This is a genomic window from Leptospira ellinghausenii, from assembly GCF_003114815.1.
GTDB lineage: Bacteria > Spirochaetota > Leptospiria > Leptospirales > Leptospiraceae > Leptospira_A > Leptospira_A ellinghausenii.
The window spans coordinates 57,672-115,342 of sequence record NZ_BFAZ01000010.1; the positions used below are offsets into that span (position 1 = coordinate 57,672).

Annotated in this window: 55 protein-coding genes (2 of these 55 cut by a window edge); 24 read left to right on the forward strand and 31 right to left on the reverse strand. The window is 37.1% G+C overall.

Annotated features, from left to right (window positions below; translation table 11 throughout):
* Positions 1-134 carry the 3' portion of a TraR/DksA family transcriptional regulator gene (locus DI076_RS17150; RefSeq protein ID WP_108961089.1) on the forward strand. The gene continues 331 nt to the left of window position 1, outside the view, so the window shows 134 of its 465 coding nt (coding positions 332-465); its start codon lies beyond the left edge, outside the window; it ends in the stop codon at positions 132-134.
* A 146-nt stretch (positions 135-280) separates the two neighbouring features.
* The gene (locus DI076_RS17155; RefSeq protein WP_108961090.1) at positions 281-2,359 is read left to right on the forward strand and encodes a hypothetical protein; all 2,079 of its coding nucleotides are present in this window, start codon (positions 281-283) and stop codon (positions 2,357-2,359) included.
* 24 nt (positions 2,360-2,383) lie between these two features.
* On the opposite strand, the gene DI076_RS17160 is transcribed toward DI076_RS17155, so the two are convergent.
* Together DI076_RS17160 and DI076_RS17165 are read right to left on the reverse strand one after the other, a co-directional pair.
* On the reverse strand, positions 2,384-2,878 hold the full coding sequence (locus DI076_RS17160) for a DUF4442 domain-containing protein (protein WP_108961091.1): 495 nt from the start codon (positions 2,876-2,878) through the stop codon (positions 2,384-2,386).
* 42 nt (positions 2,879-2,920) lie between these two features.
* Positions 2,921-4,156, reverse strand: coding sequence for a methyl-accepting chemotaxis protein (locus DI076_RS17165; protein WP_108961092.1), 1,236 nt, complete (start codon positions 4,154-4,156; stop codon positions 2,921-2,923).
* A gap of 75 nt (positions 4,157-4,231) precedes the next feature.
* Here DI076_RS17165 and DI076_RS17170 point away from each other — a divergent pair, with 75 nt between their 5' ends.
* On the forward strand, positions 4,232-4,636 hold the full coding sequence (locus DI076_RS17170) for a hypothetical protein (protein ID WP_108961093.1): 405 nt from the start codon (positions 4,232-4,234) through the stop codon (positions 4,634-4,636).
* 26 nt (positions 4,637-4,662) lie between these two features.
* Positions 4,663-5,034 (forward strand): PAS domain-containing protein, encoded by a 372-nt coding sequence (locus DI076_RS17175; protein ID WP_108961094.1) that lies wholly within the window; start codon positions 4,663-4,665, stop codon positions 5,032-5,034.
* A gap of 58 nt (positions 5,035-5,092) precedes the next feature.
* On the opposite strand, the gene DI076_RS17180 is transcribed toward DI076_RS17175, so the two are convergent.
* The 3 genes from DI076_RS17180 to DI076_RS17190 form a co-directional block, all read right to left on the reverse strand.
* Positions 5,093-6,508, reverse strand: a complete 1,416-nt coding sequence (locus tag DI076_RS17180) for a non-ribosomal peptide synthetase (protein WP_108961095.1) — start codon at positions 6,506-6,508, stop codon at positions 5,093-5,095.
* Between the two features lie 64 nt (positions 6,509-6,572).
* Positions 6,573-8,336, reverse strand: a complete 1,764-nt coding sequence (locus DI076_RS17185) for an LruC domain-containing protein (protein ID WP_108961096.1) — start codon at positions 8,334-8,336, stop codon at positions 6,573-6,575.
* Positions 8,337-8,504: 168 nt separating this feature from the next.
* Positions 8,505-9,236, reverse strand: a complete 732-nt coding sequence (locus tag DI076_RS17190; protein WP_108961097.1) for a ubiquinone/menaquinone biosynthesis methyltransferase — start codon at positions 9,234-9,236, stop codon at positions 8,505-8,507.
* A gap of 145 nt (positions 9,237-9,381) precedes the next feature.
* Here DI076_RS17190 and DI076_RS17195 point away from each other — a divergent pair, with 145 nt between their 5' ends.
* Together DI076_RS17195 and DI076_RS17200 are read left to right on the forward strand one after the other, a co-directional pair.
* Positions 9,382-9,717, forward strand: a complete 336-nt coding sequence (locus DI076_RS17195) for a MotA/TolQ/ExbB proton channel family protein (protein ID WP_245918537.1) — start codon at positions 9,382-9,384, stop codon at positions 9,715-9,717.
* A complete protein-coding gene (locus DI076_RS17200; RefSeq protein WP_108961098.1) occupies positions 9,714-10,109 on the forward strand; it encodes an ExbD/TolR family protein in 396 nt (131 codons plus the stop codon). The genes DI076_RS17195 and DI076_RS17200 overlap by 4 nt, the downstream gene beginning before the upstream one ends.
* Before the next feature lie 4 nt (positions 10,110-10,113).
* Here the strand turns inward: DI076_RS17200 and DI076_RS17205 are convergent, their stop codons facing one another.
* Positions 10,114-12,108: a PAS domain-containing sensor histidine kinase gene (locus DI076_RS17205; protein WP_108961099.1), complete on the reverse strand. Its 1,995-nt coding sequence runs from the start codon at positions 12,106-12,108 to the stop codon at positions 10,114-10,116.
* A complete protein-coding gene (locus tag DI076_RS17210) occupies positions 12,105-13,238 on the reverse strand; it encodes a PP2C family protein-serine/threonine phosphatase (RefSeq protein WP_108961100.1) in 1,134 nt (377 codons plus the stop codon). The genes DI076_RS17205 and DI076_RS17210 overlap by 4 nt, the downstream gene beginning before the upstream one ends.
* A 73-nt stretch (positions 13,239-13,311) precedes the next feature.
* Here DI076_RS17210 and dinB point away from each other — a divergent pair, with 73 nt between their 5' ends.
* The 3 genes from dinB to DI076_RS17225 all read left to right on the forward strand — a co-directional run bounded on the left by dinB (position 13,312) and on the right by DI076_RS17225 (position 15,921).
* Complete coding sequence (dinB, locus tag DI076_RS17215) at positions 13,312-14,388, forward strand: DNA polymerase IV (RefSeq protein ID WP_108961101.1); 1,077 nt, start codon at positions 13,312-13,314, stop codon at positions 14,386-14,388.
* Positions 14,389-14,391: 3 nt separating this feature from the next.
* Positions 14,392-15,093, forward strand: coding sequence for an alpha/beta hydrolase (locus tag DI076_RS17220; RefSeq protein ID WP_108961102.1), 702 nt, complete (start codon positions 14,392-14,394; stop codon positions 15,091-15,093).
* A 69-nt stretch (positions 15,094-15,162) separates the two neighbouring features.
* Positions 15,163-15,921: a DUF547 domain-containing protein gene (locus DI076_RS17225; protein WP_108961270.1), complete on the forward strand. Its 759-nt coding sequence runs from the start codon at positions 15,163-15,165 to the stop codon at positions 15,919-15,921.
* A 65-nt stretch (positions 15,922-15,986) separates the two neighbouring features.
* Here DI076_RS17225 and DI076_RS17230 read toward each other — a convergent pair whose 3' ends face one another.
* From DI076_RS17230 to DI076_RS17240, 3 genes are all read right to left on the reverse strand, one after another.
* The gene (locus tag DI076_RS17230) at positions 15,987-16,403 is read right to left on the reverse strand and encodes an OsmC family protein (RefSeq protein ID WP_108961103.1); all 417 of its coding nucleotides are present in this window, start codon (positions 16,401-16,403) and stop codon (positions 15,987-15,989) included.
* A 46-nt stretch (positions 16,404-16,449) separates the two neighbouring features.
* On the reverse strand, positions 16,450-17,085 hold the full coding sequence (locus DI076_RS17235; RefSeq protein ID WP_108961104.1) for a peroxiredoxin: 636 nt from the start codon (positions 17,083-17,085) through the stop codon (positions 16,450-16,452).
* Positions 17,086-17,206: 121 nt separating this feature from the next.
* Positions 17,207-19,978: an adenylate/guanylate cyclase domain-containing protein gene (locus DI076_RS17240; protein WP_108961271.1), complete on the reverse strand. Its 2,772-nt coding sequence runs from the start codon at positions 19,976-19,978 to the stop codon at positions 17,207-17,209.
* Positions 19,979-20,155: 177 nt separating this feature from the next.
* On the opposite strand from DI076_RS17240, the gene sthA reads away from it, so the two are divergent.
* From sthA to DI076_RS17265, 5 genes are all read left to right on the forward strand, one after another.
* Positions 20,156-21,559, forward strand: coding sequence for a Si-specific NAD(P)(+) transhydrogenase (sthA, locus tag DI076_RS17245; protein WP_108961272.1), 1,404 nt, complete (start codon positions 20,156-20,158; stop codon positions 21,557-21,559).
* A gap of 123 nt (positions 21,560-21,682) precedes the next feature.
* Positions 21,683-22,180, forward strand: a complete 498-nt coding sequence (locus tag DI076_RS17250; RefSeq protein WP_108961105.1) for an RNA polymerase sigma factor — start codon at positions 21,683-21,685, stop codon at positions 22,178-22,180.
* A gap of 5 nt (positions 22,181-22,185) precedes the next feature.
* The gene (locus tag DI076_RS17255) at positions 22,186-23,226 is read left to right on the forward strand and encodes a FecR family protein (RefSeq protein ID WP_108961106.1); all 1,041 of its coding nucleotides are present in this window, start codon (positions 22,186-22,188) and stop codon (positions 23,224-23,226) included.
* A gap of 80 nt (positions 23,227-23,306) precedes the next feature.
* Positions 23,307-23,858, forward strand: a complete 552-nt coding sequence (locus tag DI076_RS17260) for a methyl-accepting chemotaxis protein (protein ID WP_108961107.1) — start codon at positions 23,307-23,309, stop codon at positions 23,856-23,858.
* Positions 23,859-24,166: 308 nt separating this feature from the next.
* Positions 24,167-24,565 carry a TIGR04452 family lipoprotein gene (locus tag DI076_RS17265; protein WP_108961108.1) on the forward strand — a complete coding sequence of 133 codons (399 nt, stop codon included), beginning with the start codon at positions 24,167-24,169 and terminating at the stop codon, positions 24,563-24,565.
* A gap of 629 nt (positions 24,566-25,194) precedes the next feature.
* Here the strand turns inward: DI076_RS17265 and DI076_RS17270 are convergent.
* From DI076_RS17270 to DI076_RS17290, 6 genes are all read right to left on the reverse strand, one after another.
* Complete coding sequence (locus DI076_RS17270) at positions 25,195-25,566, reverse strand: DUF1554 domain-containing protein (protein ID WP_245918541.1); 372 nt, start codon at positions 25,564-25,566, stop codon at positions 25,195-25,197.
* On the reverse strand, positions 25,523-25,939 hold the full coding sequence (locus tag DI076_RS20365) for a DUF1554 domain-containing protein (RefSeq protein ID WP_245918543.1): 417 nt from the start codon (positions 25,937-25,939) through the stop codon (positions 25,523-25,525). Before DI076_RS20365 ends, DI076_RS17270 begins: the two co-directional genes overlap by 44 nt.
* 87 nt (positions 25,940-26,026) lie before the next feature.
* Positions 26,027-26,305, reverse strand: coding sequence for a hypothetical protein (locus tag DI076_RS17275; protein WP_245918545.1), 279 nt, complete (start codon positions 26,303-26,305; stop codon positions 26,027-26,029).
* Positions 26,306-26,323: 18 nt separating this feature from the next.
* Positions 26,324-26,623 (reverse strand): hypothetical protein, encoded by a 300-nt coding sequence (locus DI076_RS17280; RefSeq protein ID WP_108961110.1) that lies wholly within the window; start codon positions 26,621-26,623, stop codon positions 26,324-26,326.
* Positions 26,624-26,684: 61 nt separating this feature from the next.
* A complete protein-coding gene (locus DI076_RS17285; RefSeq protein ID WP_108961111.1) occupies positions 26,685-28,736 on the reverse strand; it encodes a S8 family serine peptidase in 2,052 nt (683 codons plus the stop codon).
* 21 nt (positions 28,737-28,757) lie between these two features.
* Entirely contained in the window at positions 28,758-30,263 is a 1,506-nt protein-coding gene (locus DI076_RS17290) for a choice-of-anchor D domain-containing protein (RefSeq protein ID WP_108961273.1), read from the reverse strand.
* Positions 30,264-30,565: 302 nt separating this feature from the next.
* Here DI076_RS17290 and DI076_RS17295 point away from each other — a divergent pair, with 302 nt between their 5' ends.
* The gene (locus DI076_RS17295) at positions 30,566-31,306 is read left to right on the forward strand and encodes a lysoplasmalogenase family protein (RefSeq protein ID WP_245918547.1); all 741 of its coding nucleotides are present in this window, start codon (positions 30,566-30,568) and stop codon (positions 31,304-31,306) included.
* Here DI076_RS17295 and DI076_RS17300 read toward each other — a convergent pair.
* Positions 31,303-32,169, reverse strand: a complete 867-nt coding sequence (locus tag DI076_RS17300) for a methylated-DNA--[protein]-cysteine S-methyltransferase (protein ID WP_108961113.1) — start codon at positions 32,167-32,169, stop codon at positions 31,303-31,305. The genes DI076_RS17295 and DI076_RS17300 overlap by 4 nt on opposite strands.
* A gap of 121 nt (positions 32,170-32,290) precedes the next feature.
* On the opposite strand from DI076_RS17300, the gene hrpB reads away from it, so the two are divergent.
* A complete protein-coding gene (hrpB, locus tag DI076_RS17305) occupies positions 32,291-34,756 on the forward strand; it encodes an ATP-dependent helicase HrpB (protein WP_108961114.1) in 2,466 nt (821 codons plus the stop codon).
* Here the strand turns inward: hrpB and DI076_RS17310 are convergent.
* Positions 34,738-35,223 carry a DUF8512 domain-containing protein gene (locus tag DI076_RS17310; protein ID WP_108961115.1) on the reverse strand — a complete coding sequence of 162 codons (486 nt, stop codon included), beginning with the start codon at positions 35,221-35,223 and terminating at the stop codon, positions 34,738-34,740. The genes hrpB and DI076_RS17310 overlap by 19 nt on opposite strands.
* 83 nt (positions 35,224-35,306) lie before the next feature.
* Between DI076_RS17310 and DI076_RS17315 the strand changes: the two genes are divergently transcribed.
* The 5 genes from DI076_RS17315 (at position 35,307) to DI076_RS17335 (ending at position 40,863) form a co-directional block, all read left to right on the forward strand.
* On the forward strand, positions 35,307-37,190 hold the full coding sequence (locus tag DI076_RS17315) for a polysaccharide biosynthesis protein (protein WP_174705096.1): 1,884 nt from the start codon (positions 35,307-35,309) through the stop codon (positions 37,188-37,190).
* Positions 37,187-37,645 carry a ClpXP protease specificity-enhancing factor SspB gene (locus DI076_RS17320; RefSeq protein ID WP_108961116.1) on the forward strand — a complete coding sequence of 153 codons (459 nt, stop codon included), beginning with the start codon at positions 37,187-37,189 and terminating at the stop codon, positions 37,643-37,645. The genes DI076_RS17315 and DI076_RS17320 overlap by 4 nt, the downstream gene beginning before the upstream one ends.
* Positions 37,642-39,258, forward strand: coding sequence for a permease (locus DI076_RS17325; protein WP_108961117.1), 1,617 nt, complete (start codon positions 37,642-37,644; stop codon positions 39,256-39,258). Before DI076_RS17320 ends, DI076_RS17325 begins: the two co-directional genes overlap by 4 nt.
* An 87-nt stretch (positions 39,259-39,345) precedes the next feature.
* A complete protein-coding gene (htpX, locus tag DI076_RS17330) occupies positions 39,346-40,236 on the forward strand; it encodes a protease HtpX (protein ID WP_108961118.1) in 891 nt (296 codons plus the stop codon).
* A 93-nt stretch (positions 40,237-40,329) separates the two neighbouring features.
* Positions 40,330-40,863, forward strand: a complete 534-nt coding sequence (locus DI076_RS17335) for an adenine phosphoribosyltransferase (protein ID WP_100715915.1) — start codon at positions 40,330-40,332, stop codon at positions 40,861-40,863.
* A 33-nt stretch (positions 40,864-40,896) separates the two neighbouring features.
* Here DI076_RS17335 and DI076_RS17340 read toward each other — a convergent pair whose 3' ends face one another.
* Entirely contained in the window at positions 40,897-41,934 is a 1,038-nt protein-coding gene (locus DI076_RS17340) for an ATP-binding protein (RefSeq protein ID WP_108961275.1), read from the reverse strand.
* Positions 41,935-41,965: 31 nt separating this feature from the next.
* Between DI076_RS17340 and DI076_RS17345 the strand changes: the two genes are divergently transcribed.
* Entirely contained in the window at positions 41,966-43,513 is a 1,548-nt protein-coding gene (locus tag DI076_RS17345; protein ID WP_108961119.1) for a S1C family serine protease, read from the forward strand.
* The gene (locus tag DI076_RS17350) at positions 43,514-44,986 is read left to right on the forward strand and encodes a PDZ domain-containing protein (RefSeq protein ID WP_108961120.1); all 1,473 of its coding nucleotides are present in this window, start codon (positions 43,514-43,516) and stop codon (positions 44,984-44,986) included.
* Here DI076_RS17350 and DI076_RS17355 read toward each other — a convergent pair.
* The 6 genes from DI076_RS17355 to DI076_RS17380 are packed head-to-tail and all read right to left on the reverse strand — an operon-like array spanning position 44,983 to position 51,671.
* Positions 44,983-46,197: an AZOBR_p60025 family cell surface glycopolymer formation protein gene (locus DI076_RS17355; protein ID WP_108961121.1), complete on the reverse strand. Its 1,215-nt coding sequence runs from the start codon at positions 46,195-46,197 to the stop codon at positions 44,983-44,985. The genes DI076_RS17350 and DI076_RS17355 overlap by 4 nt on opposite strands.
* A gap of 21 nt (positions 46,198-46,218) precedes the next feature.
* Positions 46,219-47,784 carry an LB_356 family protein gene (locus DI076_RS17360; RefSeq protein ID WP_245918548.1) on the reverse strand — a complete coding sequence of 522 codons (1,566 nt, stop codon included), beginning with the start codon at positions 47,782-47,784 and terminating at the stop codon, positions 46,219-46,221.
* Positions 47,757-48,479, reverse strand: coding sequence for a glycosyltransferase family 2 protein (locus tag DI076_RS17365; protein WP_108961122.1), 723 nt, complete (start codon positions 48,477-48,479; stop codon positions 47,757-47,759). Before DI076_RS17365 ends, DI076_RS17360 begins: the two co-directional genes overlap by 28 nt.
* A 1-nt stretch (position 48,480) precedes the next feature.
* Positions 48,481-49,521, reverse strand: coding sequence for an NAD-dependent epimerase/dehydratase family protein (locus tag DI076_RS17370; RefSeq protein ID WP_100715920.1), 1,041 nt, complete (start codon positions 49,519-49,521; stop codon positions 48,481-48,483).
* On the reverse strand, positions 49,511-50,986 hold the full coding sequence (locus DI076_RS17375) for a sugar phosphate nucleotidyltransferase (RefSeq protein ID WP_108961123.1): 1,476 nt from the start codon (positions 50,984-50,986) through the stop codon (positions 49,511-49,513). Before DI076_RS17375 ends, DI076_RS17370 begins: the two co-directional genes overlap by 11 nt.
* 34 nt (positions 50,987-51,020) lie before the next feature.
* Positions 51,021-51,671, reverse strand: a complete 651-nt coding sequence (locus DI076_RS17380) for a hypothetical protein (protein ID WP_245918549.1) — start codon at positions 51,669-51,671, stop codon at positions 51,021-51,023.
* Between DI076_RS17380 and DI076_RS17385 the strand changes: the two genes are divergently transcribed.
* Entirely contained in the window at positions 51,663-53,171 is a 1,509-nt protein-coding gene (locus DI076_RS17385) for a peptidase MA family protein (RefSeq protein ID WP_174705097.1), read from the forward strand. The two genes, DI076_RS17380 and DI076_RS17385, sit on opposite strands and share 9 nt — an antisense overlap.
* Here DI076_RS17385 and DI076_RS17390 read toward each other — a convergent pair.
* From DI076_RS17390 to DI076_RS17415, 6 genes are all read right to left on the reverse strand, one after another.
* Positions 53,125-54,147 (reverse strand): DUF1574 domain-containing protein, encoded by a 1,023-nt coding sequence (locus tag DI076_RS17390; protein ID WP_245918551.1) that lies wholly within the window; start codon positions 54,145-54,147, stop codon positions 53,125-53,127. The two genes, DI076_RS17385 and DI076_RS17390, sit on opposite strands and share 47 nt — an antisense overlap.
* A 122-nt stretch (positions 54,148-54,269) precedes the next feature.
* Positions 54,270-54,632 (reverse strand): PLU-1-like domain protein, encoded by a 363-nt coding sequence (locus tag DI076_RS17395; RefSeq protein ID WP_108961125.1) that lies wholly within the window; start codon positions 54,630-54,632, stop codon positions 54,270-54,272.
* Between the two features lie 58 nt (positions 54,633-54,690).
* A complete protein-coding gene (locus DI076_RS17400) occupies positions 54,691-55,137 on the reverse strand; it encodes an SRPBCC family protein (RefSeq protein ID WP_108961126.1) in 447 nt (148 codons plus the stop codon).
* 103 nt (positions 55,138-55,240) lie between these two features.
* Positions 55,241-56,554: an SAM-dependent methyltransferase gene (locus DI076_RS17405; protein ID WP_174705098.1), complete on the reverse strand. Its 1,314-nt coding sequence runs from the start codon at positions 56,552-56,554 to the stop codon at positions 55,241-55,243.
* Complete coding sequence (locus DI076_RS17410; protein ID WP_108961280.1) at positions 56,511-57,314, reverse strand: DUF1365 domain-containing protein; 804 nt, start codon at positions 57,312-57,314, stop codon at positions 56,511-56,513. Before DI076_RS17410 ends, DI076_RS17405 begins: the two co-directional genes overlap by 44 nt.
* An 8-nt stretch (positions 57,315-57,322) precedes the next feature.
* Positions 57,323-57,671, reverse strand: the 3' end of a protein-coding gene (locus DI076_RS17415) for an NAD(P)/FAD-dependent oxidoreductase (RefSeq protein WP_108961127.1). 923 nt of this gene lie beyond the right edge of the window; the window shows 349 of its 1,272 coding nt (coding positions 924-1,272); the start codon falls outside the window, past its right edge; the stop codon is at positions 57,323-57,325.

Consider the following 57,671-nt stretch of genomic DNA (forward strand, 5'->3'; position numbering starts at 1 on the left):
CCATCCCGTGGACAAGATTCACAGTAGAATACGCGGAACAAATGGCAAAAAGCCGTAACCGTGCAGGTGGTTACCGAATGGATTCCCTTTCGGCATACCCCACAACTGGAATGGATGTAGATTCTCTCGACTAGAGAGAATCGTTTGATTTTGTCCCTCCATCAGTTATAGAAGTTTTCCTATCCATTTTAACCCCATTTCACTTTTCCCTACACCGAATTCTCTTTTTCATCTGAAAATACAATTGATTCGCCATACCAGTCCTTAAACTCTTTCTATCGTGAGTTTTTTAGATAGGCTTCGTTCTTTACCAATCCTTGACTTAGTATTTTTTTTTGGTGCGAGTATTCTCGTTTGGAACTTACACCGGTACGTGGAGCCTGTTCCCCAAACACTCTTTTATCCCTCCTTTTTCTTCCAGTTTTCCTTTGGTTTTTTCCCACAATTGTACCAACGGAAAACTGGAAGGATTTGGACAAGTTTATCGGCGATCACTCTTGTAAGGCTTCCCTATTTATCGGGAATACCCATGGTGGGTTCTTACCAATTAGTGGGACTTCTTCTTGGTTCCATCCTTGGGATTTGGGTTCGAGAAACCTTACTCGTGTTACTTGGCCGAAATGATACTGCATTACCAAAACAATCAGAACAAATCATTACCGACTGGATGATTCGAAATCCCACTGGAAAATCAAATTCTCCCATTTGGTATTCTACTTATTTTGGATTTTTATTTTTTATCTTCTGTTTAACAATTTTGTGTTTTTTGGAATACCAAGGAATGGGTGTTTTTACAGGACTTGGTATCCAAGAATATTTGTATTATCCAAAACTTTCTTCAAGAGAAGCCATGGGGCTTTCTTGTAAAATACTTATTCCACTAACACTTGTCATTTTATATTTTTTTTCAGAAGAACGATCTATGCCAACTCCATCAAAGGATAGTTTATCAGAACAGATTCGATTTGGACTTTTTTTAGGATTTGGAATCAATCTTTTGGTGATGTGTATCCAATCTATTTGGAGTTTGGAATTTTTTTCACAAGGAACCCATTTAAGTGTCAGTGCAGGTCGTACTACAGGTTTTTTCCAAGACTCAGGATCTGCATCTTGGCTTGTTCCAGTCATCGGATTTTTATGGATGACGAAGTTAACTCATATTTGGCGAAAATCAAAAGAACGTTTTAGTTTATTATTATTAATCCTTTCGTTTCTCCTCCTCACTTGGTTGGGATTAAAACAAGGAAAGGCTTTTTGGGTGATTTGGGGGGTAATGGTATCAGTTGGATTCATCCAACTCACAACGGATTTATGGATTGTATCACCAAAAACCAAAATTTTCACGCGAATTGCATTGTACTTCGTTTTGCCAATGTTAGGTTGTTTGGCATTATATGGTATTAGTCTTGTACCAAAAGAATGGGATCTTGTGATCCTAGCAAAACGATTTATGTTGTTTCTAAAATCATTCCCTAATTCTCCAAGTTTAGCCTTCCAACAATTGGATTTAGTCCGATATGAGCTCATCAAAGTTGCAAATTTGGGAATTCAGGAAAACCTATGGATGGGAAATGGGATTGGATCTTTTCCATTGTATTTACTTTCCCCAGAACAAAATGGATCCAATGCCAATATCCCCTTCGTTGATTTCCCACCCACATTTTACCATTGGATGTTGTATGAATTAGGAATCCTTGGTTCCATAGTATTTCTTTTTTATATCGGGATTTTCCTTTGGGAAAGAGGGCTTTGGAAACAAGGAATCTTACTTCTCATCCCATTTTTATTTGGAGTCCAAATTCAAAATTCGGATGGTGCCTTTTTATGTTTTTATCTCATTCTTTTAGGGGAAAAAGGAACTGGTTTTTCTCCCAGTTTTGATAAATTTAGGAAAACAATTTGGTTTTCTCCCTTACTGCTCATCTTGTCAATAGGTCTTCCTTTAAACTACAGTTTGTTTCATTCACAGAAATTTTTAACCTATGGAATAGGGTCGGAATTTCGTAAAAATGAAATCAAAGATTATCAAATCGCATATACAATCCCTCCTGTATCACCTAACTATGAATATGAATTTCATGGAAAAATTTGGGAATGGAAATTGGTGGATGTAAATGTTTCCCGTAGTGGACGAATCTTTTTGGAAACTAACTCCAAATCCTCTCTTGTTGGAATCAATTTTTTAAATGTAGAAAGAAATCAGATCAAACAAGAATTATTTACGGAAACTAAGTCTGGTTATGTTTGGTCTGGAGATGCACCTAAAGGTGCTACTTACATCCAAATCCATACCAGATCTAAATTGGAATTTCGATTACCAAAATCCCAATTTGATGGTTTAGGTCGTTTTCAGTTTTAAATTAAGAAAATTCATTCACTGTGATTAGGTGAGCCTACGGATGTACAAATCCTTGGTAATTTGAGCCACAGTTTTTCCATCTTCACCAACAACGAGAGTCTCATAGTTTCGGATTGTTTTTTTATCTTTTTGTAATAGATTTTTGATTTCTGCAAATTCAGAATCAGGAAGATGGAACGTTGCTGTTACCGTGCCTTCACCTGGTTTGACAAAATCGATTTTGGCTCCTTTGTCCCATACCATATAGTCTTTTCCTAAATTCATCATGAGTAAAAACATAAAAAAAGGATCACACATAGAGTATAAGGAACCACCAAAATGGGTTCCTACATAATTTGTATTGGAAAGGATGAGTGGCATGGAAACTACCATTGTGTTTCGATCGATGAGTTTTGGTAAGATGTTTGCCCCTTCATACGGTTTGAACATTCGGAATGCCTGTTCAAAACCATAAGTTTCTTCTAAAAATTTCCAAAGGGGATGAACTTTGTATTCGAGTAATCTCTCTCTATTTCTCATTCACCCAGTTTTTAAAATTTAGAACAATCGGTCTATCTATTTTCAAGTGGTTCCCATCATCATCTTATCTGTGGCAGAATGGATGTCTTTGATTTGTGATTTTAAAATTTCAGTCGTTTTTAAGATGACTTGTTGTGCTGAACGAATCTCTTCACATTCATTTTGGATTGTATTGGATAAAGATTGGATTTCGTCTAGATTCGAATTGATCGTTACAATCTCACCATAAACCTCACCAGAAGTATCTCGCACACGTTCTGCAACATCATCTAGTGTTTTTGCTTTGGAAAGGATGGCACCACCTCTTGACTTTAATTCCTGAATGGATTGTACAACTTCCGCGATTGTTCCATGAACAACATGAATTTCCGAAGCAATGAATTGAAAGGCATCTCCCGATTCGATCCCAAGTTTTTCTGCTTTTTTATAATCAATTACATTCTCGTTTAAGATTTTCGAAATCTGTTTTGCATTATTTGCCGTCATTGTGGATAAATTTTTAATTTCATCAGCAATGACCGTGAAACCTTTCCCTTCGGAACCGGAGTGAGTTGCCTCAATGGCCGCATTGATTGCGAGTAAATTCGTTTGTTTGGATACTCCATTAATGAAGTCGATGAGTTTTAAAATATTCCCTGAGGACTCACTGATTCTCTGGATGGTAAAATTGGTATCGTTTACCTTTTTTCTTCCATCCTTACTAAGTTGAACAAGATTTTCCATTGTCTCATTTCTGCTTTGGATCTCAGCAATGACAACGTTTACAATATCAAACATGATGTTGATTTCTTCGGAAGTTTTACCGACTGCATCCATGAGTTTTACTTCTTCGGAGGCGAGTTGGGAAACAATTTGGTACACACGATCAATGTCACTGCCTGTCGTTTGAATTTTCTCATTTAATTCAATGATATGATTGCCAATGGCATCCAATCTTTTTTGTAAATCAGAACATGTATCTGTTAGAGACTCCGAATATTCGTGCATATCGATTCCATATCCTGAAAGTAAAAGAACTGGATCAGCAGCTAAATGATTTGAGGCTAAATCTTTCTTTAGAATATATTTATTTTGGATCATTCGAAAAATAGAAAATACGAATGTAACAAAAACCACCAAACCAGCTAATATTTGTATTGGTACTGGGAGTAGTCCGTAAATGGATTGGAATCCAAATATACCTACAAGGAGGAGAAAAAGGACAAAATTGATGGAATCATTCCACATTACTCTAGAATACAGCCTCTTTTCTTCATTGAGGATATGTTTTTGTGGCATTTGTTTTCCTGATTTTCATTTGAATTCTTTTTTTTTGACGTATTTTAACCGAAAAATACATCTAATCTTTAGACTATGATATTCACGAAAAGGGAAATTGAAGAACACTATCCGCTTTCAGAACGGTTGCGTTTAGAGAAGGCGAAATCACAAAATTCCGTCATTTATTGGATCAATGAATTGGTCCGAAATCAAGTCAGAGGTGCCGAGGACGTGACAAGCCTCATCGAAGTCACAAAAGATTTGGTGATGCAAGTAGAAGACTTATACGCAGAAAAAGAAAATTCTGTGACGAATGCGATTGGGAATCCGTCAAATTCTATAGAGTCAGACTCCATTGAAGAACAAATCTCTGATTTATATGCGGAAAAGGAAATGTTGTTAAAGGAAACAAAAACCCATTCTATTTCTGAGGTGATGGCACTCATCCGAGGAATGGAAGAACAACTCAACTCGATGTATTCAGAATACGAAACATAAAACACATTCGAACAGGAACGAAATTAATGAGCAAATTTATTGACCCAAGCATTTTAGGTAAACTCGGATCCCTTAGCCAATCGGAAGCAGATGCATACCCATTTGGAATTGTAAAGGTAGATGAATCAGGTAAAATTTTACTCTACAACAAATATGAATCAGAACTAGCCAATGTTCCCATTCAAACAGCGGTAGGGAAAAACTTTTTCACTGAAGTAGCAATCTGTACCAATAACCGTATTTTTTATGGTAGGTTCAAAGAAGGGATGATCTCAGGTGATTTGGACATCGCTTTCAATTATGTTTTTACTTACAAAATGAAGCCTACCAATGTGGTGATTCATTTGTATCATGACAAAGGTACAAACTCAAATTGGATCTTTGTAAAACTAAGATAAAAAAGAATCCAATTGAATGAGAACACTGGGGGAGGAACAAGTCTTTCCCCATCAGTTTTCATTCTAACAAGTAGAGTTTCTCCCTGACATATTCTTCAAGCCCTGACAAACTGAATAAGTAACCAGTTTGTTTATCTTCTTCTGGAATTTGGTGCCCAATTTTTTTTTCCAATTTCAAAATGAGTTCACTAAAGAGGATCGAATCCATCCCACAATCATAGATGAAATGTTGGTCTGGTTTTGGAACCGAACCCAAAATTGATTCTAGTATTTCAGGAATTGTGGTTTCCGAATTGATGTTTTGTATGTTTTTTCCCTTATCCTTTAGCGTTTGAAGCCTAAGGAATTCTTCATAACAAAAACTTGAGATTTTGGAATAATCAGTTTTCCCGTTTGGTAATTTTGGGATTTCGTTTTGTTTGACAATCACTCTTGGAACATGACTACTTGGGAGTTCACTCCGTAATGTCTGGTAGATAGTATCTATGGGAAGTAGAGAATCAGTAAATAACCCAATTGTATCACCTGTTTCATGATGTACTGGCACACAATAAAACTGACCTTCGAGTCCTAAACCAAGTATTTCTGATTCAATTCGGTCCAATGACACTCGTTTCCCTTTGTGTTTGATAATACGGTCTTTCCTACCTAAAAGATAAAATCCGAGATCCGAATATTCTCCTAAATCCCCAGTCGCATAATATGAATTAGGAGGTAATATAGATAATACCCATTCACTGGCTTGTAAGGAATAATATTGTTTTGAAACAAATGGACTTTTGACTAAAAGTTCCTCGTTTTCCTCTACGGTTTGGAATTGAAATTCCAAATTTGGTAAAAATTGGAATCTGTTTTGCCTAAGTGGGTCACGGTAACCCATTCCGCCGGTTTCTGTAGACCCATAAATCTCTATGATTGAAATTTCTGTTTTTTCTCTGAGTTCCCGAGCGAGTGGGACTGGAAATTTCATCCCAGAAACAATGACTCGTTTTGGAAGTTGGTTCCCTTGTGATAACGCCAACTGTAACTGAGGGGCAGAAGTAATGCATAGAGTCGTTTGCGAAGCTGTGAATCCATCCCCAAAGACAATAGGAATTCCTAATTGTTTTGGAAGTAAAAATCCCCAGAGAAGGCCGTAGAGATGGCAAAAGGGGACTTGGACTTGGATTTCCTTGGTCCCATGCAAGAATCTTTGGATTTCTCCCTCGATTGCCCAAACTTCAAGTTCTGATTGGATTTCATCCCACTCTTTCCATACTATTTTTGGGACTCCAGTGGATCCGGATGTCACCAAACCAAACGATCGGTGGTTCGGTGATTCTAAGACTGGGAGCGGAAATTGTTGGAATTGAGTTTCTAACTTCGTTCCTTGCCAAAGAGGATCTACAAGGATCGGATGGTGGAACTCAAGGTCTTTGAAAAAATTGCCAGATAAAAAGTAATCTTTGTCAGCGAACCGTAAAAGAGAGGCCATAAAACAAAAATCCTCCCCCCGTGGTTTCGGAGGAAGGATTTCTTTTGTTTAGGTAGAATTGTTTTTAAGCGGCTTTTGGATTTCCCATTTTCCGTTTCATGAGAAAACCTAACGCAGCTCCTACGACGATGAGACTTGCTGATACTTCAAATGCGTTCTTACGAACCGCTTTAATGAGGTAAGCAGTAAATCCATTGTCTGTGTAAAAATCACTTACTCTTACTACATAGGATGGACGGTTTGGTGCAGGGATTTGGTCGATGTGTAAATACCAATCCTTATGAGCAACACCATTGGAGTTCATCCATGAGTTAAAGAAAATGTAACCAGAAGTAGATGGTTTGCGAATGTCAGCACCTTCTGTTGGGTGGTTGAAAACACCTGGAACGATGATGGCCCAAGGGAAACCATTTTTGTCTAGGAAAGCGTCTTTTCCTTTTGCATCTTTGAAGTAACCTGGACGGAAAATTTGTCTGAAAACACCGTCAGTTTTTTGGTTGATTGCAAGGAAGTAGTTTAGGTGTCCCCCAACTAGGTTCTTAGTCGCATTCAAATCCACTGGTTCTTCGAAGGTAATCGTAACTTGTGCAGTGACCCCTCTTACAAAGTCATTGATTGTAAAAGTAGATCCAGCTGCCGGAGCATTTTTCTTTCCAAACAATGTTTTATCAGAACTTGGGAGGATTAATACTCCACGTTTGAGTTGTGCAGGTGTTAATGTTCCACCTGTGCAATCACCTGCAGTATTGGCAGTGTATTTAGGAGCAGAAGCACAACCATTCCATGGGTTTCCACTTCCATCTAAGTAACTGATTTGAACAGTTGCATTTGTTGGAACATCAAGTGAAAGTCTCAATTCATGATTGTAACCTGCACCCTTTGCAACATGTGTATAAGTTCCACGAATAATTTTGACTTTGTTAGTCGGTGTTTTGTCCATCTCAGTACTGAAAACAGTTGAGTGGTCATTTAAGTCCGCATCCCCAGCAGAAGGGAACATGTCCTCAAATGCTATTGTATAACGTCCAGATCTTGCAATGGTTGCTAAACTTGGATCATCTGGGAATTCGTCAAAATTATTGGCAATTCCATCACAATCAGAGTCAACCGATTGCACACAACCATTCACTGGTTGGAAATTGGTAGCGTCTACATTGATCACAGGTGCAACCACAACAGTGCCTTCTGAATTGGAGCCAGTTGCTGGTTGTTGTACAGGAGCTGATCCCACGATTTCCACAACTTCCCCTGTTGTTGGGTTCACACCGACAACACTGATATCAACAGAGACTACTGTAGGAGGAACACTGATTGGAATGGTAACTGAACCATTTCCGTCTGTAGTTCCGACTCCTACAACATTTGGTTCCCCTGTTGTAATGGATTCCGTCACAGTGACAGGAGCGTTGGTCACAGGACCAGCCTCATTCACAATCACAACTGTAACAGGAACAGTAATATTTGTTTCAAAATTAAAATCTCCACCATTGGTTTGGTCAACCACAGTCGTTGTAGTTTCATTATTAACGGTTGTCGGTCCAGGTGTTGGAGCCGCTGGAGTTGGTGTTGGAGTGACTACGGAAGGAGTTTCGGAATTACCAGTATCACCCGTGTTTGTATTGGTATCAGGAGATGTCACTTGGCTTGGATCTGTTGTTTCCAATCCTACTACAGTAAATGTTCCATCACCATCATTTGCGGAAGCCGTTGTGGCCTGTGTGGTTCCGTCGCCGAGCCCTAAAAAGGGGAGAAGTAACATTCCTTTTTTCTTATTGGAGCAATCCAGAAGAAAGAGTGGAAGCACCAAAAGAATGATCCATCGATTCATATTTTTTTCCTACCTGTATAGGGGATTAAACGACAAATATTGAAAATAATCAACGCTTTTGCAAAAAAATTTAGGGAAATCCATGGGATTTCTGGGTAGAAGTACGAACAGAGATCAAAAAAAAGGACAATTTTTGAAATTGATCAGACATAATTGCTTAAAAAAACATCATTTCCCTTTTTTTGCAATATGAGCAACCGCATTTCCAAATACAAAATTCTGGAAACGGACATTGGTAAATCCAACCTCTTTTAGGATGAGAGAAAGTGTTTCTTGGTCGGGGTAAAGTTTGGAAGAATGGGGGAGGTAATCAAACATTTCATTTTGTTTCCCATACAACAAATACCCAAATAAAGGAACGATTTTAAAAAAGTAAAAATCAGCAAAGAATTTCAGGAATTTCGGTCTCACACGACCAACATCCAAATTGACATACACTCCATCCTTCTTTAACACTCGTTTGATCTCAAAAAGGCATTTTTTTAAATCAGAAACATTCCTAAGGCCAAAACCCATGGTTACAATATCAAAACTCCCTTCGGGAAATTGTTTGAGGTCCATGGCATCACCTACAAGGAGTTGGACCTGTGTTTTCCCTTCTACTTTCGGAAAGGCATAGGATAACATCTGTTCTGAAAAATCGAGTCCAACCACCCTTTGAAGATGGGGATCCAAGGATAACCGATACGTGATATCACCTGTACCACAACATAGATCCAAAGCAGATGTTGCATGAGGGACCTCCTTTTTTGCTTCTTTGACAACCCAATCCTTCCAGATTCGGTGTAGGAAAAAACTATTCCAATCATTGAATCTGTCGTAAGCTCTCGCGATTCCATCAAAGTTCTTTCTTACATATTCGGGTTTCTTTTCTTGGGAAGGCAGTTTGTATTGGTTCATAGAGGTCGATACATCCATGAATTGGACATTTTCAATTCCCGCAATTTTGATTTTTATTCTTCTTTTAGCTTTTTCGATGATTTCTTTGGCTTCTTTTTTGCGTTTGTTCTTTGGATTTCGAAAATTGGAAGAAAAGGAAACAAGAATGAAATGTTTCCCCAAAGTACCATCTGAAGACGAATTGGATTTGTTTTTTTCTCCATTAGAACGAACAACCCATTGGTTCCCAACCATTGCTTCCTTAGCCATGTTACTTGGTTTGCTTGGAACAGTGATTGGGATAAACACTGCCTTCGGAGAAATGGAAGCCCAAAAAAAGGTAAGTTTGGAAGTTTTGGCAGGTGGAATCAAAGATGCTTTGAATACCACGATAGCTGGGTTACTAGTCGCTATTCCTTCCTTGTTTTTCCATCGAATCATCGAAAATAAAATTCAATATTTATCTGAACTTTTCGCAAAAGACCATACCAAAACAGAATGAAACTCAGAAAACCGAAACAAGAATCAGGTATTGATATTAGCAGTTTGATTGATGTTTTGTTTATCCTTTTAATCTTTTTAATGTTAGCCGTTCGATTCTCAGAACCTACTTCTTCCATCTCATTGGATTTACCTAAATCAAAAACAGAAAGTATTGGAAATGAAACGTATGCTTTCAAAATTCAAATCAAAACCAATGGTGATTTATATAAAAATGATACTAAAATGGATATGGATACATTCGTAAAAACTTTAGAGAACAATCCTGATCCAAACAAAACTGTAAGTTTAGAAGTAGACCAACACTTAGAATTTGGAATCTTTGTAACAGTCACAGACATTTTAAAACAAAAAAATTACCAGAAAATAGAGATCAAAACGGAAAAACAGTAACCCTTTAAAGGGAAGATGATTGAACCAAATCGATTAAAAATTTGTATCGTTTGTTCTTCACTTTTTCGAGTAAAATTGTTTTCCCTTTTGCTTCTGAAGGGATTTTACCAAGTAGTTGTAATAATTGGCCGAAATTTTGGATTTTGATCAGCTGTAAAATTTCGTGTTTGAATTGATTGTCTTCTGAATTTAAAAAGTCCTGCACAAATTCTTTTTCCTTTTCGTCTACCTTTGTGATATGCCAAACTTCTTTAGAATTTGTAGGGCCAATTTTTGATTTTTGAATGAGATCATTTGGGATTTCCATTAATCGTAGAAGAGGTAATTCAAATACAAATGTTGAACCTATGTTCAATTCACTGTCTACTTGGATAGTGCCACCCAAAAAATCGACTAATTGATGTGATATGGAGAGTCCAAGTCCTGTCCCTTCTTGGTAGGAACTCCCTTGTTCTGTTTGTTGGAAAGCTTCAAAAATAGAATGGAGTTGGTCTTTAGGGATTCCAATTCCAGAGTCTTTGACGGTAAAACAAACCAAATCAATATTAGGTTCCAATCCATGTTTAATTTGGATTTCCAAATTCACAAATCCTTGGTTTGTAAATTTTAATGAATTTGCGAGTAAATTGACTAATATTTGTCTAATTTTTTGTAGGTCTGCTTCATAAAATCGATTTTCTATCGTTTCTGGTTTTAGTAGTTCAAAATGAATTTGTTTTTCAGCAAATCGATACGAAAACATTGAAAACAATGTGTCCCAAAGTTGCACTAAAGAAAATTTTTCTCTAGTCTCTGTCATCTTACCTGCTTCTATTTTAGAAAGATCTAATATATCATTGATCATTCCTAATAAATGTACACCATTTTCGTATAAAGAATTAACATACCCTTTTAAGTGTTCAGGTAAATTTGGATCCTTTTCTAATATTTGTGAGAACCCTATCACTGCATGTAATGGTGTTCGAAGTTCATGTGTGATTTTAGAAAAAAATACCGATTTTGATTGGTTTGCTTTGATGGCTGCTTTAACAGCTTTTTGGAGTCGTATGTTTTGGAGCTGAATTTTTTGAGAATAATCATTTAGTTTATCTTCCGCGAGTTTCCGGTCGGTGATATCAAAAACGGTGGATTTGCTAATTACAAAATTCCCATTTTTATCATACGTTGGAATAGAATTTAAACTTACAAAAAAGGTGGATTTATCCTTTCTAACAAACTCTAATTCAACTCCCGTTAATGTCTCATGAGGGAACGAATGAATGATTTGTTGGAATTTTTCGAAACTACTAGATGTTAGCAAATCATTGATTCGAAAGTTGCCGACAATTTCTTCTCTTGAATATCCCAACCAATCCAATTCAGTATCATTGATTGATACTAAAATATTATCTTTGTCGAGAGAGTGATAACCACAAGGAGCATTGTTATATAAATCCAAAATCCGTTCATAGGATTTCATCAAGTTCTCTTCGGCAATCTTTCTGTTTGTGATATCAATTCCAATCGATAATACTTCGTGCGGATAACCAAATTCATTTTTTAAAATACGATTGGACCAAGTAACAGTCCGTTTATCATCTAATCCTACATAGACATCAAATTCCTGGCGAATGTTTTGCTCTGGACGATGAAAGATGTTCCATAATAATGATTTGATTTCATTTGATTTTTCAAATGGTATCCGAAACAAATCTAAAACTAAGTCTTTTCCTTCTGCCTTGTCTTTTGCCATTTGAAAAAATTCTTCAGCATAGGGATTTACTGAATGAATACGGAAATCAGGACTCCAACGAATGATGATAGAGTTTGCAGTATCATAAATATCTTGGTATTGTTTTTCTTTTTCACGAATGACTCTTTCAATTTCCTTTGCATTGATTAAATTTTTTTGGAATAATATTTTCCTTAGTTTTTTCTCTCGCCTGTATGCATTATGATAGAAGTATGCAAAATACAAAAGAGTTGAAGCAATTCCAATGGATATGATTTGCTCTATCATTTTACTTCAAGTAATAACATTGTCATATCATCAGCAACTTTTCCTTCTGAATACTTTAACACTTCTTCCGAAATCGAATCCAAAAATTGTTGGGATGATAATTTGATATTTTTTTCCACGATTTCCGAAAATTTTTGATCTCCTAAATATTCTTCCTTTTCATTAGGCACTTCAAACATACCATCTGAAAATAAAAACAAACGATCACCTGATTGTAATATGATGTCTTCATTAATTGTATTCAATTGATCTGGAAACATCATGAGACAAAAACCTTTTGTTCCTAATTTTTGAATATTGTCTTTTCGAAGTAAAAACATGTGGTGATGGCCTGCCATCGAATAAGAAAGTAAGTTTTCCTCAGCACGGTAACGAATATAAACTGCACTTATGAAATGTGTACTGATCAAAGGAGTGAGGGTATTGTGAATCCAATATAAACATTCGCTAGGTGACATAAATGATTTATTCATTGTTTTGAACGTAATGATTGCCATTAGAGATACCATTGCTGCGGCGATACCATGGCCTGTTACATCACCGAATAGGATATCCAAATCTCCTGATGGAAGGACATCATAGGTAATCAAATCTCCACCAACTAAATCCATAGGTTTATATGAAGTATATATTTCGTACAAAGGAGAGGGAGGGAATTGAAATGTTACAAGTTTTTCTTGGTTTGTTTTTGCTAACTCTAAATCTTTCTGAATTGCATACAATAAATCAATCCGTTCCTTTTCTAATGTTTTGATTTTGAGATGGGTTCGAATCCTTGCTAAAATTTCAGATTCTTGAAAGGGTTTTGTGATGTAGTCAACAGCTCCAGTTTCTAACCCTTTAACAATATCGCTTGTCTCATTTAATGCTGAGAGAAAAAGAATAGGTGTATTTTTGTGACGTTCCATTGCCAAAAGTCGTTTTGCCACTTCGAGTCCGCTGATTCCTGGCAATAAAATATCGAGTAATATCAGATCAAAATCCAAAACATCCGCAAGTTCTAAGGCATACTCTCCGTCGTATGCAACGGCAACTTCATAACCTTGGCCTAGTAAAATATGGGTGATGATTTCCATATTGGTTTCATTATCATCAACGACTAAAATTTTTGCGGCTAATTTAGAATTCACTATGCAAAAAGGATGATTTACAAAAAACTTTTGGCAAGGTTTTTTTAGGAGATAAAAATTCTCTCCAAATCAAATGAGAAAGATCATCCACATTGATATGGATGCATTTTATGCATCAGTTGAACAACGTGATTTCCCAGAAATGAGAGGGAAACCGGTTGTTGTTGGTGGATCTCCGCATTCTAGGGGAGTGGTTTGTGCTGCAAGTTACGAAGCTAGAAAATTTGGAATCCGATCAGCGATTTCATGTTACCAAGCATACAAACTATGTCCTGATGCAATTTTCACTCCTCCACGATTCGATGTTTATAAATCAGTTTCAAAAGAAATTCGTAGGATCTTTTTGGAATATACTGATTTAGTCGAACCTTTATCCTTAGATGAAGCTTATTTAGATGTAACATTGAACAAACAAGAGATTCCACTTGCCAGTACAATTGCCAAAGAAATTCGAAAAAAGATTTGGGAAAACACAGGGCTCACTTGTTCTGCAGGAGTTGCAACAAACAAATTTTTGGCGAAGATGGCCTCCGAAAAAAACAAACCAAACGGATTGTTTGTCGTTTTACCTGGGGAAGAAATTTCTTTCTTAGATGAATTGCCTCTTTACCAATTTTTTGGGATTGGGAAAAAAACTTTTGAAAAACTCCAACACTTAGGTTTTTCAAAAGGGAAAGATTTGAGAGAAGCGGAGGAATCATTCCTTGTCCATGAATTTGGAAAAATGGGTGCTGTATTTTATCGAATGGCAAGAGGGATCGATGATAGAGAAGTTATCCCTTTCCGTGATCCCAAGTCCATTGGTGTGGAAACCACTTTCACGCATGATTCTGAGGATTTTTCTTATTTTTTACTCAAATTGGAATCTCTTGCAAAAGAACTTGAAATGAGAATGTTGAAAAAAAACAAAAAAGGTAAAACACTTACTTTAAAAGTAAAATTTGAGGATTTTACAGTAAAACAAAAATCAATTACTTCTGACGTTGTTTTCTTCTTGGCAGACAACCTTTTCCAACAATCCTCGAACATGTTGGCAAATGTTTGGAAGGATAATTTTGATCCTCCTAAAAAAATTAGACTATTGGGATTATCAGTTACTAATTTTTATGAAAAAGAAATTTCGGAAGACCAACCTTCCTTATTCGGATAATTTATGTTAGATGACGAAAACGATTTAGAATCTTTAGGACCATTAAAGGTATTAAGAGTAAAAGGAGACCCTGATGCTCCTACGGTAGTGTTGTTTCATGGTTATGGTGCTAGTGCATTCGACTTGTACCCCATCCATGAAGTTCTTGTTACAGACCAAAAATTCAATTGGGTTTTCCCACATGGCCATTTGAGTATTCCGCTGATGCCCGGGTATTTGGGGCGAGCATGGTTCCCCATCGATATGGCCGCCTTAGAAGAAGCGATACGAAAAAATGATTTTCGAAATTTTGCAGACAAAGACCCAGAAGGAATGGATATCGCGAGAGCTTCCGCCTATTTGATGTTAGAAGCTCTTGGCGTTCCATGGAACCAATTGATATTAGGTGGTTTTTCGCAAGGAGCAATGCTTGCTACTGATATTACACTCCGAAATGAACTAATGTCCAAAGGATTAATGATCCTTTCAGGAGCTTTAGTCAATGAAACTCTTTGGAAAGATTTGGCACCTAAAAAATCAAACTTAAGGTTTTTCCAATCTCATGGTGAATACGATCCTATTTTGGGTTATGCCAATGCGAAAAAACTGGAAAAATTACTTCGAGGTTCTGGTTTGTTAGGGGAGTTCATATCTTTCCCTGGAGGACACGAAATCCCCGCTCCTGTGGTCCAAGGGATCAGCCGTTATCTGAATAGTTTATCCTAATTCTAAGACAAACTTAAAAATTGAAGTGTCAATAGGGGAACAGGTCTGTCTAAGATCTGGATGGTTGTTATGAAACATTATTTTGCACTCTTTTTTGTTCTGGGGATGTCCCAGTCGCTAATTGCACAGAACTTTGATCACAAACATAGTGTTTGGGACTTGTTACTCAAAAAACATGTCAAAAATGGACTTGTCTCTTACAAAGGATTTATCTCTGACTCATCCCAATTAAATGGTTACCTCGACCAACTAACAAAAGTTTCTGACAGTCAGTACCAATCCTTTTCCGAAAAAGAAAAAATCAGTTTTTTGATCAATGCTTATAATGCATTTACAGTAAAACTGATAGTGGACCATTACCCTGTGGACAGTATCACTGACATTGGATCGCCGATTTCAAAAATCAATTTAGCCAGAGGGATTCCTTGGAAAAAAGAATTTTTTAGCCTACTTGGAAAATCCAGGCACCTAGATTGGATTGAACATGAAAAACTGAGAAAAGATTTTATGGAACCAAGGATTCATTTTGCGATTGTATGTGCATCCATTGGATGCCCAATTTTACAATCCGAAGCTTATACACCTACCAATTTAGAAAAACAATTACAAATAGCGAAACTAACGTTCTTAAAAAACCCTAAGAAAAATTCTTATGATAAGAACACAAATACCTTGTATTTAAGTAAGATATTCAACTGGTTCCAACCTGACTTTACCAAAAAAATGTCATTAATTCAATTTGTGCAGGATGGTTTTGAAGATACGATCAAACCCGATGCCAAAATCATTTACAATGAATACAATTGGGATCTTAACGAATTGAAATAAGAACCCAATTCGATCACTTAAGTTTTAATATCGAAAGTTTTGATGATGAATTGGTTTTGTAAATTTTATGAAACCAATTTTAGTTCGTAGGTGATCGTTGCCGTTTTTTCCAAGGTTTTTGCAACGGAACAATACTTTTCTAAGCTCAAGTCAATTGCTCGTTTCACTTGTGCCTCTTCGAATTCTCCTTTTACAAAAAATTTCATATGAATTTTTTTGAAGAGATTGGCTTCTTCTACTTTTTCTCGGTCTGCTTCCACATCCACTGAATAGTCTTTCACTTCAATGCGATACTTGTTTAAGATCATGATGACATCAATGCTACTACAACCTGCAAGACCCATGATGAGAAGTTCCATTGGCCTTGGACCAGAATTTTTACCACCAATTTCAGGTGAGGCGTCGATCCGAATGGAATTACCGGATTCGTTAGTAGCTTCTAGGACAAATGGGGTTTCGATACGTTTTAAATGAATGTGCATAAATCATGTACCACAAAGGCGGGGGATTGGCCCCGCCACTTTTCCACTATTTATTTGGTTGTGGTGTGTAACGTAAATAAGGTTTGATTGTGCGAAACCCTTTTGGGAATTTTTTCTTTGCATCTTCATCGGATACTGAAGGAACGATGATAGTATCCTCTCCGTCTTTCCAGTTGGCAGGCGTTGCCACACTGTATTGAGAAGTGAGTTGTAAAGAATCAATTACCCGAAGTAGCTCATCAAAATTTCTACCAGTGGAAGCTGGGTAAGTAAGAGTGAGTTTTACTTTTTTGTCTGGTCCCACAACAAACACAGAACGAACTGTAGTTGTTTCACTTGCATTTGGGTGGATCATATCATATAAATTGGATACTTTTTTGTCAGCATCTGCAATGATCGGGTAATTTACCTTTGTGCTTTGTGTTTCGTTGATATCAGAGATCCAACCTTTATGGCTATCCACTGGATCAACGGAAAGTGCGATCACTTTTACATTTCTTTTTTCAAACTCAGGTTTGATTTTTGCCACATAACCTAACTCCGTTGTACAAACTGGAGTGTAGTCTTTTGGATGAGAAAATAAAATCCCCCAACTTTGTCCTAAATATTCATGGAAGTCAATTTTACCTTCCGAAGTTTCCGCTTGGAAATTGGGTGCTTCATCGCCGAGTCGTAGTGCCATCTCGTGTTTCTCCTTTATGGGTCAGATACTTCCCAATATTGAAACTACACCGACAAAAGCAAGAAAATTATACAATTTATTGGATACTTTGTCTATTTTAACAGAATAACCTGCGTGTTCTTTACTTTTTAGTCCTTGTAAACGAACCGTCCCAATCCAATTCCGGAGGAGTTTCGATATAGTATTGGCAACGTTCCAAGAGAAGTTTACACGCCTCGTCGTGAGAGGACTGGTACAAAATTTCAAACTGCCGTTTTGCTTCCGAAAATTTACGATTAAAATAGGAAAATAAAGCTGTTTCGTAAGCATTCACGAATTTTTTCTCTTCTTCTGACTCCTCTCCCTTTTTGCATCTCACTTCATACAATGTGACTGGTTTTGATTTTCCTTTTACACGTACTGTATCGAGTTTTCGTGTGAAAAAATGATCTTTGATTTCATCATGGACAAATTCCGAAACGAGAATACAAACCCCATAATCCTTTCCAGCTGCTTCAAGCCTTGCTGCTAGATTGACTGTATCTCCCATCATGGTATAGGAAGCGAGAGCGTCGGTTCCCATAAATCCCACTTTCGCATAACCCATGTTAAGCCCAATTCGAAATTTCATATCATGAGCTTCAGGTATATAAGAATTATTTTTGATCCATTCTTTTTTGAGACCTTCTAACTTATCTCTCATTTCCACACTTGCAGAAACTGCTTTTAAACAATGGTTCTCAACATCAAGTGGTGCATTAAATATTCCGACGATGGCATCCCCAATGTATTTATCCAAAACTCCATCATGTTGTTTTAGGATGAGTGTCATAGCAGAAAGGTATTCATTGAGTAGGTTAGCAAGTTCCTTTGAATTTAGTTTTTCAGAAATGGTACTAAAACCTGCAATGTCAGAGAAAAAAGCAGTGATCACTTTTTCACTTCCTTGTTTTAATTTTTCCAAATCTTTTAATGCTTCTCCCACAACGACAGGGTCCACCATACTTCCGAGAACCCCTCGCATTTTTTCTCTTTCTTTGAGTCCTGAAACCATTTGGTTTAAGGCAACTGTAAGATTTCCAAATTCGTCATTCCCACCATCATCAAAATGAACATGTAAATTCCCTTGGCCTACATCTTCTGCACTTCGTATGATTTTACGTATCTTTTGTACGACAACACCAGAGATAAAAATTGCGAATAGAATCGCAACCAAACAAATTGTGATCGCAGTAAACACAATTTGGTTTCGATTGTCTTTGATGGCACGGATCCCATCTGTTCGATCCACTAACGTTCGGATGAGTCCCGAAAAGTTATCACGTAACACCATCAACGGAACATTCTCAGCTTCTAATAAATGTGTTCCGTCTAACTTCCACATAATTTCTTCTGATTCACTTCGGGAATGACCAAAACTTCCATCAGGGAAGAGTTTTTTTAGTTCTTTTGTAGGAGTTTCTTGTTCTGCAGTGATGATCCATTTCCGAATAGACTTCCAACGATTCCTTTGTTCCTCTCTCGCCTCAGGGTCTTGGTAGTATTTTTCATACTCTAAAGGATCCGTTTTAAACTTTAACAGTACCCAATCTTCTAAAGTTACATCACGTAAACTTCGTAAAGACTCGATTTTTTCTTCTAATTCCTTAGGAATTGGATATCGTAACGAAACTTCGTCATAAATTTTTTCTCTATCTGAGACTAGTTCATTGTACGATTTATAATAACTCGTAAATAATTTGTCTTTCGCTGGTGGAATTGGTGGTTTTGCATTTTTTAAGTATTGAATTCTTTCTCTTAATTTTGGGATGAGTTGAGCCAGTTCATTGGTGATACGGTAATCTTCTTTGATCACTTCTCGATAATCACCTAATTTTGATTTGATGCCGATTAAGTTAAAGGCACGTTTTGTTGAGTTTTGATGGCGGAATAGGGGAGAATGAAGTGCTTGGATTTCTCTTTCTCTCCATTCATAAACATACTGTTTTTCGTTTTCTTCAACCGATGTAATATCATCTGAGAGTTTTTGAAACGAATCTACCAAACTACTTTCCATTTGGTCAAAATGATCTATTTTTGCTAAGGGAGATGTATTATCAATAATTTGAGTGTCAAATGAGGCAATGGAAGTTTCTCCTTGGATCATTGCTGAAATGGGGAAAGTTTGGATCCGAAATAATTTAGTATCGAGTCCTAATTCTTCTAATTTTCTCTTTTTGGAGTCCGCATAAAACTTTGCAATGAACAGATCCAGTTTGGATTTATGATTCCGAATTTCCTTTTTGATGTTTTTGATATCTAGTTCCCATTTTGATTTTGCTTCATTTTCTTCGGGAGTGGGTTGTTTGATGATATCTAAATACTTTTCTTCATTTTTTACATAGGCTGCAGCAAGATTGACTAATGTATTCCATTCTCGTTCGCTGATATTACGATTGGATGCTTCCCTTAGTTGTTGCCGTATTTCTCTTTCTAACATTGTTACATCATCTTTGGTTAAGTAGACCGAAAAAAATGTATCAAATTTCTTGAGTACTTTAGAAGAACCAAGGGAACCGAATAAATTGGTTTTGAATCCAAAAACAGAAACAGTTTTTTTCTTTGTAACAAGTTTTGCTGTTTGGTATTTTTTTAATTCTTCCTGTTGTTTTTCAATTCGCGATTTGAACTCTTCGATGCGGATTAAATTTTGAGAGATGGATTCAATCTCCATCACAAGACTTGCGATAAAGTTCTTTGAAACAGCGGCTTGTTTTTCATAACTTTCGGAAAGGATCGCTGTTTGTTGGCGTACGGTGATGATGGACAAAAGTAAAATGGTTAAGGCAATCAGAGTTCCAGTAAACCAAGCAAGTTTTGCGCGAATCCCTTCCGATAGGATCTTCCAAAGGGATAACATTCCCGACTGAATCATTTTTAAAAATTCCATAGGCTCTACAAAAGAGTAAAAAGGCAAAATGCAATTGCAAGATTTTTTGTCTTTCGACTTTGAGTTTGTTAGGTGAAGAAAACAAATGAATCCTACCCAAATCGATTCAAACTGCATTTTTGCTTGCTATTTTTCACTTTCTCGGTAGCGTTCTTTTATCCAATGTCTATCAATCGATTTGATTTAATCGCTATCGGGGGCGGTCCTGCCGCTCAAAAAGCTGCTATCCAAGCAAGTAAACTCGGCAAAAAGGCTGCTATCATTGAAAAAGACCCTTATTTAGGTGGTGGTTGTGTCCATTGGGGGACAATTCCCTCGAAATCTCTTCAGGAAACGAGCCGGTTCTACCGGAACTTAAAACTTTCCAACCTACATGGATTACAATCCCCACAAACAACACAACTCACCCTCCAAGAGTTAATGTTTCGTGCCTCTACTGTCATCGAAAAAGAAGAAGATGTGACCCGAGAACAAATGATCCAAAACCGAGTCACAACACTCACGGGTTGGGGAAAAATTGTAGATCCAAACCGAGTCGAAGTAACGGACTCCGCAGGAAGAAAAAAAGTTTACGAAACAGAAAACATTCTCATAGCAACAGGCAGTAGCCCCAGAAGGCCATTGAATGAAAACATTCCTTTTGAAGAAGGATTAGTTTACGACAGTGATGGTTTGTTTGCGATGAAAAAGATGCCGAGTACCTTAGCTGTAATTGGTGCTGGTATCATTGGTTCCGAGTATGCTACCATTTTTGCTCATATTGGAGTGAAAGTACACCTATTTGATTCCCAAAATCGGATTCTCGGTTTCTTAGATGAAGATATATCCAATGAAATGACTCGGATCATGCAAAATGCAGGGATCCAAATCCATGTCGATTCATCGATCACCAACTATAAAAAAATTTCCGATGAAGAAGGATTCGAACTTACAACTAACAAAGGTGAAGTGGTAAGAGTCAACCAAGTCCTAATTTCACGGGGAAGGCTCGGAAATGTTGATAACTTAGGACTGGAATCTGTTGGGATCATCCCAAATGACAGAAAACAAATCCAAGTGAATGAGAATTACCAAACCAATATTCCCACAATTTACGCATGTGGAGACGTGATTGGATTTCCAAGTTTAGCATCAGTATCGATGTACCAAGGTGCTTATGTCGCAAAACATATGTTTGGTCATCCTTCGGTTCCTGTTGATGCCGAAGAATTCCCGATTGGAATTTATACACTACCAGAAATTGCAACCATAGGCCCCACAGAAGAAGCTTTGAAAAAACGAGGTGTTTCCTATGGAGTTGGTCTTGCAAAATTTGATACAATCACTAGGGCTCAAATCAGTGGAGACCAAGTTGGATTACTCAAAATTCTATTTGATAAACAATCGAGACGAGTTCTTGGAGTTCATATCATTTCAGACAAAGCTACAGAACTCATAGCACTTGGACAATGTGTTGTGAACCTAAAAGCTCCAATTGAGTATTTCACCGAACATATTTTCAATTACCCGACAATGATTGGTGCCTATAAAAATGCTGCCAATGATGCCCTTTTGCGGGAAAAATAATCTGAGTTTTTGAGAATCTGAGCTCTCCCAATTGTTTTCTTTTACAGAGAGGAATGGGATTTTACTTGTCAGAGACTCGGTTTTACGAACACATACAAGATTGTGTCCGACAATTCTGTCTCCATGAGTCAAATCTACGAAAGAAGTCATAAACGAATTTTTGACTTTCTTTATAAGTACACTCAAAACGCGGACACAGCCATGGATTTGATGCAAGACAGCTTTTTAAGTTTCCATAAACATTATGGTAATGCTGGCCTCTCGGAAGAGAAGTCCATCATGGTTCTGTACACCATTGCTCGCAATTTATCCATTAATTATGCTAAAAAATTTTCCACTTCTAGGGAAATTGCTTCTGATGAAATCGAGTTCCACAGTCACAATCCAAAATTAGAAACAAAAGCGGAATACCAAGATTTGGAAGACCGGTTATATTCTTTTCTGGGAGAACTTTCGGAAGATGAAAGGTCCGCTTTATTACTCAAAAACGTAGAAGGATTCCAACTGGTCCAGATCGCCGAGATCTTAGGAGTTTCAGTTTCCACCGCCTCTAGGCTTGTCATCAAAGCCACTGAGAAAGTATTGGCCATAGCAAAAAGGGAAAATCTGGTTCCAGATTAAAACGAATGAGCGAATTAGAAGACCAAAAACACATAGAAGCGTTGGAAGCCCTTTTGCGAAAACCGTCCAAAGTGACGGAGCAGGTGGAATTCCCAAATTGGGAAACTTTGGTTTCACGTTCCCCTCGCCAAGAATGGAGTGGACCATCCTCTAGTCCAAACAAAGTCCTCTCCTTTTTTCGGAAACCAGCAGGACTTACACTTGTTGGTGGGACTAGTTTTGCCATCGCAGCCACCATATTGTTTGTTTTTATCATGAGACCTGAAACCACTTCCAACGAAGTGTCTTCCTCGGCAGTGATGGAAAAAAAACGTGAGATTCTCTCTCCACTTTCCGTTTCTGTATCCCAAGTCAAAGGGAAGGTTTTTATTTTTCCAGAAGGTAGTGTTACAAAAGTACCATTAGTCGAAAAGTACCAAATCACTTCTGGAGATATCATAACAACAGAACTGGCATCCCAAGTGGACTTACAATTTGAAACTGGTTCATGGTTACGAATCAATCCACAATCGGAAGTCATTGTACAGTCGTTACAAAAATCCGATATAGGATCATATTCACAAAAGTTCTCAGTGAAAAAAGGGAAACTTTTTGCTTCTGTTTCTAAACTTTCGAAAGATAGTGAGTTCATTGTCCAAGCAGGAGAGCACCTTACACAAGTTCGAGGTACTATTTTTAGCATTTCCTATGATGGTGTTATGGAAACGGTAGCGGTAAGAGAAGGTTCTGTCGCCTTCGGTGATCTAATCCTAAATGCAAAGCAACAAGCAGTTGTTAAACAAGGGGAGTCATTCCCTGTCATTGCTTCTCAAGTGAGTCCCAAAGAAGATAAGGAACTCAAAGCTTTTTATACCCAATCCATTTTGGCCAAAGAGTCATTACTTTACCGTGAACATTCTCGTTTAGAATTGGTTCGTTTAGAGGATGGAACGGAATACCGAGGTGTGATTTTAGGACAATCGGAAACCCATCTCCATTTCCAAGGAATGGATGGAAAGATCGAAATCCCGATCAAAAACATACTCGAAACCGAAAAAATCCGCTAAAAATCAGAAGTTTTTTGACAAGATTTCCTTTATCTGAAAGGCTCTTTACCGAATACCTGTAAGACCATATAAAGGAAATTATGCCAGAGAATCACAAAAAAAACTTTCGATTTCGTTATCTCATCGATAAAGAATTCCAATTAAAATTCTTAGCACATTATTCTCTTCTGTTTATTTCTGGGGTGATTGTCACTCTTTTGTTCTTATATTGGTTGAACCAATCCAAATATGATGGTGGGGCAGTGTTCCGACTTCGTCAGGATGCACAAACTGTGTATTGGAAAGTCGAAAACGAAGATGCGGCACCTGGAGAAGCCAGAGAAAAGTTTGTCCCGAGGGAAATTTATCTGCCCAATTATGACCACCAACTCAATTTATATACCATCCAATTTGATGCAGTGGTAACACTTTCTGTCTTATATTTATTGTTAATCACAGTTTTCTCTATCTTCAAATCGCATAAAATGGCAGGTCCTGTGTTTAGCATCAAACGTTCCTTACAGAGGATGGCTTCTGGAGACCCAATTGAAACCATTCGGATTCGAAAAGGGGATGAATTCCAAGAGTTAGTAGAAGTATTAAATGAAGTGATCCAAAAGAGGATGAACGACCAAAACAAGAAATCTACATAATATTTCTATGTCACATGAAGGTCGGGGCTGCCCCCGCCCCGAATTGGGTGGTGGAGGTGGGCCTTGTGGGCTTTTTTCCCAAATCCACACCTAACATAATTCTTACAAATCGTCCACTTCATCCTGCATATAAAAAAAAATTACGAACAAAAGTTCATCTTTATCACTGAATCTCTTTCCAGCGATGTTTGAATCATAGATCTTTTAATGATTCCAAATCAAATTGAATCCCTTTTCCAAAAGGCAAAAATTCTGATTCGTGATTCCGGTTGACTTTACTTCATGAGTTCGGATACACTTTCTCCGATATGAAACAATCTGGAAAATCGATTCTCGTAGGAATCATTCTTTTAGGAATGATATTTGTAACAAATTGTAACCAGCCGACGCTTGCTAGGCTCAGTAATGACAATATCTTAGGAGCTGATGCAAAAGCAGAACTCCTCCAAGCCTCGAAAAGAATTGATGGTGTCAAATTTGCCCCTCTGGGAGTGAATTCGTCAGGAGCAGAGGCATCTTCAGCACTTCTCAACGGTGTTTTGATTCCAATCCTTGCAGAAATTAATCCTGATAAGTATTATAAACGAGATGGTGTCGAAGCTTGTGTTAAGAATATCTATATTCTAGGATTAGCACTTCCCAATTATGCTTCGGTCGAACTCTCCTGCAAAATTGAGGAAGTGACTACTTTTGATTTTTTGAAATAATGAAAGTAGGATAAACATCCAAAACAAAATATTTACATAATATTTCTATGTCACATGAAGGTCGGGGCGGCCCCCGCCCCGAATTGGGTGGTGGAGGTGGGCCTTGTGGGCTTTCTTCCCAAATCCACACCTAACAAAATTTCATCTTCCTTTCAACCTTGTCTCAAAATTCCCAACTTTTTCTTCCCAATTGTTAATATTTTGTTCACTTAGTCTTCTGCATTCTCATTCAATATGAATAACACCCAATGCAGTCTTGCCACCGATCGTAGCGGAAATCCTTTCGCATCGCGGAAGATTGGAGCGTAGAGCGGGATCGCTTTTCGGGAAAGATGTTCGAATGTAGATTCTATTTGCGAGGCACATTCGTTAGTTGTTTCTATGTAACTTATTTTGATTTGAGATACTATCTATTATGAAGCAATATGATTCTTCCCATAATCAATCTTATGTCACATAACAGGAATTACTTGTTGTACAGAAAGACACATCGGTAACACTTTAGATCACTCACATGGGTGGCAAATTGGTCTGGAATTTTTGATAAAACTTCCCAACACACAAATGTAATGCAAATACAATCCATCGTGTGTCTTCTAAAGATAATAGCTAATTCGTTTTAATAAACTTCATTGTTCCACACAAATTAACTTCCTGCTGCTGGAACACACGGCGTTCCCAATCGCTATAACACTTGTTATTGTTTTTTCAATATGCGATCCAATAGAAACATTCCCAACGGTTGCAGAAAAATTAGAACAATCATTTGAACTGTTTGTCCAATTTGCATTCAAACCAGTTATCGTTAAATTTGTCCCAGTTATAACTGATGATATCTCATTCGTCAAATTTGATTCAAAGATCCCATTTTTGGTTGTATTGCCTATCACAATTGACCCATCATCCCTTCGATATTCCTTATTGGGTTTGAGTACCCAATCAATATGTTCTGATGTACTAGGCACAATTTGCGGAAGTACACGCAATACGATTTGTTCCATCGGCTACCATCGCTTTGTAAGTGCCGCTACCAGAAGGTTTGTTTTCGTCGGAATTACATTGGCTATCAAGTCCTGAAATACCAGCATTCAGAATGGCATTTGCTTTGATGACAAACATTTTGCAATGGTCTTTGTTTGCGCAGCTTGAATTTGCATTTAAAGCGACAAACATTGTCCCGATTACCGTATCATTACTTTCTTTATTCTTTCCGCATGCAACACCTAAGACAGGATGCTTACTAAAACCAAAACTAAATTCAACCCAAACATAGATTTTCTGAGGGATTTTTTCATTTTCAGACGGTAAGAAGATTGAGGCAAATGGCGATAGAGCAAGATTTTTTAGGGAAACCCCAAAGAATATTCGGAACATTTAGACCAAAGTGAACAGGGATTTCCGCGACAATCGAAAATCTTCGGACGTACAAAAATTAAAATGAATACGAATGCGAAACGAACCTTATTTTGTACCACAGGCTTTTTTCTTTAAGTCTTCACAAAGATAGGAACCAACCAACCTTTCTGCATCGCATCGGAATTTAGCAGATGCTTTCGTTTCGGTACTCCCTGTCACTGTGGAAGCAGATTCTGCACAATATGTATACGATTGGTAAATCACAAGTGAACATGCTAAATAATCTAAATCTGCACGTTCACATTTTTCATAAGACTCACTAGTCTTTGTACATTGAATTAAAAATAATAAAACTAAAACGAGGAAAGAATGTCGAATGATCACGATGGTATTTAGACAAATTTATGGATTTGAAGTGGAATTTTTTTTCTCGAGGATGGCATTTGTTTCCACATACCGAATGGAAGGATTTTGTTTTAGTTCCATTTTTAATGTTTCTAATCCAGGATCCACTACGAACTGGATTCTATAAGCAGGTTTCATTTTAATTTGAAGTTCCAACTGATAGGTACCGAAACCCTGGAGAAGTTGTTTCCATTCCTCAGTAGACAACTCTTTTTCAGTACCAACAATGTAGTCACCGCGATGTGCGATTGGTTTTATTGGTACATTTGTTAGAATTGGTTTTTTACGTTCCGGCATACTTTCCTTCACCCCTTGCGCACATGTAACGTAAGGGATGAGAAGAATAGATAGTAAAAATTTATTGAAGTGTTGCCGTAACACCAGTCACCTGATTGAGATGTTTCACGGAATCTTCAGCATTAATTGATTTGCCGTACTTTGTATTGGCAGAGATTGATGGCGTCGCTGTTCCTCCATCAATTAATTTTTGGATAACTTCAGTAAAGTTTAATTGTGGGTTATATGCTCTGATAAGTGCTGCCACTCCTGCTACGTTTGGTGTTGCCATTGAAGTTCCATTGTAATTACCGTAAGAATTATTGGATGCAATCCAAGCGCTTAGATAAAAGTCTCCAAACATTGCACCACCATTTTGAGTAGAACTATCCGACTTATAACGATATCCGACTGTGCAACTTGTAGCTGCTGTATTCATACAATTTGTCAATGTAACTTCTTCTGATAATATGAAGGAATATCCAACTCCAGAAACAGTTTTTCTACATAATCTTTGCACATACATAGACCGGTTATAATCAGGAAGTGTTAAGAGAGTTCCTCCTGAAAATGGGCTAGATGCATCATTTTTGTAATATACTTCCGTATAATCATAACATGTATCTCCGATAGATTCACCATCGGAAACAATAGTTTGAAATAAGGATACTTTCGTTGCATTACTTGGGATGGTGAATGATTTATAGACAGTTCTGTCAATACTTGCAGAAACAGATGTTGGATTATTGTAAGGCGGAGTAAAATTGAAGTTAATAACAGAACAATCGTTTGGTAATGCCAATCCTTTCAAGGTGCCTGATCCAACTGCACAAGATTGGTAAGCCCAAGTTACAGCACCACCTGAACCACCTGTTGTCCAACCCGTATAATTTGAAGTTCCTTCATTGTATGTAGTTTCACTTCCAAAAATACTATAAATATTGGTTCCTGGAGCACCAAAGTCAACAGCACGATTTGCAGCAGTAGTTGTTGTATCAAAATTAGAAAAGCTCGCACGTTGGAAATTTTGATCTAGTGCAGCGATACAAATTTGATTGGCATTATTGTTTTTACAAGGGTAGGAATTTCCAGATGCAAGATCTGTGTTTTCATTCCCAGCTGCTACCACAACTAAAACATCATTGGCTTTTGCAAATTCCACCGCATCGTAAATCAACTGGCTGTATTGTGTTCCACCTAAACTCATGTTGATGATTTTTGCACCATTTCTTACGGCAAAGTAAATTCCGTCGGTAACAGTAGCGTTACTTCCTCCACCTACTCCCAATACTCGAACTGACATGAGTTGAGCAGATTGGCAAACTCCTGAAATTCCTTTATTATTATTTCCTACAGCACCAATAGTTCCAGCCACGTGACTTCCATGACCTTCCTCATCTTTTGGATCATTATCTCCAGAGGCAAAATCCCATCCATGTTTGGGGCATCCACCACCAATCGTATTCCCATCTTTATCTTTGCAACTTGCGGTACCATCCCACATATTTGCTGATAAGTCCTCATGGTTATAGTTGATGCCAGTATCAAGCACAGCAATAATGATAGAACTGCAGTTCGATGTCACATCCCAAGCACCTAATACATTCATATCTTTCCCAATAGCCGATGCACCTGGAGGATTATTCGTTGTATACGATGGTGAGGATATGGTTTGATTCGTGTTATTTAAACCCCAAAGTTTACCAAAATCCGTATCGTTTGGTGCAGTAGCTTGGGCATAGTAGTAGTATTTTGGTTCCGCATATTCGACAGCAGGATCTAGTTTAGCGCGAATGACTGCATCAGCTACTGATTCATTGCTCGCAATTTTAACAGTTGTAAAATTTGCTCTTTTGCTCACATGTCCAACTTGAAAACCTAATGATCTTGACCGATTGAATATTTCATCACTTGGAACAGTTGGTTTGAATTTAATTACAATTTCATCCGGTGCAAAATCAGGTCGATTTGCTACTCCTGATTTTGAATGTGAATTGGTAATACTAGTTTCAAATCGAAACGGTTCAGTTAAAAAGTTCCGTTGATTAGGATCGGAAATGATAACAGTTGATGTAAGAACTGTTATAAAACAAATGATTTTTATCTTAGAAGCGTAACTTAGTTTAGTTTTCATATCTATTATTTTCCTTTTGGATTAGGTAGAGGGCACATTGACTGATGTTTGAGTCGATGGTGTCCCACCGGTTGTATTGTATTTACCAAATGCAAAAACCTTTATATACCAAGTCCCATATGTATTCACTGAGATGATTTTAGTAGTAGGAGTTGTACCACCCGCATTTGGAACTGTGTCACAAAAAATTGTTGTTCCATTTACATCGGCAGGATTAAATCCATTTGTTTTACTGTAACAAACTTTATAACCACCATCTGTATCATTCACAGCTTTTTCTTTTAAGCCTGTCCATGAAACTGAAATGCCAGCATTTGATTTTCCAGTGCCTTCTACGGTGATATCAGATGATGAGGCAGAGCCATTGTTTCCATTGGTACTAGTGACTCTAACGACTGCTGTTTTTGATCCACTAGTAGAAGGGGCGAATGTAACTGTAAATGTAGTGCTTTGTCCAGGAGTCAGTGAAGTTGCACCTGCAGCACTGGTTGTGAATTGATCAGTATTCCCACTGAATTCATTTACTGCAAGTCCTGTGAGTGTTGCAGTTCCATTGTTGGTGATCGTAACCGTTTTTGCCGAAGAAGATAAACCTGGCCATAAAATTCCAAACGTTGGTAGTGTTCCACCAGAAGTATACGAACTAGAGTTATGCGAAATTGCTATGGTTGGAACTGGTTTTACGGTTGCTGTTCCGTTCACTGTAAATATAAAATTGGAAGGTGTTGCGTTAACTGTAATCGTTGCTGATTTTGAAGTTGGAGTTGTATTCGCTGGCGAAAACGTTACATTAAATGTAAATGTTCCGTCTTGCGCTAATGTAGATCCATTCGCAACGGAAACTGCAGAAACCATAAACTGTGCATTGGAACTCTCCACAACTGGAGTTCCTAAAGTAGTAGACAAACTACCTGCATTACTCACTGTAAATTGGATTGGTGTTCCAGAAGATAGTTCTTCTACACTTCCTACATTAAAACTACCATTCCCTACAATTTCAGTTGCTCCTTGAGAAACTGTCAACTTTGCTGCAGCAGGTCCACCTGTGCCAGTGAACGTTAATTGGAAAGCAGATAGAGCTGGATCTGAAGTGGATAACTTTACGACGGCGGTTTTAAGACCTTCCGAAGTTGGTTTGAATCGCAAACTAAAGGTTACAGAAGCATTGGGAGCAAGTGTTGTTTGGTTCGGTTGTGTCAATTGGAAGTGTGAACTATCGGTTCCACTGATTGTGACAATTGGTGATCCTGGCAAAGTTAAGGATGAGGTACCTTTGTTTTGGATTGTAAGTGTCGCCAATTTTCCATTCGTAGTATTGATGGGTTCGGTACCTAAACTGATAGTTGACCCACTTTCTCTGACAACACCTGAATAGGTGACTTCTAATCTTGGTGCTCCCACATCTGTTCCACCACCACCAAGTCCTAAAAGTGCAAAGGCAGCTCCCCCGCCACCACCCCCTGCTCCTGGGCAAGATATAAATGTGAAGATAGAGAATAAGGGAATTAGAATGTACTTTTTTTGCATGCGATTTGGGCCCAACGTCCGAATTTTTGACCAATATAATTCACGTTCGTCTACTTTCAATCACACTGTTTTCATTCCGTGGTCAAGCAAACCGTTAAAAACGGTGCAAGGCCATTTTTAGAACGTAAATTCTGGTTTGAATCCATTTTTTTTGATTAAAATAGGAAACATCATAGCTGTTAGGAGTAATTTTTACAATATAATCATTGTTTGGTTCCTCTTTAGAGATGGAATTGTAAAGAATTTCACTACTAACAAAACTTAAGCATTGCTTTTCTTACTGAATCATGGTAATATCCAGTATGGTATATTATTTCATCCTCACAGCCATTCCCTTTGCCATCGTTTCCGCTTTTTCTATCCATTGGATCACTTTAAGCGAAGAATCGAACCCAGAAAAACGATTAGAGATTTCCCGTGGGGTTTATTTAGGATTTTCCTTCCAAGTGATAGTTTTTGCTTGGTTATTATTCCAATTGGGTCATTCACGTTTCGCTTATCCAGTCATTGCAATCGCCTTTTCTATGCTAGGTGATTGGTTCAATTTACAATTTCCATTGGCAAAAAAATATATGAAAGATCCAGTTTTAGGTGGCATATTTAGTTTCGCCATCGCTCAAATCTTTTTTATATTGGCCCTACGCCAATTGATCACTTGGGAAGAATTGTATTCTAGTCCGAGACCATTCATCATCAGTTTACTTTTGATCATTTTACCCGCTTTGATTTTCTTTTTTAGAGTGTACAATCCAAGTCGCTCCAAATGGGTGATGGCCTCTGCATTTATCTATGGCATCATTTTGTGTTTTTTTGTATCCTTATGCATTAACGCCTATTTGTTGTATGGTGGTGTTTGGATTTATTTGGGAATTGGAGCTGGATTTTTCCTTCTCTCAGATGCTGTGATGGGTGAAACAACAATCAATGGCACAAGGCATCCAAAATGGGAGTTTCAAGTTCCTTGGATTACCTATCTAATTGCTCAGTGTTTTTTACTCGTTGGTTTTTTTCTTGTTTCCCATACGAGACTACTCGCTCATTAAAAAGAAAACTCTGAATCCATTTTTTGAAAATGGGTTGCACTTTCCCACATAAGTAATGTTTGTTTGCGTTTGGGATCCCACCGGTAACCACCAAATAAACCAGAAGATTGAATGACTCGGTGGCATGGGATGAGCACTGCGATTGGATTTTTTCCAATCGCAGTACCCACTGCACGTTGTGCATTTTTTTTGCCAATCAATTCAGCAATTTCTCCATAGGTGGATGTATCTCCAGAAGGGATCGAGAGAAGTGACTGCCATACCTTAATTTGGAACGGTGTCCCTAACACAGAAAGATGGATGGGCGCTTTTGGTACGGTAAAATTTTGTAAAAATTCTTTCACTGGATTGTGTAATTCTCTTGTTTCTTCTTTCCATACTGCATTTAGGAAAGTAACTTTGATTGCAGACAAACTTTCTTCTTTGTCCATTCCCTGTTGTAAAAACTGTAAACTCTGAATCGATTTCTCAGACGATACAACAACCATTTCCCCTAAAATGGTAGGGAAAAACTCATAGTATAAATGTACACCTTCTCCAAACGATTTAAATTCACCAGGTGTCATTCCCTCTAATTTGATAAATAAATCGTGTAATCTTCCTGTACCAGATAATCCCAAACGATAAGTTGTATCTAATATTGAAGTTTTTTGGATAATTCGCTTAGCGTGCGTTAAAGTTACCGATGATAAAAATTGTTTGGGTGAGACTCCAACATACTCTAAGAACAGTTTTTGGAAATGTGAAGGACTTAATTTGGCAATTTGAGCCAATGAATCTAAACTGGGTTGGGATTTAAAATTTTGAATCAAATATTCAATTGCGTTTTGAATGAGTTGGTAATGTTTTCCTTGCGATTCCACAATGAAAGTTTACTCAATCGGTTTCGATTCGGAAACCCGATTCTTGTGATTTTCCCAAAAAAATACATTTTGTTTGCATTTTTTTAGGATCTTGGAAGTATTTTTTTAAACTAAGAAGACCGTGAATCCCAACTCCGAAACATTCCCTGTATTGTCCGCCTTACAAAAGATAGTTGAATCTATCCAAAAAAATCCTGTTACAATTTTGGATGCACCACCCGGTTCTGGTAAAACAACTGCCCTTCCTTTAGAACTATTAAAATTCAATTTAACAGCAGGGAAAAAAATTTGTATCCTCGAACCAAGACGGATTGCAGCAAAAAATGCAGCCAAACGGATTTGCCAAACCATTGGAGAACCAGTGGGAGAAACCGCTGGATATCGTGTCCGTTTTGATTCTAAAATCAATCGAGATACAAAAATTGAATTTGTTACTGATGGGATTTTAACAAAATATCTACTGTCTGATCCTGAACTGTCAGACTATGGGTTACTTATCTTTGATGAATTCCATGAAAGAAGATTAGAATCAGATCTTTGTTTTGCATTGGCTAGAAAAACCCAAGAGATCTTTCGTAGTGATTTAAAAATTCTCATCATGTCTGCAACATTGGAAGGACAAAACTTTGTTAACCTTGGGATAACAAATCCCCCAATTGAAGTTTCAACTTCCACACATCCATTAGAAATTTTTTATATGGGCCAATCTCAAAAAAATCTTCTACAACGATTCATCGACCTAATACCCAAGGCAGTCGAACAGACAACAGGTGATATTTTGGTTTTTTTATCGGGGAAAAAAGAAATTTTAGATTTAAAATTCCAACTTGAGTTAAACCAAACCATCAAAGAGAATTCTATCGTTCTACCTTTGTTTGGAGATATGAATTTATCTGACCAAGAAAAAATCTTTTTACCAGACTCTCGAGGCAAAAAGAAAATAATCTTATCCACAAATATTGCAGAATCATCTGTAACGATTCCTGGTGTACGAGTCGTATTTGATTCTGGTTATTTTAAACATTCTATTTTTGATCCAGAATCCGGAATCACACACTTGGTCCGAGACCGAATTAGCCTCAGTAGTGCAAAACAAAGAGCAGGACGTGCATCGAGAGAAGGGAAAGGACTGGTTTATAAACTTTGGTCAAAAGAAGAAGAGACAAACTTTTTTGATCGTACAAAACCAGAAATCCTAGAAGGAGATTTAGACCGTTTGGTTTTGGAAATCAAATCATTTGGTGAAGAGATAAATTCTCTTCCTTTCCTTGATCCACCAAACAAAGGTTCAATTGCTCTTTCTATGGCGCGTTTAGAATTATTAGGTTGTTTAGATAAAAAAAACCAACTAACCGATTTAGGGAAAGAAACATTATTATACCCCCTTCCCATTCGATTAGGATGTGTGATCTCTCGGTTGCCAAAAGAAAACGAAACAATTATAGCAGACATTGTATCGATTCTAGGTAAGGAATCTACTGGTACAGAATCAAAGGAATTTCCGAATACCATTTCACAGAGTTCATTCTCACAAGAATTGAAACTCGTTTATGAGCAAATTTTAAGCATTTTTAAAGGGAAAAAAGCATTTCCACAAAAAAACAAAAACTACCAAAGAGATTATTATTTTTGCAAAGGATTCCCAGATCGGATTGGCAAACGAAAAGAAAAAGAGGCAAAAGAATACAAACTCTCTAATGGTAAAATTGGTACTTTTAATACAAACTTACTTCACTTACCCGAATACATAATTGCACTCGATACAATTTCTTTTGGTTCCACTTTCTACATCACCCAATACCTCCCCATTTCTCTTGAACAAATCGAAGAAAGTCTAAACGAACACATTGAAACCTTTCAAAGGCCTGAAATCAGAACAAACCAAAGGGATGAATCTTTTTTAATCGTGAAAGAAGAGAGAAAAATTGGCGATCTGATTTTGGATTCTAAAGAATTGACAAAACCAAATCCAGTATCCATTCAAAATGCGCTCTTAGAATACTTATCCAATTTGGATTGGGAGTACGAATGGGAAAAAAGAGAAGAACTTTTCAATTATTTACATCGAGTTCAATTTTTGGTCAAAAATGATGTGTTAGGTGTTAATGTTTCCTTAGACCATTTGAAATCAACGGTAAAAGATTGGTTATTTCCATTTCTGAATTTTGAAACACAAAAGTTTTCTTTAACGAATCTTCCATTTTTAGAAGCTTTTAAATCATATGTAGGATATGAAAACCAATCGATCATCCAGAAAGAAGCACCAACATCAATTCAAGTTCCTTCTGGTTCTACTTTACCCATACAATACCATGGCAATGAACCTGAATTACATGTCAAATTACAAGAGTTATTTGGGCTTAAATCCTTGCCAAATTTAGCAAACGGAAAAGCAAAAATTCTAGTCCATTTATTGTCACCCGCAAGAAGGCCCGTTCAAATTACAAAAGACTTAGAAAGTTTTTGGAATAACGGTTATCATGAAGTTAAAAAAGAGTTAAAAGGACGTTACCCAAAACACCCTTGGCCTGACAAACCTTGGGAAGCCATTCCTACAAAACATCTAAATCACAACAAACGTTCGTAAGTTGAGACCCAACCTTTTTGGTTCACAAAAAATTTCGACTGGCAATTTGGACAAAGGTGATCACCCATTTGTTTGAACCGAAGTAAAGTTTGGCACTCAGGGCAGTGAATGGTTTTTCCTTCTTGTGGTGACTTTGGAGTGAGTTCGTTTGCGGGAGTATCCCCGATATAAAATGATTCTAGATGATGGATACATTCTGCTTCTTCGCTAAAAAACGAAAAGAAGGCATTCTGTTCAGAAGGGACTTCCGATTTTAATCCAAAGCCTGCTAGTTTTGAACCAGTTTCTTTGCATCTCTCCGCCATTTTTCTCAAAAATTCCCAACCTACTTCCGTCACTTCTGTGACTTCTGTAAAATCAAGGCAAAAAAGCGATGGCGAAAGAGTTTCTTCCTTTAGTTTTAAATAAAGTTCCGAGCCAATTTCTGCGGAAAAAATCCCCGCAAGGCGGAAAAGAAGTGATTTCAAACAGGTTTTTCCTCTTTTCTATTCTTCGGAACAGATTCTGTATTTACAAGGAATTTTGTTCCAAATACCTTTATTTATCAGATATGAAATCGATCCCAAGACGATACTGGGTTTTTCCTGTAGACATTCTCTTTATGTTTTTGTCCTATTTTCTCGCACACTTGGTGCGATTTGAAAATATTGGGTTTCTCGACAATTACCCAGATTTTTGGGTCTGTGCCACTATCGTCGTGGTCACGAGAAGTATCGTTTTTTTATTTTCAGGGATCTATCGTTCTTTGTGGTCATATGCTTCGTTACACGACCTTTTGGCCATCATCAAAGCAACCATCCTTTCTTCTTTGGTTTCTACCTTAGCCCTACTCTTTTATAATCGATTCTACCAATTATCACGAATGGTTCCCATTCTTGATACCCTCATCCTTTTAGGATTTTTGTGCCTACGAAGTTTGAGTTGGAGGATGATCAGGGAACAAATTTTTAGTCCTGACAAAACCAGGAAAGGAACTCCAATCCTACTCGTTGGTGCGGGGAAATTAGGAAGTTCTTTTTTAACTGAAATTAGGCGAAATGTAGACTTAGATTATTTCCCAATTGGATTTTTGGATGATAATGTTTCCAAAAAAGGTGGTTACATCCAAGGGATTCCCATTCTCGGATCAACGGAAGAAATTGGAAAAGTATTGAATCGTTATGCGGTCAAAAAAGTCATTATGACAGTTCCACAACCTGATGGACGTGTTGTGAGCAAACTGATGAAAGAATGCGAAAGTGCAGGTGTAGAGTTTAAAATATTACCAACATTTGGCGAATACCTTGCAGAGAAACCAAATATCACACAACTCCGTGAAGTACAAGTTGAAGATTTACTGGGTAGGCCAACTGTTGATTTAGAAATTGAATCCATTCGTTCTTACTTGGAAAAAAAAGTCATTCTCGTAACGGGCGCTGGTGGGTCAATTGGATCTGAGATCTGCCGTCAAGTCGCACTTTTTAAACCAAGTGTACTTGTTATTTTAGACGCCGCAGAAACTCCGTTATACGAGATTGACTATGAACTTCGGAAAAACTTTTCTGAATTGAATATTGACATTCGACCTGTCATCGCTGATGTAAAAAATTTATCGAGAATCTCAGCTGTTTTTGAAGAACATAGACCTTCTGTTGTTTTCCACTCAGCGGCCTATAAACATGTTCCCATGATGGAGATTAATCCTTCGGAAGCAATTCTCAATAATGTGATGGGGACAAAAAACGTAGCTGATGTTTGTCGACTGATAGGAGTGGAACGATTCGTACTCATATCCACAGACAAAGCAGTAAATCCTGTCAATGTGATGGGTGCCTCAAAACGTGCTGCTGAAATTTATCTGCAACATATCTCGCAAAATTCAAGAACCAAATTCATCACAGTTCGATTTGGGAATGTACTTGGTTCCAACGGAAGTGTGATCCCTAGATTCCGAGAACAAATCAAACGTGGTGGTCCTGTGACAGTGACTCACCCAGAAGTGATCCGGTACTTTATGACAATCCCAGAAGCCACACAACTTGTGTTACAAGCAGGGAGTATGGGCGAACATGGGGAAATCTTTTTACTCGATATGGGTGAACCGGTTCGCATTTTATCACTTGCCGAAGAGATGATTCGCCTTTCTGGATACACACCTTATAAAGATATTAATATTGAATTTTCTGGACTTAGACCTGGGGAAAAATTATACGAAGAACTTCTATTAAATGCGGAAGGGATCAAAAAAACCCATCACCCAAAAATTCGTATTGCTGCTCCACTTGATCATTATAATTTGTTACTCTTTCAAAATAAACTGAATCGGTTATTTTCCCTCGCAAAAGCCAATAAAAATAGGGAAATTTTTGCAGGATTAAAAGACATCATTCCAGAATATAAAATCCACGATGAATACATCGAATGGGAAACTTCACACGGTAAAAGGAATTTATGAGCCAAAACCTCACGCAGGAAGAAATCACAACGTTACGTGAGTTCAAAAGAGATTTATTCAATTTATACTGGGAACGATTTGGAGTATTTTATCTCCATGTAATGCCTCATCCAAAATTGGAAATCGGGAAACGTGGACTACTCAATGCAGAAAAAGAATCTGGCATTGTACTTGTGTTTGGTGATAAAGCAGTAAAAGTTTTGGATAGTAAACCCGATTATTTATTTGCCGAATTACAATTTGGTTCCACTTGGGAACCAACCATGATCCCTTGGGATGCCGTATTTCGCATTTACGACAAATTCCAAAATTCTGCTACCCAACTTCGGTTTTTACAAATCGAAACAAACACAAACCCTGAAGAATCAATATCCAAACCAAAATCCCAAAAACCAGAAGTCACTGGCGATGGGAATGTCATTCGAGTTGATTTTGGAGGCAAACGAAACGAATGAACTTTTTTACCATCACACGCGGTGACCTAGATGGATTTTTTGGTCTTATGGTCGACAACCTCATTCAACTGCTTGTTCTCTCAGCCTTATGTATGGGTGTATGCGGATTCCCTTTACCATTTATCACCTCTGTTGTGTTACCTGGCGCGGCGATTTCCTTACTCATTGGGAATGTTTTTTACGCATGGCAAGCTTGGAAATTGGGACAAAGGACAAATCGTAAAGATGTAACGGCAATTCCTTATGGAATCAATACGGTTTCTCTATTTGCATTTATTTTTTTTGTTATGTTCCCCACCTACCAAGCGACTAGTGATTATAAGGAAGCATGGAAAGCAGGGTTACTTGTTTCTTTTGCGTCCGGGATCATTGAAGTTTTGGGATCTTTTATTGCTGCAAAAATTAGGAAATACACTCCTAGGGCAGCTCTACTTTCTGCTTTAGCAGGCATTGCTCTAACCTTTATCTCAATGGACTTTTTGCTACGAACATTTGAAAGGCCCATGATCGCTTTTATCCCTCTTGGAATTATCCTCTTACAATATTTTGGGAAAGTACGATTCCCATTTGGCATTCCCGGTGGATTTTTATCAATTCTTGTTGGTGTACTTTTGTCTTATCTTTCTGGTTTTTGGGGAGATCCAATTTACAAAGAAGGTGGGGTCCAAAACGGATTGGCAACATTGGGCTTTTATTTCCCACAGTTGTCGTTATCTTCCTTGTTTGAAACTCTAACCTATTCAAATTTACAAGCATACTTTTCGATCATTTTACCTATGGGAATCTTCAATGTGATTGGTTCCTTACAAAACATCGAATCTGCGGAAGCTTCTGGTGATAGTTTTGATACAAAAACTTCCCTACTTGTAAATGGAGTAGGTACACTCGCTGGCACCGCATTTGGTTCACCTTTCCCGACTACGATTTACATCGGCCATCCAGGCTGGAAAGCGTTAGGTGCAAAACATAGTTATTCTATGTTATCTGGTGTATTTATGACCATTGTTAGTCTCTTTGGTCTCATGGGTTTAATACAAGCCTTAATTCCTGTGGAAGCTGGAATGGCAATTGTTCTTTGGATTGGAATCATCATTACAAGCCAAGCCTTCCAAGCAATTCCCAAACACCATTCCCCTGCTGTTGTTGTCGGTTTGTTACCAGCGTTTGCTGGTTGGGCAGTTCTTATCATCCAAAATGTTTTTCTTTTTTTGGATGGCAAACTTCAGGGAATCTTACAAGAATTAGGTGCAAAACAAACCTATCATTTTTCGCTTTCTGATATTCCTCCTCACTTAACTTTCCTTCCCTATGCTCTCTCTGGGATCCTTTCTCTTTCTCAAGGATTTCTCATCACATCAATGATTTGGGCTGCAATGGTAGTCTTTATTTTGGAAAGAGAATGGTTAAAAGCAAGTTTATGGGCAGTCATTGCCGCTTGTTTGTCCATGTTTGGTTGGATCCATGCATACGAACTGAAAGGGAATGCCATTTTCAATCGGTTTACAGAAATTGCAAATTGGGACTTCCCGATTGCATATGTTTCTCTTGCGACCTTATTTTTACTCATCCAGTTCCTTGGTTCCAAAGAAAAAGGCGAAAATTCAGAACATTAAATTGCTTGTAATCTTTTAGCAAGAGATGTAAAGTTTTAGTCTAATAATTAGGTTCTTGATTAAGAACCGTAAGGAGAACAATTTCCTATGACTTGGATCAAACGAATCGGTTTTTTCCTGTTAACCAATATTTTGATTATGACAACAATCTCCATCGTGACTACCCTTTTGGGATCGATGGGATTTAGCATCCGAGCCTATGGTTTGGATCTAACACAACTCATTGTATTCTGTTTAATGTGGGGTATGGCGGGGTCTTTTATTTCGCTCTTACTTTCGAAGATGATGGCGAAATGGACGATGGGTGTCAAAGTCATCGACCCAAAACAAGCTTCTGCTCATGAAATGGATGTGTATCGTCGAGTGCAATCTTTAGCACAACGTGCCCACCTTCCTATGCCAGAAGTGGGAATTTACGAATCTCCAGAAGTGAATGCTTTCGCTACTGGACCTAGTAAATCAAGTGCCCTTGTTGCCGTTTCCACTGGACTACTCAATCGAATGAACACACAAGAGTTAGAAGGTGTGCTTGCACATGAATTGTCTCACGTAGCAAACGGAGATATGGTCACCTTAACTCTCATCCAAGGTGTTGTGAACTCTTTTGCTATGTTCATCTCTCGTATCATTGCTTATGTAGCTGCCAATGCAGTGAAAGAGGAAATGGCACACATTGTAAGAATTGTTGTGACCATCGCTCTTGATATTGTTTTCTCAATTTTAGGATCAATGGCAGTTGCTTATTTCTCTCGACAAAGAGAATTCCGAGCAGATGCAGGTGGTGCTAAACTTGCGGGAAGAGAGTCGATGATTTCTGCTCTTGAATCCCTTAGACAAATGGTGGAGATGCCAGAAGACCCAAGAGGAGAAGCAATCGCTTCCTTTAAAATTTCTTCTAAGAAAGGAGGATTCTTATCTCTTTTTGCCACTCACCCGGCATTGGAAGATCGAATCCTTGCTCTCAAACAAATGAGATAATCGATACCAAAAGTTTAAAAACAATTCGAAAGGTCGGCAATTGCCGGCCTTTTTTTATTGCAAGACCCTTGACATCTTTGGTTTCATCCTTATATGTCCATTGTTAAATCTAAGATTCGAACCATTCCTGATTACCCAAAACCAGGGATTTTGTTTCGAGACATCACTTCCCTTCTCATCGACCCAGAGGGTTTCCAACTGACCATTGGGATGTTTGTAGAACGATACCAAAATGCAAAATTAAATAAAATTGCAGCGATTGATGCAAGAGGATTTATTCCAGGTGCAGCACTCGCTTTCCAACTAGGGGTTGGGTTTGTTCCGATTCGAAAAAAAGGAAAACTCCCTGGGAATACCATTTCCGAATCCTATGCTCTAGAATATGGTGTTGACCATGTGGAAATCCATACTGATGCCATTGTACCGGGAGACAAAGTTCTCATCATGGACGATTTAATCGCGACTGGTGGTACCTTGGAAGCATCCATAAAACTTATCCAAAATTTAAAAGGGCAAGTGCATGAATGTTCCACCATCATCAACTTACCTGATTTAGGTGGCGCAAAAAGGATCAAAGATACATACGGTATCGATGTTTATTCTATTTGTGAGTTTGAAGGACACTAAACCTAGTTTTTTATTCATAACAAAAAGTTTCGACTAAACGTTTGTTTTCCAATCGGAACTTTTTGTTTTATCCACTCTGATATTCACTTCATTACCTAAAAAATTCCATCTTACTAAAAATAGTTTTTTAAGTATATGAATTCCACGCCCACCCGTTACCAATTTTCGATCAGATTCAATTGGACTCGGGATTGACCTTGGGTTAAATCCTTTTCCACTATCTATCACGTAGACATCAATGTACTTTGTAGACTCAAACACATGAACTGTAATGATATCCTCTTCTCTTTTCCCGCCGTGTTCAAGAGCATTGTCCAAAGTTTCATCTACTAAAATTTGGAACCAAAAACTATCCATAGTTTTGCGCCAGTTTTGTTTCTCATATAAATTCCAAAGTTTTTCTTTCACTAACCTTAAATTGGACCTATTTGCAGGGATTTGTTCCTCAAAGATTTGTTTTGATCTTTCAAATAAAAAGGAAAAAGGATGAGTTAGGTAATCCTTCGTAAAGGAATAATGGAATAAAAATACGGTAAAACAGAATAAAAACAATAAATTCAAAAATAAGAAAAAATGCAGAAAATAGGAAGTAGAGATTGGGATGAGTAATGGGAAATTACAAATGATTAAGAATGTAAAACAAGTACAAAATGCTGCATAATAAATATATTCCATGAAAGTTTGAATCGCTGGGAAATTAAAACGCAGTTTTGCAATGACCAAGTAAGAAAACACAATGAATGTCACTATATAATAAGCGTTATAGTAATATTTCAATAAAATTAAACTAGCCTCTGGATATACATCGTTGAGTATTCCCAAATCAACCAACAGTAACATGATCCCCATACCAAAGACAAAAGAAGAAATGATGAGAAGTTTTGGGAAGTTACGGAAAAAAGTAGGAAAATGTAATCCAAAGAAAATCAGAACAAATGATAAAAACACAAGAAAAGTCGAAATGACATGAGGGTGGTTTAGGATTTGGTTTTTTAAAAACAAAGAATCAAGTAAGATTGTCAAATTACCAACACAGAAAAATCCAGCAAGGATTGAAAAACTTGTTTTCATTCCCGTGCGAGGGTTCTTTCTAAAGGAAACGATGCCCGTGATCAGTGAAAAGAAGGCTACCGATCCGAATAAAATGGATTCAAAAAAACTCATGCAGAATCAGAAAAAAATTTTAACTTCCCCACTTCCCTTTGCGAGTACTATTTTATTTTTTCTCACTTTATTCTCTTTCAGTATAGGTGCCGAATCCAACAGCCAATCCATTGACGAATTGAGGAAATCTGTAGTCCAAATCCGCGTATTTTCACAAGCAAAAGATCCATATTCACCTTGGATGTCTTCTGGCATTTCTGCATCCACAGGTTCTGGATTTATCATATCAAAGAACAGGATTCTTACCAATGCTCATGTTGTTTCAAATGCAAAATTCATTGAAACCCAGAGAAACAACCAAACAGAATGGTATGAGGTAAAGGTTCTTTATATTGCACATGATTGTGATTTGGCAATCTTAGAAGTGCCAGATCAAAACTTTTACTCAGATAGTATAGAATTAGAGTTAGGTGGTCTCCCTGAACTCGCAAGCCCTGTGGATATAATTGGATATCCTATTGGAGGCAGCAAAATTTCTGTCAGCAGAGGGATCGTTTCTCGTATTGAACAGTCTAGTTATGCACATTCTCAAATTGATAGCCATTTAGTCGTGCAAGTTGATGCAGCAATCAATCCTGGGAATTCAGGTGGGCCTGCATTTCAAAATGGGAAAGTAGTAGGTGTTGCTTTCCAAGCATCAACCAAAGGTGAAAATATCGGTTATATCATTCCTACAAATGTCATCCAACATTTTCTAAAGGACATAGAAGATGGAGAATACGACGGTTATGTGGAACTTGGAATCCAAACACAAAATTCATTCTCCGAATCACATCGAAACTTTTACGAAATTCCAAGTGGAGAAGAAGGTGTATTTGTCACCCGAGTGTATAAACAAGGTTCTGCAGATGGATACCTTCAACCTGGAGATTATTTAACAGCAATTGATGGTCGCAAAATCGGAAGGAATGGAAATTTAAAAGAAACAAACTCAATCGATTTTTTAGAAGTCATTGATAACAAATTTGCTGGAGAAGAAATCCAGTTTGATCTCATTCGAAAGAAGAAAAAAATACGAGTGAGTTTTCCTGCTAAAAAAATGCCACAGATGGAAAACCAAAGGTCAAGGTATGGAGCAGATTATCCTTATTTGCTTTTGGGAGGTCTTGTATTCCAATCTGTCAATAGAGATCTATTGGAATCTTGGAGTAAAATTGGACAAACACAAGGAGGTAGTTTACTTGTGTATCGATTTTATGAAGGTTCGAATTTATTAGATGGTGAGACTGAAGATATTGTATTATATCGTAAATTACCCCACCCCACAAACTCACATTCCGACTTTTATCTCAATATGGTTGTCGAATCATTTAACGGTACGAAGGTGCGAAATCTCAATCATTTTAAGAGCCTAATCCAAACTTCAAAAGATAAAACCTACAAAATATACTTTTATGGAATCCAAGTTCCGATGATTTTAGACCGAGATGAATCCGAAAAAGCAGACGAACAAATCAAACGAACTAACCATATCAAAGGTAAATGAATGAAATTTTTATCACCAATCCTCTCATTTTTGATTCTCTCAATTTGTTTTTCCGTCTCACTCAAAAGTAAACCAGTGCCAGTGGGGAACCAAGATCCTTCGATTTTACAAATCAAGGTCACTGTATTGTACCCTAATTATATCCAACCTTGGAGATTTAAAAATCCAGAAATCCGGCAGTCCACAGGAATTTATATCGGTGAAAATAGGATTCTTGTACCTGCACAAGCGATCTATTTTTATTCCAATATAGAAGTGAAAAAACCCGATACCCTGAAAGTTTATACAGCTGAAGTAGAACGTATAGATGCAGATTTAGGACTCGCCATACTTAAGTTAAATGATTCATCCTTTCAAAAAGATTTAAAAGCTGTTATCTTTCAAAGTGAAGTTTTTTTACCTGGTAATGGCACAGTGATGGAGAGTAAGGACCAAAGAAATTTAGAAGAGAAAAAACTTAGAATGATCAGAATGGATATCGATTCCTATGCGAGTGGTTATGCGGAATACCCATACATAGAAATCCAATCCGAAGAAAAATTAGATGGGATTGGCGAACTTGTTTTAGATGTTACTTCCCGTATCCCACAAGGTATTTTATACCAATTCAAAGAAAATGGAATGGGTAAAATGATACCTTCTTTTTCGATCAAACACTTCATCGATGGCAAATCATTTCCGTTTAAAGGATTTCGATTCAAACCTTTAGTGGATAGTGCCTCTCGGAATGACTATGGTCTACGTAAAGACGATTTAGGTGTACTCGTTGCCGAAATTTACCCTGGATCATCTGCAGATGGAAATTTAAAACTAGAAGATGTGATATTAGAAGTATCAAATTATAAAATAGATCCAAAAGGTTACTTTGATCATCCAAAATTTGGGAAATTAAACATGTCCTATTTGTTTCATAATACAAATGAATCGGATTCTGCTTTTGATAAAAAAATAAAAGTCAAAGTGTTTCGAAATAAAAAACCAATTACTATAGAATTAGAATCCAAACCATTAAACGAATCTGCAATTCGAATCCCACATGGTAATACCAGATCTCAGATGCCAAAGTATTTAATGTTAGCTGGAATTATATTCCAAGAACTTTCAGAACATTATTTAACAGAACATGGGAACCAATGGAGAAATCGAGTTAGCAAAGAATTATTATACTTAAATGATTTTTATCGAATCAAAAGAAATGCCAAAGAAGGGAAAGTGATTTTTTTATCACAGGTTGTCCCTCTCTCAGGAAATAAAGCGTATCATATGTCCCATCAACTGGTACTCAAATCTGTAAACGGCCAGGAGATTTCATCATTAGAAGACTTACGTACCATAGTGAATCAAAATGAGTCACCTTATATAAGATTTACGATGAATGATGGTTCTGAACTGATTTTCAAAAAAGATGAAATCAGTTCATTGAATGAAGAAGCTAAAAAAAGTTTTCAAATTCCATCTGATTCCAATTTTTAAAATCCAACTTGGAAATTCATTTGTTTCGATATGAACAATACTTTTAATAGAAAAAAAACTAGAATTAGTAATGTTATCAAAATATATTCCTGTTTTCTAATTTGCCGATCCTCATTCATCAAAAGGAGTAAAATTGGTATCGATAAGGTAAACATTCTTGATACGTTTTCATAAACAGACCAAAAATGGTAATACCCTGCCGTACCAACCATAAACATCACAAGAAGAAAGGAAATTCGAAACTCCCAACCTTTTTGTATTTTACCCGTAAATGGGAGGAAAACTCCTAAAAAGAAGAGAATCACAAGTGGAAATCGAGATAACAATCGGGCTAATTCTTTAATACTTCCACCGGATGCCAATTGCCTCCAAATCGATTCTGAATAAGAAATTAATCCTTCGAATGGCAATATAAAATCCGTAAGGCGGCCAGGTCTCCAATTTGGAAACTTATACGATAAATAGAGATGCCAACAAACAGGAATGACAAGAACTGATCCTACAACGATAACTCGTTTCCAATCCATTCGCACTAAAGAAAGTAACCCAAGTGGGAATAGAAGGAATAAAGCAGGTTCTTTGGTTAATATTGCTAAACTCGACAAAAGTACAAATTGAATCCATTTTTCATTCACATAAAAATAATAGGCAATGATGAGTATGGAAACCATTACGGAATCACTCACAAGTACGTAATAACTACCAAGTGCAAATGGACTCAGTAAATACAAAACCGCATATGGTTTTGTTTCTTCATTTAATAGTTTTCTAAGGAAAAAATAAGAAACTATGATAAGAGAAATATTCCAAAAATACATCCCAAAAATAGCAAAACTTTTACCAAAAATACCAAAGATGGCGATTAACAAAGGATAACCGATGCGAGGGGCACGGTAAGATTCATCAAATCCTTTTGGCCAATCTAAATTCAAATTTGCAAGTGGCCTGGAAAAATAGTAAAAAATCTGACCATCATAACCTGCACCCAAATCGCCGGTTTCCCCTTTGAATAAAATGGCATTTTCTGGAGTTTCCGAATCATTTTGTAAGGCAAATTCATGACCAAAATTAACCATCGAACTTGGATTCCATTGGTATTTTTTCCAATAGGAAAGAGTTGATATCCCCCATAAAATTATAAATAAACCAATGGTTAACCACTGTTTTGTGTTCAAGTAATCAAAAATAGGATTAAGTTTTTTCAAAACCATTTGGATTCTCCTGGGGAAAGGTTAATTCTCTTTACTGATGATTGGGTCAACGGAAGATTCAAAAATTGAATTATAAAATTTTGCACCCTCATAAGTTAGATGGTGGGGGTCAAAAAAATAACGAACATCAGAAATCGCTTCTGTATGATCAATGACTGTTTGTCCACGTTTTGTTAGCTGGTCCTTTAAGTGAGAGATCCACTCTTTTCTCCATTTTGAATTTTTATAAAAAGCAAATTCAATTGGATTTTCAGGAGATAAGACGATAACAAATGGAATCTGATTTTGATAAAAAAATTCGGAAATTTCTAAGATCCGATTGTATTCAGACCAAGGTTTGAATTCGACAGAGTTTACATTTTTTTTTGCTTCACGGACAACATGTAATCTCCACAATTCTTTTCGGTTTCCAGCATCCTTAATCATTCGTTCAAAATATTCCTTTTGGAACTCGTCCACTGACATTTGAACAAATCGAGTATCATCCCAATAACTTGCCCTTGAATAAGAACGATTTTCAGTTTGGATACCATGACAAAAAAAATGTGCTAACCGAATCCCAACTTCTTCATCCCTGCCATAACGAATTAGGTTGACTTCTTTTGCAGTTGGGAGTTGTGAAAGAATTTGAATCTTTACGATACTCCAAGGTAAATTGGAAGGATTTAATTCTTTCCAATGGATGTCTAACCATCCTGATTTTTGAATGTTAATGATTTGTGTATGAATTGGTGAATTATTAACAAATGTATTCTCATTATCAAAAAAAAGAAATTGGAGTTTTGTATTTTTATTTTGAACAAAAATAGATTCAGTGTCTTTTTGTACCTTACACTCTATCGTTGCAGTTTTTTTTGTCCAACCTTTTGACCAAATTCCTTCTTTTGGAAGGACTCCTTGGTATAAATGGTATTTCCTACCACTTCGAAAATGATTATCAATAAAAACTACAATCGGATCCCAGAAGAAAATTCGGTAACGACTTACGTAAAATAATGCTTTTGTTGCTAGTTTCGAAAATGATTTACGATCTATCTCATTCCAATAATCTTTTAGATATGCTGTAGGGTAAATGGTTTTTGTTGGATAACGAGACGAAAACTCTTTGATCCATGTTTTTTCATCGAATGAAAAGGACTCTCCATTCTTTGCCATATACTCCCATTGTAAATCTGCAAAATTATGTAGGTATACCACCAAACTAGGATTTGTTGAAAGTAAGTTTTCTTTGTAGTAATAAAGATCCGTTGGAGCCATTGCTACATGCGAAAAAAAGGAATACTTTGTAATTCGTTTTTCTTTTTTATTCAGTTCGTCAGGTAATACCGAATACAGGGCTACGGAACTACCTGTTACGATGGTTCTATGTTTGTCTTTGGATGATTGTAATTCTTTTGTTTTGTAAATAAAGTTGTACCAAGGAGAGGAATCCCACTCAGTTTCATTCGGAAATAGGAAAAACAAATCAAAAAAGAATATGCGGTCAAAAAGAAATATTGCACATAACAGCGCAATGGTGGATAAAAATACCTTCCATTTCATTCCGAGTGAGTTTTGATTTAAGGGTACTCGGGAGTTAGTTTCCATTTTCTTAATAAAAGTTTTTTTGCAAATTGGATCGCAAGTTTTAGTACCTTACGGTTAAAACTACTGTTCGAAAAAACATATTTGATTGGGAGTTCTTTTATACTTCCGTTATTTTTGGAAACGATCGATAAAGCTTCCATATGAAAATCAAATGCAACCGACTCTAATGGATATGATGCAATTTTTTCAAACATCTGCTTTGAATATCGTCTATACCCACTTGTGCAATCACGAAGATTGTTCCCGAATAAATTTAGAACTCCATTTGATAAACAATAATTCATTACTTTAGCTGCTAACCATGAAATGAATTTTCGATACAGAGGTACATTGACTGTCGAAGTCCGGGATCCAATCACCAAATCACAATTTGGGAATTGGATAAAGTCTTTTAAATAGGCAGCATCATGTGATAAACCAGCATCCATTGTAACGACCCAATCATATTTTTTTTCGACAGCATACTTCATACCATCCTGAATCCCTTGGGGTATATGAGTATTTTTTTCATGTCGAATTACATTGAGTCGTGTTCCAAATTCTTTTTGGAGTTTCTTTAAAATAGCCGGAGTTTCATCTTTACTAGCATCATCAGTGACAGATACATCAGCATAAACGATGGCACCGCGAACCACCTCTTCGATAGTCGCGGCTTCATTATAAGCAGGAATAATCACTAATGTTTTGTTAGTCATTTTATTTGCCAGCGATGTTGAATACGTCTTTGTTTGCTTCAATCCACTTCAAAAGACGAGTGACCCCTTCTTTCGGCAGAATTTTAGGATTGAATCCAAACTTTTTTGCTTCTGAAATATCACAAATGAAATAACGCATATCACCAGGTCGTTCCACTTCAAAAAGGATTTCCTGTTTTTTCCCAAGAATTTCTCCTATTAAGGTAATACATTCTAATAAGGAAATTTTATGTGGGCTTGCTCCCCCGATATTGTATACACCAGGGATTGGATTTTTGAAAAATTCAAGATACGACTTTGCACCGTCTTCAGCATGTAAGATGTCTCGTGTTTGTTTACCAGTTCCAAAAATTCTGAGTGGTAATCCAAATACGGAACGAATTGCAAAGTTAGCAACCCAACCATGATCCTCGCCACCAAACTGACGTTCACCGTAAATTCCAGTGAAACGAAAACTTGCGGCTTTTACTCCATACATATCAGTATATGAGCGAACATAATGTTCTGCACTCATCTTTGATGCATGGAGAGGAGATATTTGACCAACCATCGTTGGGTGAGTAACTGGGATTTCAACTGGTTCACGAACGTAAGAGGTTTTATCTTCTTTTAAACTATCGTTAATTGAATTTCCGTAAACATGAATAGAAGAAGTGTTTACTACAGGAATTTTATGTTTCCGCGCCGCTTCCATCACATTAAAAGTTCCGATAACGTTTGTGGAAAAATCAAGCTCAGGGTCTTCCCAGGAGATTGTCATTGCTGGTTGTGCTGCAGTGTGAATGATATAATCACAATCGGCACTTCGATCCATCAAATGTTCTAGATTACGGATATCACCTTTCACCATTGTGACACCAAGTGATTTGAGATAGTTCCAATTATAATCTCTTGTCGCATCTGATCCGTAACCAGTTCTTTTTAATTCATATTTTGTCATGTTATCAAAACTGACAACATCCCAACCTTCTTTACGAAATAATTCACAAACATGCGAACCTAAAAATCCGCATCCACCTGTAACCAATACTTTATTCGCCATCGCGACTTTCTCCTAGGAAAAACTTTTTTGATAATATCAATTTGAATATTTGGAATGAATCAGAAATCATATCTCGAAGACGATATTCGATTTGGCCTACTGGCTTAAAATAAGACACAGGAATTTCTATACATCGCATATGTGATCTAACGATATCGATCATCAGCTCAACAATAAATTTTCTATCTTCGACAACAAGTTGTGATCTGACTCGGTCATAAGATTCTCGCCAAACAGAGAAAAATTGGCAGTCGACATCTGTAAATCTAGGCTCTTGTCCCCACCAAAATACTTCGACCAGCTTTCCCATAAGTAAATTCACTAAACGATACAACGGTTTTAGATTTGAGCCTTGTTCAATCATCTGCCTTGTGGTTCTTGTACCGATGACCATATCCGAATCCTTCATATATTCAAGAAGCTTCGGATAATCTTTAGAACGAAAAGAACCATCGGGTGATACAACTACTAAAATATCTCCCGTTGCATATTCAATTCCCCTTCTCACTTGTTCCCCTAATCGTGTAGGATCTCCATCACCAGGGAATGTGTATGTTTTTACTTTTTCTTTTTTTGCAAGCGCAAGAGTATCATCAGTTGATTCATTGTCAATGACTATGATTTCATTAAATTTATCTTTAAAATCAACAATTACATCTGTAATGGAACGTCCATGATTATTGGTTGGGATGATAAGGCTTGTTTTAAACTTGGAAAACAAATCATTTCGCACTTCATAAACAGCGTGATAATAATCCTGCATTGAATTGATGTTAAAGTATTCACAATTCAACATGGTTGCAAATACTCCACCCGTTGACTCTTTTGCCATTTTATCGATAACATCTGTTATCTCAATGACACCCGATTTTGTGGAAGGTGGTGTTTTTTTGAAAAACTCAAAGTATTCAGGTGTAAAAAAATAACTTCCTAATCCCAATAGTTCGTTAGGTGGATTTTCTGGTTTCTCTACCAAATTCAGAATTTTGTCTTCTGACAAAACAACGGAATAGTTTTTACGAATGCGAGACAAAAGAGAAGTTTTGACAACTCCGATGGACGCAGCCATTTTTGGATGTTTTTTCAAAACTTTTAAAAAATTTTCATGGTCAGTTCGGTAATAAAACTCATCACCCAGAATGGTTAAAAATGGCTCTCGGATCGTTTTTTCGAGACTGGCCACATCCGATGCAAGTCCTCGTTCTGTCCATTCCACAGGTTCGATCACAACTTTGGGAAGTGCCAATCGAATTTGTTCTAATTCACTGATAATCTGTTCTTTGAGATGTCCCACAAGGACATACACCTTTTCGATTCCAAAGGTTTTGACCATTAACTCCACGTTCCGATGGAGGATGGATTTACCTTCTATGACAAAAAGGGGTTTTGGAATAAAACTAGTGCGGGGGTAGGCTCTTGTGCCTTTTCCAGCTGCGGCTATCACCCCAATTCTGATCTTTTTCAATGTAAAAGGAAAGTCCCTGGAAGGAACGTTTGGGTCAATTAGAAAAGGATCGTTTCCATTGGTAGAATTGGAGTTCCTGATTCCGTTTGAACCCCGAAAAAGGCTCCCAATTCCCCTTGGAAGGGTTCCAAATTTTTGCGGGCGACTTCCCCCCCAAACCATTCAAATGGAAGCCCCAAAACCCCTCCGTAACCTCAGGAGAGTCTGGGATTTGTACGGCAACAGGGTTCCCTGCACTGTGGTCCAAGTGGAAACGAAAGGGAAGATTTTTTTCGGTTCCGAGTAAGGATTCGGAAATCACCCACTGGTCTTTTTCATTTTTACTTAGGAGGAATACCAAATGGTCACAATCAAACCTGCGTAAGAGGGCAAATTTGGCATCCCAAACCGTTTTGGCCCGAATCTGACAAGCTTCTGGAACTAAAATCCAATTGGTGCCATCCTTCGTCATTTTCCCTACAAACAAGACTTCTTCCCAACCGAAGGTTTTTTTGTAGCGAAGTTCTTGGGCATTGTAAAAAGACTTTCCCTTTTCAGAAAAAATTTCTATCCCTAAAAGTAAGTATCCGTTTTCAGTTGTTTGACGGTCTGAAAAATACAACCCTTCGATTGGCTTTCCATAAAAAGGATTCGTCCAAAGTATGGAGAGAGTAAGGAAAACTAAAATCGCTACATTATGATGCATTTTCGAAAAAAAATCTTACTCCCATTTTTCTTTTTAATCAATTCATTCTCACATTGCAATCCGCTTAATTCTGAAATTGGGAAAAATGACGACCTCATTTTGTTACTCGGATCGTATTCCTTACTGGGAGCCAATTGTTTTTCTGGACCTGATTTATGGGCACGTGATTTACGAACACAAAGTAGTGTCTGTGTTCCCGTCGAACTTGTCAGTTCTGGCACCTACATTGAAGTGTACAAAGAAAAATCCTTATCGTTAAACTTCAACTTAGTCCAATTTGCCAAAGATTTTGATACCATCACATACCCTAGATTAATTGAAACATTTGGAACACCGAGTGACGTTGATGGTGATGGAAAAGTTAAAATATTGGTTATGGATATCAAAGATGGTGCAACGACTAACAGTGCCTATGTTGCTGGATATTTTGACCCTATCAATTATTTCCCAGACAATTTCCTACTCCGGGTCAGATCAAATTTTGCAGAAGTTTTGTATTTAGATGGGAAAGAACTGATCACAGCAAATACCAAAGACCCAAATGCATTTGCATCTACAGCCGCACACGAATTCCAACACTTACTTAGATTCCCAAGAATGTATGAAGCAAATCAATCAGACGAATTGTGGATCAACGAAGGCACAAGTGAAGTTGCAAGTGATATTGCTGGGTATGGTCCTCAAACAAGTCGATTGGATTGTTATTCAGGTGTTAACGATTCTAGATGTGATGACGGAATCAATGGAGTTTCATTATTAGATTGGAATAGCAGTAGTTCAGATGTACTAAAACAATATTCCTTTGCTTATGTATTTATGAGATACCTTTATGATAGTTCTGGAACTAATGATACACAAAGGAAACAATTTTTTCGTAATACGGTGATTGGGGTAGGCGGCACTCGGGCCAATGTCACTGGTAATCTTATGAATGTTTTCAAAACCAGTGCAAATTATGATTCAACCGTACTGACCAATACAAATTCAGATATGTTTTTTAGATTGTTTGCAGTCCTCACAGCACAGAGTTTTGGGATTGGGAATGTATCATCTGTCCAACAAGTAACTAGTGATGGACAAGCGGCAACAACGGTTGATTTGTCTGGAGTGTTGACCAAATACCCTCTTTCTTCCAGTTTGAATCGACTTGTCTCAAACCCTGTGACACCAACAACTAGTAAAACGACGATCAAACAAGGAGCTGCAAATTTCTATACTTCTGCAACCCCTACTTTTTCAGCTCCGAATACACGGAAAAACTATGGAAGACTAACAGGGATTTCGCAAGGAATTGTTTTTTGGGCAGACTCACCTCAAGGATTAAATACAAGTCTTAAATACATCCCAGGAAAGGATGACACTCCCATACAAAATCCAGGCAAACCTAGATCACTTAAATCTGTCATCGAAAATTCAACTAATCATGGGATGATCCCAATTTGTGGAATTGAATTTACAAACGATTTGGCTCATACCTACGAAAGTATTCCAATAAAATAGAACGCATTAAACTTCTATAACAATCTTTGGCGACGTGTCCACCATCAGCATACGCATTACAATTATACGAAGGATCATGTTTCAATTTTAAAATTGAATAGTTATAATTTTTGGTAATTGAATCAATTTCCGTTTCCCATGTTTTCACAAGAGATTCTTTTTCCATCAAGGATTCAAAATCAGGAGATGACAAAGGCCATATAATCACTGCTTTGATTTTTTCCTCTTGTAATCGGTTGAGAATTTTTTCATAAAACCCAAATTGCATATTACTCCTTTGGTAAGATGCAAATAACCAATCAAGTGTTCGATGGCTTGTTAAAAGGAGTGCATTGGAATCTTTTTCCATGTAATTATCAATAGGAGACAAACCGTTTCCATTATGAGAAATTATATAATCATACGTTGACTGGTGCATTCCTAAAACATTATCTAAATATGGATTTTTGTAATTTTTCCACATTTGGTCTAGATAAGGTTTATAAGTTCCAACTGCGAAAAGTTTGCGACCAAGATAAAAGGAAACATGGTCTTTTCCAAACAAAGATAAATTAGAAAGAACATAACCCAAATCAAAACTATAAGTTAAATTCGAACTTTTGAAAACAGAGTTTTGATTGAATTGGTTTGGATCGGTTTCCATGATCACAAGGTCAGGTTTGATACCTGCATCTAATATTTTTGTGAGTTGGAAATCATAATAGGCTGGAGTTGTGACTGCCGAAGATAAATTGTAAATTTCCCAATCTGGATAAAAAGATACTAACTCATCATAATCAAAATACAACAAACGAGAAGATCCTAAAATCAGCATGATTTTTTTCGTTTTAGGAGAGTTTACGCCAGGTTTCTCTTTTAATAATTTTTCTAAAAAATCTGATTTAGCTTTATAATTAACAGCTGTTAAGTCAATTTTGGCAAGTGTTTGGATGTATGGAATCCTAAATATAGAATCCACTAAAAACAAAAAAATCAAAAGGTAAACTGGATAAAAAAGGAACCGTGCCTTGAGCATATCTGAAAGGAGAAAGGAAACGGATTAAAATGTAAAGCGAATTGAGATACCTCCCTCAGACTTTCGAATGAGGGAGTAAGTGATTATGCTACTTGTGTACGAGCAAGTTTGCGTTTCTTTTTGAGACTTAGGAACCAATCATCAGCCTTTCGAACGTGGCTTACTAATTTTTTCACGTGTTCTCTGTTTTCTGGATTTAAGATTTCACGTGCTTCTTGGATGATTTCTTCCACTGTCTTCACATGGAATGTGAAATAACTAGTAAAGAGTTCATAATACTCTCTATCAGTGTTTTCCCAATCCTTTGATTGAATGTCTTCAAACAATTCAGCTAACTGTGGTATGTCGATCTCAGGTGTCGCATCAAAATGATTGTTCATCATTGCGATACGGTCTGTTATATCAGTTAATTTCTGGAAATAAGATTCCAGTTCAGGATATTCCATCTTCCAACCCTCCTTAACAACCCTTACTTTTACCAGGATTTTAGAAAGGGTCGAGAGATCAAGTTTTTTTCATAAATTTGCTGATATCTGGATTCTGTTTTAAAAATTCTTTTAAGAGGACAGCTTGTCCATCCCATGCTTCTTTTGCACTTTCCAACCAAACATTTGATGAATCGTTATCCGGAAATCCTCCGTTAACTATCGTTAGGCTAGATTGGTTTAGTGAGATTGATTCGAAAATCAATTGTAAAAATACATTCCCTGCTGGATGGTCTTTCCACTCCATCACAAGTTCACGAAAAGGTTCTATTTTTATATAAGTTCCATGTGAAGTGAAATTACCTTCCAGTCCAAGTTTCCAAGTCCAAGAAAACTCCCCTCCTACTTTTGGCCTACCACGCACTTCATCTGCCAACCAATGCACTAACACTTCATAAACGGTGACCGCAGACCATAATCGTTCAATTGGTTCATCAAATGTAAAAATAGACTTGGTTTCTCTCATAGACAGAGAAATACGTTTTGAAGCTTAGTTTGGCAAGATGTTTTTTAAAGAATAAAATCCCAATGGATCGAAATAACAACCTTCCATTGGGATTGTTTTTGTTTTAGATATTTAAATTGTTGGGTCTAACATAGACAGATTGTACTACGCTGATATTTCGCATTTGGAAGGCAGCTGCACAATATGCTAAATAGTATCTCCACTTTCGGATAAATGTTTCGCTATACCCTTGGTTTCTTACTTCTGTTAGGTTTTCTTCAAATGCTTTTAACCACAAGCGAAGTGTTTTTGCATAACTGAGTCCCATATCTTCTAAATTGTGAAGATACATGTCACCAGTTCGGTTAATGGCTTGGTTCATTCGGCCTATAGATGGGAGAAGTGATCCTGGGAAGATATGTTTTTGGATAAAATCAATTCCCTTTTTAAAAGAAGTGAACCTAGCATCCGGGCAAGTGATCACTTGTAAGGCCATGATTCCATCTTGTGTGAGTAAATCTTGGCATTTTTGGAAGAAGGTTTCGTAAAATGCATCCCCCACAGCTTCTAACATCTCTACAGATACTAATTTTGTAAATTTACCTTCAATTTTACGATAATCTTGGATTCGAATTTCAATTTTGTCGGATAAACCTTCTTTTTCAATCCTTTCCTTTGCAAATTTGTATTGTTCCTCAGATAATGTAACAGTAGTTACTTTACATCCGTAGTTTTTTGCTGCGTGTATGGATAAAAATCCCCATCCACTTCCAATTTCCAATAAATGATCTTTCGGGTTTAATTTTAACTTTTGGCAAAGTTTATCAACTTTGATCGTTTGTGCTTCTTCAAGTGACTGATCGAGAGATTCAAAATAAGCAGAACTATATGTCATTGTTGGATCAAGAAATAACTTATAAAAACTATTTCCCAAATCATAATGTTCCACAATATTCTTTTTACTTCCAGTTAGGGTATTCCTTCGGAGGAAATGTAAGAATTTATTCCCCAAATTGAATAAATCCAAATGGAATAGTTTTTTCTTAGCTCCAGATAAATTAGGAGCTTCGTCCACATTTAATATGAACCATGAAATAACATTCTCAATGGAATCTGTATCCCAATCTCCAGTTAAATATGATTCGGAAAATCCAATGTCACCATGTAACACTGATTTTTTGAAGAATACAGGATTTTTAACATGGATCAGTGCCGAGTGAAACTTTGGTTCATATTTACTGTTGGTATCACCCAATATCACTTGTTCTCCATTTGGGAGAATCATTCGAAGGGATCCACGTTTCATGGAACTCATGGCTTTAAAAAATATTTTCCTGTAAATAGGATATTGTTCGGTAACCGACTTATCCTTTAGTTCACTAAAAAGCTCTGAATCAATCGTTTCTTGTAAAAGGGACTGGTTCGCTGATTTTTCCAAGGGGAACTCCTGTTTGTTTCTCTAAGTTTTGGTGTTTCTTTATGTAAGGGATTTTTTTGATCCACAACTTGAATGCTTGCCAATGAATCAATGTTATTATTTTGACGGTAATAATTGGAAATTGGATGAAAAGTTTTAATAAGTATTTCGATCTAAAGCGAATTTTTTTTCCTATAAAGGACGTAATCAAAATTCGTTTCCCAGCCTCATAAGAGTCGACTCCGATCTGTAATTTTTCATTGGGTACATTCAGTCGAAATTCAAATTCGGAATCTAAAGGGATAAATGGTGAGACATAAAAGTTCTTTGGTTCTCGTATGTATACCTCGGGATCTGCAATGGTTCCCTTCCCTTTTTGGAATGTACCAATGTATGGTTTGATTTCCCCGAAAGTATTCCCTACTTCTGCTATGGCAACAAGTGGTTCCCCCGATCCACCAAAACAAAAGTAAAAACTAACAGGATTGAATACATAACCCAGAACTCTTAGATTGGTTAAGAGAAAAATTTTACCAATTGGCCCTTTGACACCTGAAGCTTCTAAAAACGTTTTAACATTTTCATAAATGGATTCTTTTCCGAATTGTAGATGGTCTTTGTCATAAAAGGAAAACAGATTCCACCGATTCCTGGAAAACAATAAACTAGACTTCGCCAAGTTATCAATTTCTTCCAAATCCAAATAAAAATTAAATATTTTATACTGGAATTTGTTTTGAGTGGGAGCGGTACGCATATGAAATACGTCCGCTTCATACATACAGGAATTTAAGTCCATGGGTCTCTTTTTAAAATACTTTTTGATACATTCACTGCAGACAAAAATCCATCTTCATGGAATCCATATCTAAAATAAGCACCTGCATAATAAATTGGCCCATCTTCATTTAACATGGGCAAACGATTTTGACCAAGAGACGCTTCGACCGAAAACAATGGATGTTCATAATCAATTTTTTTGATCGTATGGCTTTCTTTTACACGTCCAGGATCATTGATTGTTACAAAATAATTCTTCTTTTTGGAAACATTTTGCAAACGATTCATCCAATAGATGGTGTATGGTTCCAATTTTCCACTGTTTGATTCTGTGATTTTATAATTCCAACTCGACCAA

Coding starts and splice junctions, on each gene's coding strand:
- DI076_RS17355 (WP_108961121.1), bottom strand. CDS start 46,197: ATGGTTTTGAAAAAACTTAATCCTATTTTTGATTACTTGAACACAAAA.
- DI076_RS17370 (WP_100715920.1), bottom strand. CDS start 49,521: ATGGCGAATAAAGTATTGGTTACAGGTGGATGCGGATTTTTAGGTTCG.
- DI076_RS17180 (WP_108961095.1), bottom strand. CDS start 6,508: ATGGCCTCTCTTTTACGGTTCGCTGACAAAGATTACTTTTTATCTGGC.
- DI076_RS17200 (WP_108961098.1), top strand. CDS start 9,714: ATGAAACTCAGAAAACCGAAACAAGAATCAGGTATTGATATTAGCAGT.
- DI076_RS17315 (WP_174705096.1), top strand. CDS start 35,307: ATGAAATCGATCCCAAGACGATACTGGGTTTTTCCTGTAGACATTCTC.
- DI076_RS17395 (WP_108961125.1), bottom strand. CDS start 54,632: ATGGAATATCCTGAACTGGAATCTTATTTCCAGAAATTAACTGATATA.
- DI076_RS17400 (WP_108961126.1), bottom strand. CDS start 55,137: ATGAGAGAAACCAAGTCTATTTTTACATTTGATGAACCAATTGAACGA.
- DI076_RS17340 (WP_108961275.1), bottom strand. CDS start 41,934: ATGAAAACAAGTTTTTCAATCCTTGCTGGATTTTTCTGTGTTGGTAAT.
- sthA (WP_108961272.1), top strand. CDS start 20,156: ATGTCTATCAATCGATTTGATTTAATCGCTATCGGGGGCGGTCCTGCC.
- DI076_RS17165 (WP_108961092.1), bottom strand. CDS start 4,156: ATGCCACAAAAACATATCCTCAATGAAGAAAAGAGGCTGTATTCTAGA.
- DI076_RS17360 (WP_245918548.1), bottom strand. CDS start 47,784: ATGGAAACTAACTCCCGAGTACCCTTAAATCAAAACTCACTCGGAATG.
- DI076_RS17185 (WP_108961096.1), bottom strand. CDS start 8,336: ATGAATCGATGGATCATTCTTTTGGTGCTTCCACTCTTTCTTCTGGAT.
- DI076_RS17255 (WP_108961106.1), top strand. CDS start 22,186: ATGAGCGAATTAGAAGACCAAAAACACATAGAAGCGTTGGAAGCCCTT.
- DI076_RS17160 (WP_108961091.1), bottom strand. CDS start 2,878: ATGAGAAATAGAGAGAGATTACTCGAATACAAAGTTCATCCCCTTTGG.
- DI076_RS17350 (WP_108961120.1), top strand. CDS start 43,514: ATGAAATTTTTATCACCAATCCTCTCATTTTTGATTCTCTCAATTTGT.
- DI076_RS17270 (WP_245918541.1), bottom strand. CDS start 25,566: ATGGAACAAATCGTATTGCGTGTACTTCCGCAAATTGTGCCTAGTACA.
- DI076_RS17365 (WP_108961122.1), bottom strand. CDS start 48,479: ATGACTAACAAAACATTAGTGATTATTCCTGCTTATAATGAAGCCGCG.
- DI076_RS17205 (WP_108961099.1), bottom strand. CDS start 12,108: ATGATAGAGCAAATCATATCCATTGGAATTGCTTCAACTCTTTTGTAT.
- DI076_RS17260 (WP_108961107.1), top strand. CDS start 23,307: ATGCCAGAGAATCACAAAAAAAACTTTCGATTTCGTTATCTCATCGAT.
- DI076_RS17175 (WP_108961094.1), top strand. CDS start 4,663: ATGAGCAAATTTATTGACCCAAGCATTTTAGGTAAACTCGGATCCCTT.
- DI076_RS17325 (WP_108961117.1), top strand. CDS start 37,642: ATGAACTTTTTTACCATCACACGCGGTGACCTAGATGGATTTTTTGGT.
- htpX (WP_108961118.1), top strand. CDS start 39,346: ATGACTTGGATCAAACGAATCGGTTTTTTCCTGTTAACCAATATTTTG.
- DI076_RS17240 (WP_108961271.1), bottom strand. CDS start 19,978: ATGATTCAGTCGGGAATGTTATCCCTTTGGAAGATCCTATCGGAAGGG.
- DI076_RS17225 (WP_108961270.1), top strand. CDS start 15,163: ATGAAACATTATTTTGCACTCTTTTTTGTTCTGGGGATGTCCCAGTCG.
- DI076_RS17380 (WP_245918549.1), bottom strand. CDS start 51,671: ATGCATCATAATGTAGCGATTTTAGTTTTCCTTACTCTCTCCATACTT.
- DI076_RS17250 (WP_108961105.1), top strand. CDS start 21,683: ATGAGTCAAATCTACGAAAGAAGTCATAAACGAATTTTTGACTTTCTT.
- DI076_RS17335 (WP_100715915.1), top strand. CDS start 40,330: ATGTCCATTGTTAAATCTAAGATTCGAACCATTCCTGATTACCCAAAA.
- DI076_RS17280 (WP_108961110.1), bottom strand. CDS start 26,623: ATGCCGGAACGTAAAAAACCAATTCTAACAAATGTACCAATAAAACCA.
- DI076_RS20365 (WP_245918543.1), bottom strand. CDS start 25,939: ATGTTCCGAATATTCTTTGGGGTTTCCCTAAAAAATCTTGCTCTATCG.
- DI076_RS17385 (WP_174705097.1), top strand. CDS start 51,663: ATGATGCATTTTCGAAAAAAAATCTTACTCCCATTTTTCTTTTTAATC.
- DI076_RS17190 (WP_108961097.1), bottom strand. CDS start 9,236: ATGAACCAATACAAACTGCCTTCCCAAGAAAAGAAACCCGAATATGTA.
- DI076_RS17290 (WP_108961273.1), bottom strand. CDS start 30,263: ATGCAAAAAAAGTACATTCTAATTCCCTTATTCTCTATCTTCACATTT.
- DI076_RS17345 (WP_108961119.1), top strand. CDS start 41,966: ATGCCCGTGATCAGTGAAAAGAAGGCTACCGATCCGAATAAAATGGAT.
- DI076_RS17170 (WP_108961093.1), top strand. CDS start 4,232: ATGATATTCACGAAAAGGGAAATTGAAGAACACTATCCGCTTTCAGAA.
- DI076_RS17410 (WP_108961280.1), bottom strand. CDS start 57,314: ATGTATGAAGCGGACGTATTTCATATGCGTACCGCTCCCACTCAAAAC.
- DI076_RS17320 (WP_108961116.1), top strand. CDS start 37,187: ATGAGCCAAAACCTCACGCAGGAAGAAATCACAACGTTACGTGAGTTC.
- DI076_RS17220 (WP_108961102.1), top strand. CDS start 14,392: ATGTTAGATGACGAAAACGATTTAGAATCTTTAGGACCATTAAAGGTA.
- DI076_RS17295 (WP_245918547.1), top strand. CDS start 30,566: ATGGTATATTATTTCATCCTCACAGCCATTCCCTTTGCCATCGTTTCC.
- dinB (WP_108961101.1), top strand. CDS start 13,312: ATGAGAAAGATCATCCACATTGATATGGATGCATTTTATGCATCAGTT.
- DI076_RS17285 (WP_108961111.1), bottom strand. CDS start 28,736: ATGAAAACTAAACTAAGTTACGCTTCTAAGATAAAAATCATTTGTTTT.
- DI076_RS17235 (WP_108961104.1), bottom strand. CDS start 17,085: ATGGCACTACGACTCGGCGATGAAGCACCCAATTTCCAAGCGGAAACT.
- DI076_RS17230 (WP_108961103.1), bottom strand. CDS start 16,403: ATGCACATTCATTTAAAACGTATCGAAACCCCATTTGTCCTAGAAGCT.
- DI076_RS17195 (WP_245918537.1), top strand. CDS start 9,382: ATGAAATGTTTCCCCAAAGTACCATCTGAAGACGAATTGGATTTGTTT.
- DI076_RS17265 (WP_108961108.1), top strand. CDS start 24,167: ATGAAACAATCTGGAAAATCGATTCTCGTAGGAATCATTCTTTTAGGA.